General features: G+C 38.9%; 36 protein-coding genes (1 of these 36 running past the window's edge). 22 read left to right on the top strand and 14 right to left on the bottom strand.

The window, feature by feature from the left end; all coding sequences use genetic code 11:
• Window positions 1–90: 90 nt before the first annotated feature.
• The 3 genes from IE080_RS04070 to IE080_RS04060 form a co-directional block, all read right to left on the bottom strand.
• Window positions 91–951 carry a hypothetical protein gene (locus tag IE080_RS04070; RefSeq protein ID WP_189579159.1) on the bottom strand — a complete coding sequence of 287 codons (861 nt, stop codon included), beginning with the start codon at window positions 949–951 and terminating at the stop codon, window positions 91–93.
• Window positions 952–1,024: 73 nt separating this feature from the next.
• On the bottom strand, window positions 1,025–2,425 hold the full coding sequence (locus tag IE080_RS04065) for a TlpA family protein disulfide reductase (protein ID WP_189579158.1): 1,401 nt from the start codon (window positions 2,423–2,425) through the stop codon (window positions 1,025–1,027).
• A 41-nt stretch (window positions 2,426–2,466) separates the two neighbouring features.
• Complete coding sequence (locus IE080_RS04060) at window positions 2,467–4,500, bottom strand: BspA family leucine-rich repeat surface protein (protein WP_189579157.1); 2,034 nt, start codon at window positions 4,498–4,500, stop codon at window positions 2,467–2,469.
• Window positions 4,501–4,767: 267 nt separating this feature from the next.
• Between IE080_RS04060 and IE080_RS04055 the strand changes: the two genes are divergently transcribed.
• The 6 genes from IE080_RS04055 to IE080_RS04030 all read left to right on the top strand — a co-directional run bounded on the left by IE080_RS04055 (window position 4,768) and on the right by IE080_RS04030 (window position 12,590).
• A complete protein-coding gene (locus IE080_RS04055) occupies window positions 4,768–5,352 on the top strand; it encodes an outer membrane beta-barrel protein (protein WP_189579156.1) in 585 nt (194 codons plus the stop codon).
• A 1-nt stretch (window position 5,353) separates the two neighbouring features.
• Window positions 5,354–6,322 (top strand): hypothetical protein, encoded by a 969-nt coding sequence (locus IE080_RS04050; RefSeq protein WP_189579155.1) that lies wholly within the window; start codon window positions 5,354–5,356, stop codon window positions 6,320–6,322.
• Between the two features lie 7 nt (window positions 6,323–6,329).
• The gene (locus tag IE080_RS04045) at window positions 6,330–7,715 is read left to right on the top strand and encodes a hypothetical protein (RefSeq protein WP_189579154.1); all 1,386 of its coding nucleotides are present in this window, start codon (window positions 6,330–6,332) and stop codon (window positions 7,713–7,715) included.
• Window positions 7,712–8,467 carry a hypothetical protein gene (locus IE080_RS04040; RefSeq protein WP_189579153.1) on the top strand — a complete coding sequence of 252 codons (756 nt, stop codon included), beginning with the start codon at window positions 7,712–7,714 and terminating at the stop codon, window positions 8,465–8,467. The genes IE080_RS04045 and IE080_RS04040 overlap by 4 nt, the downstream gene beginning before the upstream one ends.
• A gap of 88 nt (window positions 8,468–8,555) precedes the next feature.
• On the top strand, window positions 8,556–11,330 hold the full coding sequence (locus IE080_RS04035; RefSeq protein WP_189579152.1) for a tetratricopeptide repeat protein: 2,775 nt from the start codon (window positions 8,556–8,558) through the stop codon (window positions 11,328–11,330).
• A gap of 570 nt (window positions 11,331–11,900) precedes the next feature.
• Complete coding sequence (locus IE080_RS04030; protein WP_189579151.1) at window positions 11,901–12,590, top strand: TrmH family RNA methyltransferase; 690 nt, start codon at window positions 11,901–11,903, stop codon at window positions 12,588–12,590.
• A gap of 21 nt (window positions 12,591–12,611) precedes the next feature.
• Here IE080_RS04030 and IE080_RS04025 read toward each other — a convergent pair whose 3' ends face one another.
• The 4 genes from IE080_RS04025 to IE080_RS04010 form a co-directional block, all read right to left on the bottom strand.
• Window positions 12,612–12,824 (bottom strand): DUF3820 family protein, encoded by a 213-nt coding sequence (locus IE080_RS04025; RefSeq protein ID WP_189579178.1) that lies wholly within the window; start codon window positions 12,822–12,824, stop codon window positions 12,612–12,614.
• A gap of 1 nt (window position 12,825) precedes the next feature.
• Window positions 12,826–14,535 carry a gamma-glutamyltransferase gene (gene ggt, locus IE080_RS04020; protein WP_189579150.1) on the bottom strand — a complete coding sequence of 570 codons (1,710 nt, stop codon included), beginning with the start codon at window positions 14,533–14,535 and terminating at the stop codon, window positions 12,826–12,828.
• 2 nt (window positions 14,536–14,537) lie between these two features.
• Entirely contained in the window at window positions 14,538–16,895 is a 2,358-nt protein-coding gene (locus IE080_RS04015) for a S9 family peptidase (RefSeq protein WP_189579149.1), read from the bottom strand.
• Between the two features lie 83 nt (window positions 16,896–16,978).
• A complete protein-coding gene (locus IE080_RS04010; RefSeq protein ID WP_189579148.1) occupies window positions 16,979–17,314 on the bottom strand; it encodes an Hpt domain-containing protein in 336 nt (111 codons plus the stop codon).
• A gap of 91 nt (window positions 17,315–17,405) precedes the next feature.
• Here IE080_RS04010 and IE080_RS04005 point away from each other — a divergent pair, with 91 nt between their 5' ends.
• The 4 genes from IE080_RS04005 to IE080_RS03990 all read left to right on the top strand — a co-directional run bounded on the left by IE080_RS04005 (window position 17,406) and on the right by IE080_RS03990 (window position 20,307).
• Window positions 17,406–17,975 carry a rhomboid family intramembrane serine protease gene (locus IE080_RS04005; RefSeq protein ID WP_189579147.1) on the top strand — a complete coding sequence of 190 codons (570 nt, stop codon included), beginning with the start codon at window positions 17,406–17,408 and terminating at the stop codon, window positions 17,973–17,975.
• Window positions 17,976–18,293: 318 nt separating this feature from the next.
• Window positions 18,294–18,773 carry a DUF2452 domain-containing protein gene (locus IE080_RS04000; RefSeq protein ID WP_229800488.1) on the top strand — a complete coding sequence of 160 codons (480 nt, stop codon included), beginning with the start codon at window positions 18,294–18,296 and terminating at the stop codon, window positions 18,771–18,773.
• Between the two features lie 5 nt (window positions 18,774–18,778).
• A complete protein-coding gene (locus tag IE080_RS03995) occupies window positions 18,779–19,429 on the top strand; it encodes a DUF7255 family protein (protein WP_189579146.1) in 651 nt (216 codons plus the stop codon).
• Between the two features lie 71 nt (window positions 19,430–19,500).
• Window positions 19,501–20,307, top strand: coding sequence for a M48 family metallopeptidase (locus IE080_RS03990; protein ID WP_189579145.1), 807 nt, complete (start codon window positions 19,501–19,503; stop codon window positions 20,305–20,307).
• Between the two features lie 68 nt (window positions 20,308–20,375).
• On the opposite strand, the gene IE080_RS03985 is transcribed toward IE080_RS03990, so the two are convergent.
• Complete coding sequence (locus IE080_RS03985; protein WP_189579176.1) at window positions 20,376–21,809, bottom strand: SLC13 family permease; 1,434 nt, start codon at window positions 21,807–21,809, stop codon at window positions 20,376–20,378.
• Window positions 21,810–22,215: 406 nt separating this feature from the next.
• A complete protein-coding gene (locus IE080_RS03980) occupies window positions 22,216–22,755 on the bottom strand; it encodes a hypothetical protein (RefSeq protein ID WP_229800487.1) in 540 nt (179 codons plus the stop codon).
• Window positions 22,756–22,790: 35 nt separating this feature from the next.
• On the opposite strand from IE080_RS03980, the gene IE080_RS03975 reads away from it, so the two are divergent.
• The 6 genes from IE080_RS03975 (at window position 22,791) to IE080_RS03950 (ending at window position 28,331) form a co-directional block, all read left to right on the top strand.
• Complete coding sequence (locus IE080_RS03975) at window positions 22,791–23,912, top strand: XdhC family protein (protein ID WP_189579144.1); 1,122 nt, start codon at window positions 22,791–22,793, stop codon at window positions 23,910–23,912.
• Window positions 23,905–24,498 carry a nucleotidyltransferase family protein gene (locus IE080_RS03970; protein ID WP_189579143.1) on the top strand — a complete coding sequence of 198 codons (594 nt, stop codon included), beginning with the start codon at window positions 23,905–23,907 and terminating at the stop codon, window positions 24,496–24,498. Before IE080_RS03975 ends, IE080_RS03970 begins: the two co-directional genes overlap by 8 nt.
• Window positions 24,499–24,616: 118 nt before the next feature.
• Window positions 24,617–25,909, top strand: a complete 1,293-nt coding sequence (gene tyrS, locus IE080_RS03965; RefSeq protein ID WP_189579142.1) for a tyrosine--tRNA ligase — start codon at window positions 24,617–24,619, stop codon at window positions 25,907–25,909.
• 67 nt (window positions 25,910–25,976) lie between these two features.
• Window positions 25,977–26,606: a hypothetical protein gene (locus IE080_RS03960; protein ID WP_189579141.1), complete on the top strand. Its 630-nt coding sequence runs from the start codon at window positions 25,977–25,979 to the stop codon at window positions 26,604–26,606.
• Between the two features lie 97 nt (window positions 26,607–26,703).
• Entirely contained in the window at window positions 26,704–27,405 is a 702-nt protein-coding gene (locus IE080_RS03955; RefSeq protein WP_189579140.1) for a TetR/AcrR family transcriptional regulator, read from the top strand.
• 95 nt (window positions 27,406–27,500) lie between these two features.
• Window positions 27,501–28,331, top strand: a complete 831-nt coding sequence (locus tag IE080_RS03950; RefSeq protein WP_189579139.1) for an SDR family oxidoreductase — start codon at window positions 27,501–27,503, stop codon at window positions 28,329–28,331.
• Between the two features lie 82 nt (window positions 28,332–28,413).
• Here IE080_RS03950 and IE080_RS03945 read toward each other — a convergent pair whose 3' ends face one another.
• The 3 genes from IE080_RS03945 to IE080_RS03935 are packed head-to-tail and all read right to left on the bottom strand — an operon-like array spanning window position 28,414 to window position 33,520.
• Window positions 28,414–31,062: a DNA gyrase/topoisomerase IV subunit A gene (locus IE080_RS03945; RefSeq protein WP_189579138.1), complete on the bottom strand. Its 2,649-nt coding sequence runs from the start codon at window positions 31,060–31,062 to the stop codon at window positions 28,414–28,416.
• A gap of 43 nt (window positions 31,063–31,105) precedes the next feature.
• Window positions 31,106–33,004 (bottom strand): DNA topoisomerase IV subunit B, encoded by a 1,899-nt coding sequence (locus tag IE080_RS03940; protein ID WP_189579137.1) that lies wholly within the window; start codon window positions 33,002–33,004, stop codon window positions 31,106–31,108.
• 15 nt (window positions 33,005–33,019) lie between these two features.
• The gene (locus IE080_RS03935) at window positions 33,020–33,520 is read right to left on the bottom strand and encodes a DNA topoisomerase IV (RefSeq protein WP_189579136.1); all 501 of its coding nucleotides are present in this window, start codon (window positions 33,518–33,520) and stop codon (window positions 33,020–33,022) included.
• A 299-nt stretch (window positions 33,521–33,819) separates the two neighbouring features.
• Here IE080_RS03935 and IE080_RS03930 point away from each other — a divergent pair, with 299 nt between their 5' ends.
• A complete protein-coding gene (locus IE080_RS03930) occupies window positions 33,820–34,227 on the top strand; it encodes a hypothetical protein (protein WP_229800486.1) in 408 nt (135 codons plus the stop codon).
• Window positions 34,228–34,233: 6 nt separating this feature from the next.
• Here the strand turns inward: IE080_RS03930 and IE080_RS03925 are convergent, their stop codons facing one another.
• The gene (locus IE080_RS03925) at window positions 34,234–35,634 is read right to left on the bottom strand and encodes a DEAD/DEAH box helicase (protein WP_189579135.1); all 1,401 of its coding nucleotides are present in this window, start codon (window positions 35,632–35,634) and stop codon (window positions 34,234–34,236) included.
• A 118-nt stretch (window positions 35,635–35,752) separates the two neighbouring features.
• Here IE080_RS03925 and IE080_RS03920 point away from each other — a divergent pair, with 118 nt between their 5' ends.
• Together IE080_RS03920 and IE080_RS03915 are read left to right on the top strand one after the other, a co-directional pair.
• On the top strand, window positions 35,753–36,817 hold the full coding sequence (locus tag IE080_RS03920; protein ID WP_189579134.1) for a carboxypeptidase-like regulatory domain-containing protein: 1,065 nt from the start codon (window positions 35,753–35,755) through the stop codon (window positions 36,815–36,817).
• Window positions 36,818–36,880: 63 nt separating this feature from the next.
• Window positions 36,881–38,734 carry a gamma-glutamyltransferase family protein gene (locus tag IE080_RS03915; protein ID WP_189579133.1) on the top strand — a complete coding sequence of 618 codons (1,854 nt, stop codon included), beginning with the start codon at window positions 36,881–36,883 and terminating at the stop codon, window positions 38,732–38,734.
• A gap of 1,147 nt (window positions 38,735–39,881) precedes the next feature.
• Here the strand turns inward: IE080_RS03915 and IE080_RS03910 are convergent.
• Window positions 39,882–40,850 (bottom strand): zinc-dependent alcohol dehydrogenase family protein, encoded by a 969-nt coding sequence (locus tag IE080_RS03910; protein WP_189579132.1) that lies wholly within the window; start codon window positions 40,848–40,850, stop codon window positions 39,882–39,884.
• Window positions 40,851–41,052: 202 nt separating this feature from the next.
• Between IE080_RS03910 and IE080_RS03905 the strand changes: the two genes are divergently transcribed.
• The 3 genes in view from IE080_RS03905 to IE080_RS03895 are tightly spaced (each overlapping or abutting the next) and all read left to right on the top strand, a layout consistent with a single transcriptional unit that may run on beyond the window.
• Window positions 41,053–41,820: a glucose 1-dehydrogenase gene (locus IE080_RS03905; RefSeq protein WP_189579131.1), complete on the top strand. Its 768-nt coding sequence runs from the start codon at window positions 41,053–41,055 to the stop codon at window positions 41,818–41,820.
• Complete coding sequence (locus IE080_RS03900) at window positions 41,801–43,036, top strand: acyl-CoA dehydrogenase family protein (protein WP_373295118.1); 1,236 nt, start codon at window positions 41,801–41,803, stop codon at window positions 43,034–43,036. Before IE080_RS03905 ends, IE080_RS03900 begins: the two co-directional genes overlap by 20 nt.
• Window positions 43,029–43,137, top strand: partial view of a phosphotransferase family protein gene (locus IE080_RS03895; RefSeq protein WP_189579130.1) — the 5' end (the start) only. The gene runs 923 nt beyond the window's last position; the window shows 109 of its 1,032 coding nt (coding positions 1–109); it begins with the start codon at window positions 43,029–43,031; its stop codon lies off the right edge, out of view. Before IE080_RS03900 ends, IE080_RS03895 begins: the two co-directional genes overlap by 8 nt.

Here is a 43,137-nt window from a genome sequence, read left to right as displayed (position 1 = left end):
TAATTTATGTTGTCGTAAACACAAAGTACACAAAATAGGGTAGGTTTAAGCAATTGAATCTACCCTTATTTTAAAATCGTTTCTCGGACACTAGTGATTTTGAATATTACCTGTTATGGTAGTGAGGTCAGGCGGATAATAGGGTTTTATAAAGCCTAAGTAACTACCTGACAGTGGTAAAGCCACACCTTCTTTAGGATCAAAGCTTTCTATCCGTACGCCTACGACAGCGGCTGTAGTGTTAAAAAAATCCCTTCTAAAAGTGTAAGTATTTGAAGTTTCATTAACAATATCAGACCATTTATCGGGTGGTAAGTTATTTACTCTGTAAAAGCCACCCCCTGCCGCATAGGTAGGATTCCATGTAGCTCGGTTGGTAAAAGGTTCCATTGTAGCTGAAATAAAATCAAATTCATCAATCACTCTATCAATTGCTAAACCTATAAAAGGGCCAATAAGGTCATAATTCAAATACCCATTGATTCGGATACTATTTTCTATTGCTAGTTTAAGATCTTTTACCTCTTGAAATGTGTAAATTGCCTCCTTTATACTATTGATGACTGTTCTGTAGTATGGTCTTCTGATATGAGGGAATGCTAATAATGAAAAGTACAGCGCTGTTTCTTTTGAATTCAATACAAAGTTGGGATCATTAATTTGTGGAATACCAAAATATATAGGTTGATTATTACTATTATTTTCTGCAAATACCACTGAATGACCGGCCAAAGCAAATGAATTTGTTAAGTCAATGGGCGACATATCTAATTCAGAATAAACCAAAATATCCGTGTGATTTAAGTTATTAGGTAATTCAATTTTTCCTTTCAAATCTTTTGGAAATTGATTGGAAGACTCAGAAGCATTTTCTAATTCTATCTCCTTTATACATCCTGTCAAAAAAACTAAGCCTGCCAATAGGCTAAATAACGTGTACAATGATCTCATAACAATTTCATTAAAAGTGTAATTCTATTAGTCTTTACTATTCTACAGCATTAGCTGCTTAGTTGAATTACATTTATTCTTCTACCTTGTTTCCTTGTACCAGAAACCAATCCACCCAGGCATCCATCTGAGCGACGGAATTGGGGCGTAGGATAATCGTTTGTTCACTATCCAGCAAGAATAGGGTAGGGGTAGCGAAGACATAGTAGTCTTCCACCACTGGTCCGTCCCATTTTTGAAAATCACAATAGGTGATAAATGGATACTCCTTACTGATTCTTTCCACTGTGCTAGGGTCTGTTTCCAGGGAGACATAGAGTACTTCCAAACCTTGAGAGCGCCACTTTTCATACTGCTGTGCGATTTTGGGAATCTCTTCGTTGCATTTGGGACACCAACTAGCGCCAAAAACCACCAAGGTATAAGGTGTCTCAAAACCTGATAGTTTATTCACCCGATTTTGTGCCTTACCTTGATAATAGCTTAGACCTGTTAGGGAAATATCTTTTGCTTGGTTGCCGAGCTTCATGGCCCGATAGGTTTCCAGCTGCCTGGCCAAGTCAGTATTTACTGTACAGGCAGTTTCATTGAGGACACTAATGGCTAAATGTTCCGAGGCTTTAAATAAACTGTGTCGCTCCAATAAGTCAAAGAGGTAATTTGTAGCCTCATTGAAGATTTTTTCATCTTGTATCAAGGAAGCCAAGAGAGCATCAATCGAGAGACTCATTTCTTCAAAAACCCCTTCTATATCTTTGCCACTGTTTTCCAAGAGCCAAAACTGACTTTCCAATACATCCCTAAATAGCCCACTTTTATACAAGCGTGGATCGGCATAATTGATCCTTCTAAACGCCTGAATGACGGAGGGGATTTCCTCTGTCCGCTGCTGTGCCACGATGGGTACTGAACTCACCAACTTTCGCATAGGCAGGTACCATCGAACGTAGCTTTCCTCAGGCAAGGCATTGATAAAGGCTTCATCCTCTTTTTTGATCCGCTGCATTTCTGCTACGATATGGGCTTGAGGAGTACTCTGGTTTTGAAAGACAGGGTCGGTGGCATATAGATTCTGCAAATAGGACCATGCGCTTAGTGCCTGTTCCCTTTTGGGTTGAGCTGTTGCATAAGCTACAAAAGCTTTGTTTTCTTCACCCTTGGATACTGTCAATGTTTCTTTTTGCCCGAGACTTTCTCCATGCAGTTCAATATCTTCTCCTGTTAACAATACAAATAAGGGTTGATTATCGGTTGACATGAGAAAGCCAACACCATAATCGTTCCTTGCATACGAAAGAGTAAAATTGCCTTGCTGATCAATTGTGGTCTGAGATACCATATATGTTTTCAGCCCATCAAAACTTTCTAATCTGATTTCCTGATTAGCCAACTGCACTAAAGAGCCGCTGATGCTTTGTCCCAAAAGAGGGGATGAAAATGTTATATAAACTAATAGCCAACTATATTGATTCATAAATTTTAATATTACACCTTACTTTGATTTTTTTAGGAAAATTAATTTTTTATGCAGCGCACTGAAAAAGCATTATTTCGATCGGCTGTAAGTCCGCCAGCACCAGCAGGACTTATGTTCATAAATGACATTCCTTTTGCTTTGGATCCGTTAAATGAACTACCCCAATAATCCCCTCTCGTACCTAATCCAGAAAACACAAGGGTTCCAGTAATGATTACACGCGAACCAGCCATAGGTAACTTTAAGTTTGATTCAAATGCACCTTGAGAGTTATCGATTGTCCAGCTTCGATACTCAGCTTCTAACTCTTGAGATGTAGGTAAACGGTAGCCATTTGGACACGGGTTGTTTATTCCATTGACACCTTGCCATAATTCATCATTTTGTGGACTGCGCCAATCCCAAGGGCTAGTAGTTTTTAAGATAAAATCCCCATGCCCGGGCTGGTCTGTACTACTCAAAACTGTAGTCGTTCCTGAATTGCGGCACTGATGTCCATCAGCACCCCGTCCCCATTGATAGAGGTCGCCAAAAGCTAATTGATCTGTGCTACTGGTAGCCACTCTGCTGGCGCCAAGGTTTCTATCCATCCAAGTTCTCCCTGTCACAGGGTTGGTGACTTCTACCACTTCTGTAGGCACACCATTGCAATGCACATATCCCACAGGCCATAAATCACCTGTTTGCGAATCGCTTGGACAAGTTCCCCACCTTGGTTTATTTGCGGAGGTAAGCGGTGAATCTGTGGAAAATGCTTGAGGTTCTGAAGGAATATTGATGACACACCAATTGGAAATATTTTGATTGAAGCTTGATTTGTTAAACATCCCAAACATTTCAATTACATTACTTACATCCCAATTGCCAATTGGTTGATTAAATTGAGAATTCCAAAACATTCCGGTCATATCCTTCACCTTACTTACATTCCAATCACCAATGGCTTGATTGAATTCAGAATGAACAAACATCCCACTCATATTCAGGACATTGCTAACATCCCAATCTTTTATAATTTGATTAAATTTATTTAAATTTTGTTCATCACCTCCAAACATTGACCTCATATTTGAAACCTTATTGACATTCCAATTTCCTATGAATTGATTAAATGAAGAACGGTAAAACATAAATTCCATGTTCTCTACCTTAGAAACATCCCAATCTTCAATAGCTTGATTGAACTCTGAAACTGAAAATAGACTTACCATGTTGATTACTTTACTTACATTCCAGTTCCCAAGAGGTTGATTAAATCTAGAAAACAGAAACATGTTTCTCATGTCAGTTACATTACTCACATCCCAATTCCCAATTGGTTGATTGAAAGGATTCAATTGGGATAAAGTACCTGCAAATAATTCTGACATATCTGTCACCAAAGTAGTACAAAGCTTGGTCATATCTACACCTTGGTCCCTTCTTTGACGGATTAATTGATTATCTACAGACTCGTATAAAACGCCATTGATAAAACCTTTGTCCCCAGGTTTGGTCTCAGGACAAAGGCAGGTGATACCATTTTCATGAAGGAAAAACTTCTTGTTTTCCACAAATTTTGCCAGTACACTTGTGGGCTGATCAATCGTTAGTGTTTGGGGAACAGTATTTCCACTCAAATCACCCCCCCAGCCATCAAACTCCCAACCTTCTTCAGGTTTAGGAGTAAGTTCGATTACAGTCCCATGAGGGAGATCTCTCCCGTTAGGCATACTCACTATTTTTTCTTCTACCGTTCCTCCACCTTCTATGCTTATGGTAAGTGGATAGTTTCTCCGCACAAAGACTGCTGTGATCGATTTATTGGTATCCATAGTGATCTGAAGGGGAGTGGCACTACCGCTTTCATCTCCATCCCACTGTTGAAATACCCAATGCTCATTTGCCTCAGGTGTTAGGGTAACTGTTGTGTTTTGATTGTATTGATCCGCCTGTGGCGAAATGGATACCTTTCCAGCTTCTGTTGGCGTTACATTGACTGTTAACGTAAACGTAGGTGCTGTTGGGTCTTCATTTTCGCAAGCGGTAAAAATAGCAAGAGCAAGAAGTGGGATAAGTAGAAAATTTCTCATATATAATTTAGTTTGAAAACCTTTTTTATTTGTTTAAAAAGGTGTCTAAAAATAATTTTTTTGCTGGGTAATATTTCGTTGACCTTGTAGAAAGGTTGAAAAAGTTTGTAGAAAGTTAGATTTGTCAAATCCTTAAAAATGTCTCTATTTTTTTTGCTAAAAATCTTTTTTACAATTTTTAATTTTACATAATTGCAATATTCTTTAACAAATGGTAGACACTGCAAAACTACTTTTTTTGCAATGCTACGCCTAAAAATGTGAACGATGAAATTTAATTTGATTTTCGGTTGTGTGTTTTTTCTGTTCCTTTTTGAAGTAAAAGCACAATTAAATTTTGGACCAAAAGTAGGTATCAACACAGGTATTGAAAGCTATGAGCAACTAACAGAATTTAAAGATTTTTCCTGGTCTGGATCCCATGTTGGTGTTTTTGGAAGGGTAGACTTTTTATTTCTCTATGTACAGCCAGAGCTTTTATATTCAATGAATCAATTCCAAAGCTCCTTGATCAATGATGATGGAACTACTTCCTTTATCGATTACAAAACCAATCGAGTGGATTTTCCTATTATGGCAGGTTTTAGATTTTTCAAATTTCTTCGGGTTGGGGCAGGCCCGATATTCAGCGTGGTAACCTCAGATAGTTCAACAGGTATGACCAATAATTCCATTGGATTCAGTAATGCCACCGCAGGATTTCAAGTCAATGGGGGTTTTGATATTTGGAAATTAATTATTGATTTGAAGTATGAGTCTGGGGCAGGTGAATTGGCTGATAAGATTTTGGGTGTAGAAAGTGACTTTAGACCTAATCAGTTTATTGTAAGCATTGGTATAAAACTATTTTAATATGAAAAGAATTTTATTTTTACCTGTGTTCTTCTTGTCTCTTTGTCTTTTTGGTCAGTCAGCATATGACGAAGTTTACCTAGTGGATAAAACCAAAAAAATTGGCATTGTCAAAAGTATAGATGAATTTCAAATTATTTTTCAGGAAAAAGACAATCAGGAGAAAACCACTATTCGTCTTTCAATCATTTGGAAAATACTCTATTCTAATGGATATGAGGAAGTTTTTAACAATCCATTGCCTGAAGATTTGATACCCTCTGAAAATGGAAGTAAAGAAAAATCAAAAGGTGTTTCTAAACAGGTAGATTCTAGCGTCAAGTCAAAATCCACTGGCTCAAAAACTACTTTCGCTGATTCAGGCTTACTTGAAAGATTAGCAGACAATCAAGATTGGAGGTCCTTGGTTGGTGTTGATTTTGGTGGATTTTTTCCGATTATTTTTGGACCTAGTTCTTGGATTAGTGCAAAAGATGGATTGGCACTTTATTATGGTTTTGGAGCAGAAGTTGCTCTATCAATTGATCCTATAAAATATTTAGGTATTTCTATTTCTCAAGGTTACATGAGTCATCAGTCCTATCTTCCGGCATCCGAAGAATCCTCCTCAAGAGAAAGAATAAGCCTAATTAATAGTCCCACTACTATCAAATTAAATCTTTATCCTAAAAAAGATATCATTTTGACAGGAGGTTTTCAATTTTCAACTATAAGCATTTCACAATCTAATCCTGAAATAACAGGCCAATCAATGTCGGGTTATACGTTTGGATTGGGGAAATTAATACCTGTGGGAGCTAATAAGAATTATCTATCGTTAACTGCCAATTTTAACAGTTTAAACACTGACAGTTTTCTATTTAAATTAGATAGAGATAAATTCCCTGATTTAGACCCCCTTGAGTTAGAGTTCAATTCTTTACAGACGGTAGACATCAAACTTAAATTTCATTTTGGAATCATTAAATAACTGAAATATGAAAATTTTACAAGCTGTATTTACATGTTTGCTACAAATGCTTGTGGTAGTCAATGTATTTTCCCAAGAAACAATTTACACTACAGATGGGGCTATCATTGAGGCTGAGATTAGCGCAATTGATGGGAAATCAGTTTCATTTAAGCCAATTAAAAAAAATGCGAAAGCCACTGTTTTAAAACCAGAGCAGATTTCAATTATCGTATTTGAAAATGGGCATTACCTGACTTTTCCAAATCCAAAAATGTCAATGGAAAGTATTAAGGAAAAGAAAACCTTACCCAATGATGTGATTTTAACCAAATACGTTGACGTATTAGAGGGTACAATTACCAATACAACATCTGAAAAAATTGACTTTTATAACATAAAATCCAATATGCAAACCTCGATTAAATTGGATGAAGTACTGATGGTCATCAATAAAAATGGAGATCATACACTGTATAGAAAAGCGCCAGAAATCAGGGTTTTTTTAGAGCATATGCAACCTGAAGTAATTGCATTGATAGAAACAGCTCCAAGTAGTATTTCAGCTGCCTCTTCATCACCTGGACGACCAGCCCATTTATCAGGCAATCCACAGACCAGTGCAGCTAGTGTTTCCACTCAATCATATGCAAGCGAAAGTAGAGGCAATAATCTTGCACAATCAGAAGAGCGATATAGTCCTCCGGCTGCACAACAATCAGCTACCGTCATGGTTCAATCAACTGGAGCGGCATCTGCTACTGTTGATAATGTAAGTCAAAGCGGACAAAATTCAGGTGTTCAGGTTACGCAGCCTATGCAAAGCCCACAACAAGTACAAAGTGGAAATATAAATGGTACAACCGCTAATTCTAATTTCAATCGAAATGCCTCAACTAATCGACCAAGCGAATTAACTGATATAGATTTCGATGAATTCAGTGATAAGGCACTTCAAAAGATTGAAGATTTCACAGGTTATCTAGGTATCATCGCAAGTAAGGAAACGTACCCTGAGTCTGCTAATCAGGCAATCGAATTAGCGATAGAGCTGTTTGTAAGTGAGGACGTACAGGTAGAGGTTTCTACAGCCGGATTTTCATCAAGTATGAAAAGAAAGATTAGAGACTACTTAAATAGATTGAAGTTATTAAAATATGATAGGGTTGATATTCAATGGGCGAATATAAACTATGTTTCCAATTTTAGAAAAGCTCCTGATGGAAATTATTATGGTACCGTATCGGTTCAACAAACTTTTAGAGGTTATAAAGACAACCAAGTCGTTTATTCTGATGTAACAACTAAGGATGTGGAGGTTGTTATTAAAGGGATGGAAAAATCAGTTCAGGGGCAAATTGAAATGGTTTGGGATGTATTATTATCGGATATTGGTGTAGTAGATACAAAATGAAACGTCTCTTACTGATACTAGTTATTTGTGTTGCTCAAACCTACCAATCTTTTGGTCAGGGGTTGAGCAATACCTTTTATGATGAGGTTTGGTCTGTAAAAGTCAAGCAAATTGATGACTTTGTCGATAGATTCAATAACGAGATTAACTTTTTAAAAAATGGCAGCTTGGTAAAAAATAAGTTTTCTCCAGAAACTCGGCCTAAGCTTCTGTCAAGCCTTGTCAATTATGATAAGGTAAAAGATCAGTTACTAGTGGAGGATTTTATACAATGGATTTATAAAGAAGAGTTTTTTTTACAACTAGGTAAAGACAATATTCAGTGCGAATTGAATGTGGATGCTTTCTATAAACAGAAAAAATTCAATCTAGATCTCATTCTAAAGATAGAAGTTTTAGAAAATGGAGCAATGAAATGGGTAATTTCTGATGCTAAGTCAACATCTTTTCCATGGAAGACCATCGAACAAAACCCTAGTAAATTTATCAATCCAAGTAATCACAATTTGCGGTTTTCCAACCTTTTTAAATTAATCAATGAAGGAAATGATATTCAAGGGATGTTTGCAAATGACTTTGAACTAAATAACTTTAGCATTATCGTGCATGAAATTATTGAAGGGAATCTTGAAATTAAGGAAATAAAAAAGATTGACTACAGAATCTCCATAGATGAAAAGTTTAAGTTTTTAGTTTCTTATTTCGATGTTCCAAGTACTCCATCAGGTTGGTTAATCTCAGAAATTTATTAAGAATAAAGAGTTTATGAAGAAGTTTTATTTGTTAGGTTGTTTATTTCTTACTTTTCACTTTGCATCAATAGATTCCATAGCGCAAACCATGGAAGAAAGGGATGTTAAAGAAATAAGGAGCAAGGCTCGTTTGATTGTAAAAGAGTATGAGGGCTTGCTAAATTTAATTTCCAACAATCAAATGTATGATACCGAAATAGAGGAAATCATCAAAAACTCTCTTGATCCCAACAATGGAAATAAAATTTTTAAAAATGAAAAAGTCATTATTGAGGACGACCTTAATCCTGATTTAATTGCAAGAAGAAGAAATACTGAAATAGGAAGCTATTTGTCAAATTTCAACCTGCAATATGTAAAAACAAGTGATTTTTCAGTGAGTTTTGATAATATTGAATTGTCAGATGTATATTTTAAAGATCATTATTTTTTAATAGCAACGGTGGATAGAATTTTTAAAAGCACATATGGAAAAGAGGGGAAAACCTATGAGCCTCTAAAAAGAGCCATTGAAATGGAAGTTTTTAGGGCTTCTAATGGTAAATGGGCTGCAACAATTACTAGCATCATTGCTGTACAGCCAAATCTATTTACACAATTAGCTTCATCCAAGGTTGAGATTCTACCCTCTTATAACCCCATCTTAAGTTTGTCAAATGATTTGGAGTCAACAGGTTCGGATTCGGGAATGCCATTGGTAGCAGTAGGGTACGACGAAGAATATTATTCGATTTTAAGGAATGCAGAAAAGGCATTTAATGAAGAGCGTTATGATGATGCTATTCAGCTTTTTGAACAAGCGCGAGCCATCAAAAGCTATGACTCTTATAATACCTTAATGCTTGGACGCTCAAAACGATTATTTGATGTTCAAAACCTGAATACGAAAAGTGATTTAATGAATCTTTATTTTCGTCAAGCAATGGCAGCAAATGCTAAAGGTGAAATCGAAATAGCTATAGGAAGAAATAAAAAGATTTTAATGCTAGAAGATAATAAGGCTGCTCAAAAGAGTTTAGACTTTCTTGAAGCAAGACTACGTGCCAAAGAAGATGTAGATTTTTTATTGACTCTGCCAGCAGATAAAAAACTCGTAAAAGAGATTTCAAAGAAAACTAGGGGTAAAAATAAAAATATAGAATATGAACTTGGAGTAGCTTTGGTCATGCGAAAAATGTATGAACAGTCAAGAAATTCTAAGGAATTAAAGCCTATTTTAGAGCCACTTGATATTTTGTTGAAAAAAGAACCAGAATTTGTAAGAGCTAGAGTTCAGCGAGCAGAAATTTTTACCTTGTTAAGTGATTACAAAAATGCTATTAAAGACTTCAACTATTTAATTGATAAAAATAATAATGAATATTTATTTTATGTAGAAAGAGGTAGAAGACACCTTTTGAATGGAAATGTTCAAGCTGCAATTACGGATTTTGGACAGGCCAATACTATTAATTCAAATGCTCCTGATGGACACTTCGAGCTAGGGAAGATTTATCTTGAGACAGCAGTTAACTTTGAAGAGGCGGAATTCCACTTCCGTCAGTGTATCAAAGCACAGTACGCAAATCCAATATATCATTATTATTATGCGCTGGCTGTAAAAAATACGGATGCTCTAAGAGGGCTTGAGCATTTAAAAATAGCTAGGGAATTAGATAATGAATCTGCATTGGAAAAACAGATCGAAAGAGAAATTTCGTTTGCAATGCAAATAGCCGAGACTTTTATGTATAGGGATAGTTTAGATTTTGCTACGGAAATTGTTGAAAAAGCGTTAGAAGTAAATAATAATTCTATTTCTGCATTACTTCAGAAGTCGATCATGCTAAAAAATGATGGAAATTTCCAAGAAGCGATACCGATTTTAGAAAGATTATTGGCAACTAACCCCAACAATTCTAAAATTCAATATGAACTTGCCCAAAATTACTCCCTAAATGGAAAGTTTGAGCAATCGTTTCAATTATTTTCTAAGTTAATCAAATCATTAGAGGATTCCAAAAAGCGATATATGAATAGTGCAAATTGGACCTCGACGGTATCTAATGCATATGATTTAGAGTTGGAAAAAAGCTATAGAGGCCTAGCAGATCTTTTTTTTAAATATAATCAATTTAATGAAGCTATAGATTATTACATGAAGTCAAAAAATATTGCGAGGCGAGACGAATATCCGGTTCTGATGATTGCTAAATCTTACCTAGCTTTGGGCCAACAAAAGGAAGCAGCTAATTATGTAGCGGAGGGTTTACGGATTAATCCAATTAATACTGAATTGTTTTATATAAGGGGCTTGATAAATTATTCTCAAGAATATTTTTCTAATTCCATTAGTAGTTTCACTCAGGCACTTACAAATGAAAAACTTAAAGATAATTGCAATTACTATTTAGGAATGGCTTATTATAGAGATGGTAATTTCTCTGAAGCTTTAAAACATTTACGTCAAGTAAGATTGAATTCTGAGTTTTCAGAAAATAGTTTAGAATATGGCTTTTTAGCATCTTTAAGTGTGAATAGCCCAGAAGATATTCGATATTTTTTGACATCCTTAGAAAGAATTGATTTGGGTAGAGGACAAAAAAATAAATTTGAATCGCTCTCAATAACAAAGAAATTGTTTGAAAATAGCCTGGACGAAAGTGAAGCAATATTGTTTTTAAGAAATGAGCCAAATAATGCCCGAGTGCTGTATGCTTTAGCCGTTTTAAACTTTAAGAAAAACTCAAAAGATAATGCATATAATTATCTTGAAAGAGCTTTAAGAACTAAGCAATTGTATAAAGCCGATCTATATCTCTTTCCTCAATTTGAAAATTTTGAAGATAGAAGAGTGAATAAAATTATTAAAGATTATTTGTAGAAAATATTGTGACACTAAAAAGTATTTTCTCTCGCAGAAAGCGCTGAATGCGCGGAAAAAACAGAAAATCACCTCTGGATTGATCTATCGCATGTAGAACCCTAACTCCGTCAGGAGTTAACTACCGAAGGTTATTAGCCCCGAGTGCCAACTCGGGGTCTGGAATGGATTGTATTTTGGAAAAATCTCAACTCCGGTAGGAGTTGAATTCTTAGAGCTGGATAATGTTTTTAACACAGATTTTAAATCGATTTTCACAGATCAACACAGATGGATGGCTGACGCCAATTGGGGCTCGCAGAAAGCGCTGAAGTCGCAGAAGTCGCAGAAAGGAAATAGAAAACATTTTTTATTTTGCTCCATTGTTCCGAGATCTTAACTCCGACAGGAGTTAACTACCGAAGGTTATTAGCCCCGAGTGCCAACTCGGGGTCAAGGATGGATTAGATTTTGGTGAAATCTCAACTCCGGTAGGAGTTGAATAGATTCGTGCTCGTTGATGATATTTCTGGGATTTTTTCTTTTTTGCAATCTTTTTGTAAACTGCACAGGTTTTATAATTCAACGAACATGACCAATCCCCAAACATTTTTCGAATACCTCACCCAATATGTGACGCCACATAAACGCCAACTGATTGAACAGGTGCTTGCGCAGCGAACCCGATACTTTACGGTGGTATTGGAGGATATCTACAAACCCCATAATGCTTCGGCCGTATTGCGAACAGCAGACTGTTTTGGGATTCAGGATATCCATATCATAGAAAAAGAAAATTCATACGAGGTCAATCCCTATGTGGTGAGGGGAGCAGCGCAATGGGTGGATATCCATAAGTATTCAAACGAAGCAGGAATGGGTGTAAGCAATTGTTTTGAACAACTGCGTTCAGAAGGTTATCAAATCATCGCTACAAGCCCTGATTCGGGTAGTATTTCCATTCATGAATTAAATGTGTCTCAAAAAATAGCCTTGGTCTTTGGGAATGAACATGCAGGAGTATCCGACGAAGTAAAAGCTATGGCAGATAAATTGGTGCATATTCCCATGATGGGTTTTACCGAGAGCTTCAATATATCCGTAGCAGTCTCCATTTTTCTGTTTGATCTGATTAGAAAAGTGCAAAGCCAATCAACTATTCAAAATTTCCACCTCAATGAAGATGAAAAACAGCTACTAAAAGAAAAATGGTACAGAGATATTGTTAAAAACTCCGAGATTCATGAAAAGGTGTTTTTTAGTTCATTAAATTCAAAATAGGATTATAGATCAATACTATCATTATCGTTTCCTTAGTTCTGTTAAAATATCTTCTAAACCGTTGAGTCGAATTTCATATAACGTATGTAAATACATTCCTAATTTTCCAGGAGGAAATCCTTGTCTATGAAACCATACCAAATAATACTCTGGAATATCAGCTAATATTTTGCCTTTGTACTTTCCAAATGGCATACGCTCTTTTACTAAGTCTTTTAAAATCTGTGGGTCCATATCAATAGCCTTCCGCCGTGTCATCACCTCTTTTATCTGCGCCCCCTTCCAGGCGTCCATTTTTCAAAACTAAAATCGCATCAACCTTTCCTATAATTGGAGTGTAGCCTTCATTGATTTTATAGCCTTTAGCTTTTAAAATTTCCATATCACTGGAGGAAAATCCTTCCGGTTCAAAATTAATATGATCAGGAAGCCACTGATGATGAAAACGGGGAGCATCTACAGCTTCCTGCATATTCATACCAAATTCTACTACATTCAAAATAGTTTGTAAAACCGATGTGATGATAGTGGAACCGCCAGGAGTACCTACAACCATCAACAGTTTTCCATCTTTCTCTACAATGGTGGGAGTCATGGAACTCAACATACGTTTGCCCGGCGCAATAGCATTGGCTTCAGCTCCTATTAAGCCAAACATATTGGGAACACCTGTTTTGGAACTGAAATCATCCATCTCATTATTGAGAAAGAATCCCAACTCATCTACATACAATTTGGATCCATAAGCACCATTGAGGGTAGTGGTGATGGATAACCCATTACCAAACTGATCCACAATGGAATAATGGGTAGTCTCATCACTTTCAATTATCGAAAGTTCACCATGGCCTACATCTGATGATAAAGTTGCTTTATCAGGATCGAAAGAAGCCATGCGACTTTTGAGGTAGCTTTTATCTATAAGTTGATTAATAGGGACCTCCACAAAATCAGGATCTCCTAAATAATAATTTCGATCTGCATAAGCCCGTCTTTCTGCTTCCGTCAACACCTGAATATAATTCGGCGAATTATGGCGCATAGCCGCCAAGTTAAAAGGTTCCAACATGCCCATAATTTGAGCTAACGTCACCCCACCTGAACTCGGTGGAGCCATGGAGATGATGGAATGTCCGCGGTAATCGAATCGAATTGGTTCTCTCCATTGAGCCTGATAGGAAGCCAAATCCTCAAGAGTGATGATACCACCCTTGGCCTGAAGGAAAGCAACCAATCGCTGTGCGGTTTCTCCTTTATAAAATTCATCCGCTCCATTTGCAGCAATTCTACGCAAGGTTTCAGCTAAGGCAGGATACTTGATTGTATCTCCTGCTTGAAATTCTCTTGCAAACAAGGTCTGTTCTCCACTGACCTCAATAATATCTTTTCGGTTGTTAGCTAATCGTTGCGCCTGTTTTTCAGTTACTACTACTCCATTTTCTGCGAGATGAATTACAGGTTGAATAATTTCTGACCATGGAAGCGTTCCAAATTTTTGATGTACTTCATAGATCCCGGCTATAGTTCCCGGCACACCCACTGCTAGAGCTCCTTTGGTGCTCAAACCTGGAATAACATTTCCATCTTCATCCAGATACATGTCGCGATGAGCAGCGAGGGGTGCTTTTTCCCGATAATCGATGGAACCAACTTGTCCATCTGCCAAGCGATAAACCATAAAACCACCTCCTCCCAAGTTTCCTGCAAATGGGAATGCAACAGCCAATGCCAGTTCTGTTGCAGCCATGGCATCAAAGGCATTACCTCCTTGTTTTAAAATTTGTAAGCCAATCGCAGATGCTTCTACACGAGCAGAAACTACCATGGCCTTATCTGCAATCAAGCCTCTCGTGCTTGAATCATTACTCTCCTTCGATTGACAAGAGAAGAAGAGAAATGTTAAACCAAATACAAAAGAAAGGGAGGTGCTGGATGAGTTAAACATGTTTAGTCTATTAAGGTGTCATTGAATAGTTTTAAAATCCGCTTGTACTCATCCGTCCAACTGCTTGGCTCGATAAAACCGTGGTCCTCCACGGGATATACTGCAAATTCCCAATTATCTTTTCCCAATTCAATCAATCGCTGTGCAAGTCTGACCACATCTTGAAAATGAACATTTACATCTAGCATACCATGTGCAATTAATAAATGCCCTTTCAATCCTTCAGCAAAATAAATAGGAGAGGATCTTCGGTAAGCGATTGGATCATTGAATGGTTCATTCAGAATGTTGCTGGTATATCCATGATTATAATGTGCCCAATCTGTTACCGAACGTAATGCTGCGCCGGAGGTAAACACATCAGAAGCATTAAATAAGGCCATTAAGGTAATGAAACCTCCATAGCTTCCTCCATAAATTCCGATTTTTCCAGGTTGTACACCATGTTCTTCTATCAAGTATTTTGCACCATCGACCTGATCGGATAAATCTTTTCCTCCCATATGTCGGTAGATACCTGTCCTCCAATCTCTACCATAGCCCGCAGAAGCCCGGTAATCAATATCCAATACTGTATAACCCAAATCCGTTAATAAATTGTGGAACATATATTCACGGAAATAAGTCGACCACCATTTGTGTACATTTTGTAAGTAGCCTGCTCCGTGCACAAAAATGACTGCAGCACCATTACTTTTTTCCGGATCGGGTTTATAAAGTCGGGCAGGTACTCTTGCGCCATCTTCAGCTTTAAAACGGACAATTTCAGGATCCCTCCATGCATACGCTTTAAATTCCTCACTTTGACCGAAAGTTAACTGCTTAGGTTCTGCACCGACTTCATTGGCTTGTAGGAAAATTTCCCATGGTTTGTTTGAATAGGAATAAAGAATAGCGAAATTCTTCTCATCAGGAGAAATAGCTACATCATTATTACCCGTCATGCTGGTTAATTGCTCCATTTTACCGCCCATCAGTGGCATCATGTACAAATGACGCTCACCTGGGTCCACGGCTGACGTAGTCAAAAACCAATATTTTCCATTATTCGAAATTTTTGGGTCAAAAACTTCAAAGGTTCCAGAAGTCAATTGCTTTTTGGAGCCTTTGGTAACATCTAGTACATACAGATGAGAATATCCACTTTCTTCTGATTGGAAGTAAATATGTTTATTGTCAGGCAACCATCCCATGGTACCCCCGCTGAAACTCCAACCAATCCCTGGACCGGCTATCCATGCTTCATCCCGTTGACGGTCTAAACTTTTGATGGTACCATTGTCGAGATTCAAAAGTGCGATCCAACGATCCTTGTTATCAAATGAGCGAACATTGATTACTGCATGCTTACCATCTGTAGAAAAATAAGGTCCTGACAGTAGCAAATCCCGTTCTTTGGCCTCCCATTTTTTGTTAGGATAATCTTTTACATAATCTGGCAAATCCTTTAAACCAGGAAGATTGGAGGTATTTACCATATATACAGTATCCTTGAGCAGATTATATATGCCCATTTCCACTCTTGTTGGCTGATCTCCAACTTTACTTCGTGTATTAAGATTCGTAGTGTAGCCGCTTAGATGGGTGTAATCAGGTACGATGGTATTCTTATTTTCTGCTCTAGTGATTAGAGAAAAAGTCACGTAAGATCCATCAGGGCAGATTTGTAGATTCGAAAGTTGTTTGCTTCCTGTGTAAAAGGTATAAGGTTCAGGTTTTGCGAATGATTCGCTATATGCTTGTCTTTTTTCACGGGCTTCTTCTCTTTCACGCACCACTTGCAGTAACTGCAAATTATCTTCTTTTAACCACTCATCCCGTTCATTAAGTTTAGTAGGACGGTTTTCTGACTTACTACCACTTTGAATATTGGTAACTTTTCGTGCTTTTCCCGACTCTATATCATAGATGTAAATATTTGACTTGGATTCAAAAGCAATTTTTTTATCCCCATAAAGAAAGGTTGGGTTACTGAGACGCTCAGGCCATTCGAGAATGGATTTTTTATCCTTGGTCTGAATGGTGTAGAGCATCAATTCATTCCCCTCTGCATAAACTTTCTGAGTTTTGGCTCCATTACTCCTTGCATTGGCAGGAGCGAAGCTTTGACGTTCTGCCCTTGAAACTTTCAGATAACGCTGCGGGTCAGAAAGCTCTATCTTGTAAAGCGAATCTCCCGGATGGTTTTCAGGGTTATAATTAAAATAAATGGTCTGCGAATCATCTGACCACCGTAAATTGGAAGGAAAATGTCCCATCCAAGAAGGATCTCTCATAATGTATTCCACAGATAACTGTTGCGAAAAAAGGAATTGGCTTCCTGTCAACAGGAAAAACAGGATGAATAATCTTTGTTTCATAACTACCGTTTATTTGGGTAGCTAAAGATCGGAAAAAAAATGAAAGGCAATAAAAAAACTAAACCAGCGGTAAGAAAATAGTGTTACTGAAGAGTAGATTCATAATGCTTTAGTTCTTGAATAATTGATGAGATTTCAACTTTTAAAAGTTCATAAATCTCATAAGTTGATGAAGGATCTTGTTCAATTTGTTCTACTAACCCTCTTGAACTTATTGCACCAATATAACTCAAGGATGGCTTTGACTTATGACATACTCTTTTAATATGCATGTAATCTTCTTTACTAAAAGCATCATCTAATAGTGATAACTCAGTTAAATTAGTGTCCCTAATCATCCTAATCATTTCTGCAATTAGGGATTCATCTTCGTCACCAAAGTATTGGACAATTATCTGTGGGTTAATGAAATGATACATTCAGAATTCCTCTTTTAACCAATTAATAGTAAATATAAAAATTTCAAGTTTTAATCTTGAGTTAAACCAAAAAAAATGTTATTAAAATTTAATGAAGCAGTTGCATTCTTTGATCAAATCAAGTATTGAGGTTCCATTAAAACTTGCATTTTTAATGCTTGTAATCACATTGATACAATATTCTTTTGTGATTGATTTAGGTTTTTTGGGAATAAAACCATTAAGTATAAAAAATCTGATCGGTATTATTTTTGCGCCTTTGATTCACGGCTCTATGGGGCATTTTATGTCAAATGCTGTACCTTTTATAGTATTAAGTTCTTTTTTGTATCTTTTTTATAGAAAAGATGCTGATCGAATTTTAGTTTTTGCCTACTTTATACCTTCGATAATTGTTTGGTTTTCTGGCAGGCCATATTTTCATATTGGATCTTCTGGAATCGTTTACACATTGGTTTTTTTTATCATCACAGCTGGAATATTGAAATTCCGTTTAAAATATTTCTTGATTTCATTGATAACTCTTTTCTTTTATGGTAGTCTAATTTATGGAGTAATACCAACTGAAAGAAAGATATCTTGGGAATTTCATTTGTCAGGTGCTATTGTAGGAATAGTCACAGCTTTTTCAGTAGAATTAAAAAATAAATCCAAAGTTTAAATTTATAGAGTTTCTTAACCAAATTATTATACAAATGCCATTATAGTCAATAGGGGGTTGGTTAAAATTTAAAGATTAACGCCTTAATTATTTTGATTTTCATAGTAATTTTGAATTGCTTTAAACTGTACCCATAAATTTATTGTTAAGGAGGTATGAATAGAAATAAATTGATTTTCCTTATTCTAGCTATAGTTTTCATGTTGATAATTTTAGGAGTAAGTTATGATATTTCTACACGTACTACATTTCCTGGCTCTAAAGGTAATTTAAAAGAGCGTATTGCACCCTCAGAAACAACCGAAAGTAATTCATCAAGTGAAAAACAATAAGATTGATATTGATAGGATTGATTTAGAAAAAATGAAGGAAAAAACCACGGATCAACCGGGGTTACTTCCTTATGCACATCAATCCGGAAGTGCCATAATCAAGCCCGAAGATAAAGGAAAGATCACTGGTCGTGCTGTTGCAGCTATGCATTCCCAAACAGATATGCAGATGTCACAAATCTATCAGCAAATGTCTTTACTAGCAGAACAGGCTAAATTAATACAAAAAAGAATAGAGGTTTCTGAGAGAATCTATCAATCTTCCATGTCCTTTGAGCCCTTGATAAATCATGTTTATTTTTTATATGAAAAAGCTGATGGAACAGATTTTTTAAGTATGGTCGCTCCAGAGGAGTGGGGTAGATCCAAGAAATTCATTTTTGTAGCCGAAATCAAATTATTGGCAGATCATACCTGGGAAATACTTCGGGAAGGTGACAGCAGTCTGGAAGTTCAACAGGATTAATTTTTATGTCCAAACATCAATTAAAAATCACCAATTTGCTCAGCATTTTGCAGGAATCCGATTTGGATTTGGAACCGTCTTTTTCCTTAGAGGTCAACCCTGCATATATTAAAGGTAAAGGAGAAGAATTGCTGAAAGGTATTTTTGATTCTCTAGAAGGAAAAGGAAATATACCCATTTTGGAAAAGCTTAGGTTTGATTTCAAAATACAGCGCTACGTATTTATTTACGATGATGAGGTGCATTTCAATAGGTATCGCTTGCATACACTGAAAACTGATTTGTACGACACCTTTTCTTTCGATTGGGTTGAAAGTTACAAGCGCCTATGTAGAACTTATGAGAAAGATTGTTTAAAAGCAGGCATCCAAGAGCGAATCTGGAATGGTCCTCCTATTGCACAAAAGGTCTTTGGTCCTTCTCAGGATACAGGAGACCTTATCGGGACAGGTGCTTCTGGATGGAAATTGACAGCTTATAATGATGCACAATACGACCTAATTAGTCGCTTACACGGATTCAAATTAGTCCGTCTCCCGCAATACGAAAACCTCATGTTGGGAGGAAGTTTGAAAAAGGTAGACGATTTGCTTCTGCAACCAAAGGATGCGTATAAGCAAGCATTGATTAATTGGATTACAAGAAAGGTAAGTTAATATAAGTTATAATTGAAAGTGATTTTGAACTGGCATGTTTTTTGGCCAGTTTTGTAAAAAAATTAAACCCTATGTTGAAAAAAATTATCTTTTTGTTGGCAGCTGGCTTAATAGCCTACGGTTGTGCCAAAGTTCCTATGTCTAACCGTAATCAGTTAGCTTTAGTAAGTAATGCTGAATTACTTCCTATGTCATTTGAGCAGTACAGTCAAGTTTTGAGGGAAGGTAGACTGGTTACGAATACTCCTGAGGGCCAAATGGTCGTCCGTGTTGGTAAAAAAATTGCAGAGGCTGTTGAGTTTTACATGAAAGAAAATGGCATGGAAAGACAGCTACAAGGTTTCGAATGGGAGTTTAATTTGATCCAGGAAGACATTGTTAATGCTTGGTGTATGCCAGGAGGAAAAGTTGCTTTTTACACTGGTATTATGCCTGTTTGCCAAGATGAAGCTGGTGTGGCAGTAGTGATGGGACATGAAGTTGCACATGCTATTGCCAATCATGGTAGAGAGCGAATGTCAAATGGCTTGTTATTGAATGGCTTGATTGGTGGCGCCCAAGTCGCTATGGGCCAAAACCCAACCTTGACCCAGCAAATATTTCTACAATCTTTTGGGGTAGGAGGTCAATTAAAAATGTTATCATTTAGTAGGAAACATGAATTGGAAGCAGACCAATTGGGACTTAATTTTATGGCAATGGCAGGCTATGACCCAAGAGTTGCTCCAGATTTCTGGGAAAGAATGGCCAATCTTGGAGGGGGAGGAGCACCGCCTGAATTTCTTTCTACACACCCAGGACCAAATAGGCGAAAAGATGAATTAAATAAGCAAATGCCGATTGCTTTGGAATATTTTAACAAATATCATCAAAAATAAATGTAAAGATTTGTGCATAAAAAAGGCTAAACAGATAAAAGGTTTGGCCTTTTTTTATACTATTTCCTTTAAAAAGGATATTCAAACAAATCCAATCCCCAAATCAAGGGAAGTATATACCTTGTAATCAAAGTGATAACCAACACCGAAAAGACGTTTAACCAAAAACCGGCACGCATCATATCCTTGATTTCAAGGTAGCCGGAACCAAAGACCACGGCATTGGGTGGGGTGGCTACGGGAAGCATAAAAGCACAACTGGCTGCCATCGTAGCCCCAAACATTAATGCAAAGGGATGCACTCCCATAGATAAGGAGACAGCAGCCAAAATGGGTAACAACATGGAGGCAGTAGCGACATTGGAGGTTATCTCGGTTAAGAAATTGACTGCCAAAACAATGATCAACAAAAACAAACCAAATGCCATAACGTCCAAGAACACAAACTGACTTCCAGTCCATTCAGCAAGTCCGGTTACTTTAAAACCTTCTGCTAGGGATAAACCTCCGCCAAATAAAATCAAGATTCCCCATGGAATTTTCTCTGCTGTTTTCCAGTCCAATAGTTTTTCTGATGATTTGGAACTTGGTAGGACAAACAAAACTAATACCCCAACCAATGCGATCACTGTATCATCTAACCCAGGCAGTAATTCATTTACTTTTTCGAAACTGCGGGAGATCCAGGCTAAACTCACCAATAAGAATACTAAACCTACCCGTTTTTCTTCATAGGATAGGGGCCCTAGATCCTGTAATTGCTTGGAAATCTCCGATTTTCCAGCACTTAAATCTGACAAGCCTGCGGTAGAAGGAAATGCAATGTTGGTCAAATACCACCAACAGATGACCAATAAAAATAAGGCTACCGGAAATCCATAACTCATCCATTGTCCAAAACTAATCTCAAATCCATATAATTCTTTGATAACACTGGCTAAAATAATGTTGGTAGGGGTTCCTATAAGGGTTGCAATACCACCAATAGACGCCGCATAAGCGATTCCCAACATCAGAGATTTACCCAAACTGCTTCCTTTTCTGAATTTCCCCTCATTTCCATCCAATTGGATGATAACTGCGATTCCAATAGGCAACATCATCAAGGAGGTCGCTGTATTAGATATCCACATGGATAAAAATGCAGTAGCAACCATAAAACCTAAAACTATCTTTTTAGAATCCGTACCAATCCAATGAATGATTGTCAGCGCTATGCGTTTGTGCAAATTCCATTTTTCTATGGTTACAGCTATCATAAATCCGCCCATATAGAGCAAAACCATCTTATTGGAATAAGCTTTGGCAACCTCAGCAATTGGCATAGTGTCCAAAAGTGGTAATAGTATCAAGGGTAATAAAGAGGTTGCAGGAATAGGTATTGCTTCAGTTATCCACCAAGTTGCAATCCATGCTGTCACTGCAAGCATTACCTGAGCTTCAGGAGTCATGCCAAATAAATCCGGCCATAACAAAAGGACCAGAAAGAATAGCGGACCCATCAATAGGCCGATAGAAAAGGGAGGAAGCTTCAAATTTTTCAAGGTGCTGTAGATAGGCTAAAGGGCTATGATTGTTCTATGTTAGGGACTCTTGCGTAATTCTATTTAACATAATGTAAATTATATAACAATTATAGGTAGTACAAAGAACCATGTACCAAGTACCAAGGATTTAGATAAAAGACTTATGGCTTCAACTCCGCTCAGCCACCGGTACGCTAACTGCTCTCTCACTTCTTATTTTTGTCTCATCCTAAAATTACTTGACAATTTTTTTAAGAATAATTCTTTTACCAACACGCCGCAATTATATCGCCGAAAGCAAATTTCAATTTATTTCGCGCTAGCATATTTCATTTTCAACCTTCATCCTTTTGCAATTTCACTACTCACTGTTCACTGATCACTATTCACTTTCCACCGCCAACTCTTCCAACTGCATCTGGTAATCGTACTGCAAATCCTCGTGTAGCTTGCTGATTAGATTTTCTGCCTTGCGAAGCTGTGTATGATACAAGTTGTGGATGACCGGATGTCTATAATCTAGATAGCCGTATTCTTTGGTTTGCTCACAGAAAAATAAAATCAACTCAAGTTGAAATTCTTTCCGTTTGGTAAACTTCAACATTTTATTCAAGGTGCTACGAAGCTTCTGTAGAGATTTCTTACTTGACCAAAAATTTGCCATAGATGCCTTACCAAATTCTTCTCCCAAGAATTCCTTACTTTCTACCAAAAAGAAATGCTCATCTTGCTGTTCATGCAACTTAAAATATGCATAACGTTTATTATCCGTCGTAAACCCGATAATATCCAGCAGTAAACTCCGTAATTCCTTTTCGTCTAAATAATTTAACGATTTCTTTATTTCTGCAATTTTTGGATTGATCATGTGATGAATCTTGGATTGTTGGCTTAAATCTACTGTAAAAAATGAATTTAACATTGAACTAAGTTTTAAATAGCGCTATTTTTGAAACAATGAAAGAGTTTAAAGAAATCATCCGTCAGTATCACCTGTATGAATCAAGAAATGAATCCTGTGCACTTGCAACCGTCGTAAAAGTCGAAGGTTCAGCTTACCGAAGACCTGGTGCACGCATGTTGGTGTCTGAAAACGGTCAACTTACGGGTGCTATTTCTGGTGGTTGCCTGGAAGGTGATGCGCTAAGGAAAGCTCAAGCAGTCATTTTCAAACAGCGCGCTAGCATTGTGATGTATGATACCACCGATGAAGATGATCAAAAATTTGGTGTTGGATTGGGGTGCAATGGTATTATTCATGTACTGATCGAATCGGTTGATTTTAAGGATGCAAGCAATCCCGTAAAACTCCTCGAAAAAGCTATCTCCAATAGGGAAACTGCTACACTATTAACGCTTTTTGACCTGGATCCTACCGCTCAAAATCAAGTTGGAACTGTTGCCTGTTTAACTCAAACAGAAACATTCTTTCGATCTACACCTAATACTTTAGATTTAATCAATCAATTATTAGATGAGTACAGTCAATATGTTGATATACAAAATACTATAGTAAAAAAAATAGCTGAAAATGAAGCGCATTTCTGTTTAATTGAACCCATCTACCCTCCTGTTCATATCCTCTTATTTGGAGCCGGCAATGATACGATTGCTGTGACGCAACTTGCTGCTATTTTAGGTTGGGAAGTGACCGTAACGGATGGACGAAAAACCCATGCAACCGCTGAGCGATTTCCCTTAGCGAAAGAAGTTCGTGTTCGTTCTGCCTCTGAGGCCTTGATCGGAATTGAAGTGGATAAATACACTGTGGCACTTCTCATGACCCACAATTTCGAATACGAGGCTACCCTTCTCGAAAGTCTACTTCCCCTACCCTTACCTTACATTGGAATCCTTGGTCCCAAAAAGAAATCATTGAAGCTTTTTGAGCGCTTGGAAAAACAAGGACTAAGTATCCCACAAGACAGGATTTATGGGCCCATGGGATTGCATATTGGTGCAGAGGGTTCGGAAGCGATAGCACTATCCGCACTGAGTGAAATAATGGCTGTGCTGCAAAGGAAGCCAGCAGGATTTTTGAGAGCATTGGAGGGACCAATTCATGCGAGCCATGAATGATTTTGCTGCCATCATTCTAGCCGCCGGAGCATCTACGCGTCTGGGGCAACCCAAGCAATTGTTGGAATACCAAGGAAAAATGTTGCTTCAGCATGCAATAGAAGTTGTCAGCCCAGTGGTAGGTCAGCGGTTATTGGTAGTACTAGGTGCTCATGCAGCCAAGATTCTTGATGTATTTCAAAACTACCCCTTTCCTTACGTGATCAATGAGACTTGGTCAGATGGCATGTCAACTTCCTTACGATTGGGCTTATCCGCCCTATTGAAAGAGGATGCAATCGATGGGATTTTTTTATTGGTTTCAGATCAACCTTTTGTTGATACAGATGTAATTACTCAATTAAAAAACAAACATTTATCAACTAATAAAAAGTTGATTGCTTCTGCTTATTCCGATACCTTAGGAGTTCCAGCTTTTATCCATCGGGATTATTTTGAAGAATTACTTTCCCAACAAAAGGATATGGGTGCCAAGAAACTTTTTTTCAAGTATCCTGAGGATGTAGATACGATCTCCTTTCCAAAAGGTGCATTTGATGTGGACACAGCTGAGGATGTTTTTAGACTAAAGAATGTAGATTCCTAGCTTCTATTTTAAACTTCGGAAGCATAGATTCATTTTAGTTGCCCAATTTTCAAAGCAGAGAAAAGTTTGTTTGGTTAACATAGTCTATATTTGCGCATTCAAAAATTTAGTAGTCAACATGAACAATTTTATAGAAGAATTACGCTGGAGAGGAATGCTTCAGGATATGACACCTGAGATTGAGGAACATTTAGCCAAAGGCATGGCCTCTGCCTATCTTGGCTTTGATCCTACAGCAGATTCTTTACATATTGGGCATTTGGTTGGTGTGATGACGCTTTTGCATTTTCAACGTGCCGGACATAAGCCTTTTGCCTTGGTAGGTGGAGCGACAGGAATGATTGGGGATCCAAGTTTCAAATCTGCTGAAAGAAATTTGTTAGATAAAGCAACACTTGACCATAACGTAGCCTGCTTGCAACAGCAATTGGGTAAATTTTTAAATTTCTCCGAAGGAGCCTCTAATAAAGCCGAACTAGTAAATAACTACGATTGGATGTCCCAATTTAGCTTTTTGGAATTTATCCGGGATGTAGGCAAATACATTACGGTCAATTACATGATGGCTAAGGACTCAGTCAAGAGAAGATTGGAAGATGGTAATGGCCTATCCTTTACTGAATTTTCCTACCAACTGATTCAGGGGTATGACTTCTATCATTTGTGGAAAAATTCCAATGTTAGCATCCAACTAGGTGGCTCCGATCAATGGGGGAATATCGTAACAGGAACAGAATTGATTAGAAAAATGGAAGGTGGTTCCGCCTACGCATTGACTGTTCCATTGATTACCAAAGCTGATGGTACCAAATTCGGAAAAACCGAATCAGGCTCTGTTTGGTTAGATCCTGAAAAGACTTCACCTTATAAATTTTATCAGTTTTGGCTGAATGTATCCGATGAAGATGCTGCAAAGTATATCCGAATTTTTACTGTGTTGGATCAAGCTACCATTGAAAAGTTGGAGGAAGAACATCAAGCGGCCCCCCACCTACGGGCATTGCAGCGTGAAATAGCCAAACAGGTGACAATCATGGTGCATGGGGAAGCGGAATATGAAATGGCTTTGAAAGCATCCGAGATTTTATTTGGAAAATCATCTACAGAAGATTTAGCAATCTTAGATGAACGTACTTTCTTACAGGTGTTTGAAGGTGTTCCTCAAGCTGAAATTTCCAAAGAATCCTATGAGGCATGTGCTTCACTAGTGGATTTGCTGTCTGAGCAAACAAACTTTATTATCTTCCCTTCCAAAGGTGAGGCAAGAAAAATGATTCAAGGAGGTGGTGTTGCGATCAATAAGGAAAAAGTTTCTGACCCACAGGCTAAACCATCCTTCAGCTTGCTTCAGAATAAGTATTTGTTGGTTCAAAAAGGGAAAAAGAACTATTACATCGTGCAAATTAAGTAAAATATATCTACTTTAATATGAGAATTTTTTTCTAAATTATTGACTTTACATAATAAAGTAAGTGTTCATGAAAAGATTATTGGCCCAATTATTCGTTGCTTTTATTCTGACAGGGATATTAAATTCCTGTCGATTAGAAGATGATTCTATTGGCCCAAATGAACGACGCGAAATATTAATCGAATCGTTGCATAACACTTTCTTTCAATTTAATTTACTCGGTGGTACTGAAAGTGAAGATTTCAGTGTAGAAAATGATGGAATGCATGGTATTTATGGACTTTCAAGATCAGATTCAGATATTTTAGAAGGAAATGATCTCATTTTGTTTTCCTGCATTCGAAGTATTAATCTTTCTTTATCACAATTAGTTAGAGTTAGAACTGCAACAAATAATTTTAGTGAATGTAGAAATGCTAATAGCCAGAATTATAGAATAGCAATTAGAACAATTATCAATAACTTATCTGATGAAAGACGGTCTGTTTTGGATTTATACTTAAATGGAAAGATTGATCTTGAAGAGTTAGAAAATCGCTTAGTTAAACTCCATGAAATTGGCAAATCTCAAATCATAGATGAAAAACTAAAAAATTCTATAAACTTAAGAGAATGCCTGAGTACATACATTGAAAATATAGAAAGGATTATGAATCAAAGTCAATGGTTATCATTTGAATTATGTATATTGAGTTAAATTTTCTAGACTTATAATGAATGAGTTATCATAGGCTGTTTATACAGCCTATTTTTTTTGAATGAAGTTTAATACTTTTGAATATAATTCATAAAATATGGCAACAAAAGATCGTGAAAAAAAGGAAAAACAAATCTTAGATGGTGCAATCAAACTTTTTAGCACCAAAGGATACACAGCAACTAAGATGGAAGATGTGGCCAAGCATGCTAAAATCAGTAAAGGATTGACTTATTTTTATTTCAAAAACAAAGAAGATTTATATATGGCAGTCACGAAAAAGGCTTTTGATGAGCTTCGTGCTGTTTTTAGAGAAGTTTTCAAGTTCAAGGGACGTACTGGCATGGAAATGGTTACCGACCTGACGAACAGATATCTTGAATTCGTCTTAGAAAATAGGATGCTTAATGAAGCGATCCTGAATTTTATGAATTTGGTACAGTTATATAATAACGAAGAAAGCAGAAATTCTATCCATCCCCTAATTTTGGAAAGTGAGCATTTTAAAAAACTGTTGGAAATCCATCATGATTGTGGTAAGCTAGGTGTTCAAATGGTTTCACTAGGAATAAAAGATGGAAGTATTCGCCCTGAATTACAGGCAGAAATTACCTTTTATACAATTTGGAGCATGTTGATTGGTTTTGAAAGACTTTCAGGTCCTGTTGGATTTGAAGGCAAAGAGTTAAAATTGCATCTAGAAAACTGGAAACCAGGCTTCATTAAATTAATGCAAGAAATGTTGCGAGGTACTATTCAAGCTTCAAAACCTAAAGCCATCCAAGCGTCATTGTTTTGATTTTTTTGCAAGTATTTCAACACTTATATGAAATATATTTTTCTAAACCATTAAATCAAACTTGATGTTATTTCTCAAACATATGTGATTGAACTATGATACTTGCAATAACTGGCCCAACATCGGGTATTGGGGAAGAAACCTTGAAAGCATTGGTTAAAAAATTTGATAAAATTTTTATTTTAGCTAGAAACGATAACAAAGCAAGGCAACTAATACAGACATTTAGCCCCAACACACAAGAAAAAATCCAATTTATTCAACTTGATCTATCTGATTTAAAATCTGTTGAAAAAGCTGCTGAAAATATACTTGCGAATACTAAAGTTATTGATGTTTTGATTAATAATGCAGGAGGAATTTTCCAGAAGAAAGAATTAACTGTTGATGGTTTGGAGCTCTCATTTGCTACAAACCATTTGGGGCACTTTTTACTTACAAAAAAATTAATCCCTGTTTTACTTAAATCAAAACATCCTAGGGTAATTAATGTAAGCTCTGAAGCGCACAGAGCAGCAAAAATTGATTTTAATAACTTAGCCAAATGTCAAAACGGATTCAATTCATTCACCGCTTATGCGAATGCAAAATTGTGTAATATCCTTTTCAGCAAATCTTTGGTTGATCATTATGGAGATCAGGGACTATCATCTTATGCCTTACATCCAGGTGTGGTTAAAACAAGATTCGGAAATGAGGCAGGTGGAATATTTAAAGTAATGTGGAAATTAGCTGAGCCTTTTATGTTAACGCCTGCCAAAGGGGCAAGCACATCCATATATCTTGCAACTCAGGAAATTTCCTCAAAGTTGAATGGTTACTACTTCAAAAGCTCTAAACCAAACACACCATCATCCACTGCTAGATCTAAGGAAATGCGAGAAAAATTGTGGAGTTTGAGTGAGGAATTAGTAACAAATAAGTAAACCATTGATTCTCTATATCTAATGGTTTACTTACTATGCACCTAAATGACTGAATTACTTCTCGCTTTTCGACAATAATTTACTAAAACAGCCCCAGCTGTTCCTCGTCGTCTTTTTTGACTTTGAACTCGACGGTGGAACCTACATCGAAGCCTTCGGTGGTGGTGTTTTCTTCGGAGGAGGATGCTGAATCTTCAGTTTCGGAGGATGCTGTTTCTTCTTCTTCCTCGCTTTCAGCAACTGAACTGATCAGTTGGATGTCTAGGATCGGATGGGAAGATAATTTGTTACCGATAGCTTTCCAGCCTTTGACATCAATCAACATGTCCAAATCGTATTCAACCTCCTCTCGTTCCTTGCCTTTTTGCAGCTGAACTTTCACCTGTGGTTGTTTGGCGGTGGAGACTACTTTTAAGTAAGATTGCCTATGGTCGGAAACTACCGAGAATTTCTTGTTGATGGTTGTCGTCTCGATCAAGAAGCGTTTCACAAAATAGGTTTTGCTAGCTCCGTCGTAGTAGATGCAGGAAATGACACCTTCAGGATTAAATTTTTCGATCAACAAGACATCTGCGGACTCATAGCGATTGGTCAATTCAAAGGTGGTCAACTCGTATTCTCCGGATTTGTAAAAGACCAAAATACGGTCGTCTCCAAGGAAATTACCAATTTTCTTACCCCGCTGATCGGTGTTCAATCGACCTACGGAACTATCGTAATAAATATCCAAACCTCCGAGGGTAGAAACACCCTGCATCTTCAATTGAATCTTACGAACAGGGTATTTTGTCAATATATTTCCACCTGCTGCACGTCCTTTGATTTCTATTGAACTAAAGTCAAAATCAAATACCTTGATTTTTGCTTTGGCTCCCTGAGTTAAGTAAACAGTTACAATCTCCGCTTCTCCGTTAGCATTGGCGGTCATATACAGCACTTTGGAGCCTTTACCGCCTTTGGTCAGGTCATACTCTCGATCTCTTGTGACAGCTAAAACTTGGAATCGCTTGACCATAGCCCTGCCACTGCCTCCATCGAGGTAAATCAAATTATACACCATGCGCTCATCTCCTTTTCGGAAGACTGCCACATGGATAATGTCTTTTCCTACAAATCCCTTTTCCTGGATTTTGGTCACTACACAGACCCCGTCTCTTCTGAAGACAATGATATCATCCAAGTCAGAACAATCGCAGACGAATTCATCCTTCTTCAATCCAAAACCTACAAAACCATCTGCACGATTGACATACAATTTCGCATTATTGGCAGCCACGACAGTAGCTTCAATCTGATCGAATGTGCGGATTTCAGTTTTTCGCTCCCTACCCTTACCATATTTGGTCAGGAGATTTTCGTAGTACTTGATCGCATAAGCTGTCAAATGCTTCAAGTTGTAATTCACCTCCTTCAACTCCTCCTGCAACTTGCGCATCAGCTCATCTGCCTTGAAGGCATCAAACTTGGAGATTCGCTTGATCTTAATTTCGGTTAAGCGGATAATGTCCTCTGTGGTGATTTCCCGATAAAAATCTGGTTTAAATGGGTCTAATCCCCGGTCGATGGTTTCAATTACTGCATCCCAAGTTTCACATTCCTCTATATCCCGATAGATTCTGTTTTCAATAAAGATCTTTTCTAAGGAGGAAAACAACAATTTCTCCATCAACTCCGCCTTACGGATTTCCAACTCCCGCTTAAGTAATTGCTTGGTTTGGTTGGTATTGTAGGCTAGAATATCGTTAACAGATAGGAATACAGGTCTGTCTTCGATAATGACACAGGCATTTGGAGAAATGCTGACCTCACAGTCTGTAAACGCATACAAGGCGTCTATGGTCATATCGGGAGACTGACCCGGCGCCAATTGGACCTGAATCTCTACATCTTTGGCAGTATTATCGACCACTTTCTTGATCTTGATTTTCCCTTTATCATTGGCTTTGATAATGGAATCAATCAAAGAATTGGTAGTCGTTCCAAACGGTATATCTTTGATTAAAAGGGTTTTATTATCCTCCTCCTCTATTCTTGCTCGAACTTTTACTTTTCCTCCTCTGAGTCCTTCATTGTATTCTGAAAAGTCCGCCAGACCTCCCGTTGGAAAATCAGGGAGTATGTTGGTTCGCTCCCCATTTAGGATCGCAATAGAACCTTGGATCAACTCAACAAAGTTGTGTGGGAGAATCTTGGTGGACAAACCCACGGCAATACCTTCCACCCCCTGAGCCAATAGCAGAGGAAATTTCACAGGCAAAGTAATCGGTTCCCGCTTTCTTCCATCGTAGGATAATTGCCATTCGGTGGTTTGTGGGTTGAATACAACCTCAAGTGCAAACTTGGAAAGGCGTGCCTCGATGTATCGGGAAGCAGCAGCACCATCACCAGTACGGATATCCCCCCAGTTCCCTTGAGTTTCGATCAACAAATCCTTTTGACCCAAGTTGACGATGGCATCTCCAATGGAAGCATCTCCATGTGGGTGGTATTGCATGGATTGACCGATGATGTTGGCCACTTTGTTGAAGCGTCCATCATCCATTTCCTTCATAGCATGGAGAATCCTGCGCTGGACAGGCTTCAGACCATCTTCAATGGCCGGAACTGCCCGCTCCAGGATCACATAGGAGGCATAGTCCAAAAACCAGTCTTTATACATCCCTGTAACAGGAACGGAATCATGTAAGCGTGCGTCTTCTTCGTTTGGGTTGGGTGTATTGGTATCGCTCATGCTTGTGTACTAAGTTGAAATTGGTTTGGGTAGTCCCTAGAAATTAGGCAGCTTCGGATTCTTCATCTGCCTCCTTTTTCGAAGGATCATCAAAAACCAAGTCTTTTTCGATTTTCAAATTATCAATGATGAAATTCTGTCGGTCAGGCGTATTTTTTCCCATGTAGAAACTCAACAGATCCGCAATTTTGGTCTCCTTATTCAAGATAATAGGGTCCAAACGGATATCCTCGCCGATAAATTTTCCAAATTCCTCCGGGGAAATCTCTCCTAAGCCCTTGAATCGGGTGATTTCAGCTGTTTTTCCTAGTTTATGAATGGCGCGTTGACGCTCCTCATCGGTATAACAGTAGATGGTTTCCTTTTTATTACGGACACGGAATAAAGGTGTATCCAAAATGAAAAGATGCCCATTTCTTACCAAATCCGGAAAGAATTGAAGGAAATAGGTCATAATCAACAAACGAATGTGCATACCATCTACATCCGCATCCGTGGCAATGACTATTTTTCTGAATCGTAAGCCATCAATGCCATCTTCAATGTTCAGGGCGTGCTGTAAAAGGTTAAACTCCTCATTTTCATACACCACCTTTTTGGTCATGCCATAGCAGTTCAAAGGCTTCCCTCTCAAGGAGAATACTGCCTGTGTTTGCACATTTCTGGATTTGGTAATTGAGCCGGAAGCTGAGTCACCTTCTGTGATAAACAACATGGTATTGTTTTTCAACTCCTCATCCCCTTTTGCATCATCGTAATGCAAACGGCAATCTCTCAGCTTCTTGTTATGCAAATTGGCTTTTTTAGCCCGCTCATTGGCTAATTTCTTGATGCCGGATATTTCCTTGCGCTCCCGCTCGGATTGCAAAATCCTTTTCAAAATGGCATCTGCCACCGCCGGATTTTTATGCAGGTAATTATCTAGCTCTGTTTTAACAAAGTCATTGACAAAAGTTCGCAACGTAGGTCCATCAGGGCCAACAGACTGTGAACCCAATTTTGTTTTGGTCTGGGATTCAAAAACCGGTTCCTGCACCCGAACAGCAATCGCTGCCACGATGGACTGACGGATATCGGAGGCATCAAAGTCTTTTTTGTAAAACTCCCGCAAGGTTTTCACCACCGCTTCACGAAATGCTGCTAAGTGTGTACCTCCTTGGGTCGTGTACTGTCCATTCACAAAGGAATAATATTCTTCTCCATACTGATTGGCATGGGTCATGGCAAATTCAATGTCATTTCCTTTTAAATGGAGAATGGGGTAACGAATGGAATCCTCATCTACTTTTCTTGTCAAAAGGTCATGCAAGCCCTTTTCAGAAAAATATTTTTTCCCGTTATAATTGATAGTTAACCCGGCATTCAAAAATGCATAATTCCAAATCTGATTTTCAAGATATTCGGGAATGAAATGGTAATTTTTGAAAATACTGGCATCAGGGGTAAATACCACCTTCGTTCCATTACGGTCCGAAGTCTTTTCTATCAATTCCTCATGCTTCAAAATTCCTTTTTCGAATTCGGCCACTTTGGACTGACCATCTCGGTAGGATTGCACTTTGAAATAATCGGAAAGAGCGTTTACAGCTTTGGTACCTACTCCATTCAAGCCCACAGATTTTTGAAAAGCACCCGAGTCGTATTTACCACCGGTATTGATTTTTGACACGCAATCAATCACTTTTCCCAAAGGAATACCACGGCCATAATCCCTTACTTCCACTCTATGCTCCGATATCTTGATGTCAATCGTACGTCCATGTCCCATCATGTGTTCATCGATGGAGTTATCTACCACCTCTTTTACAAGGACATAAATCCCATCATCTTGGGCACTACCATCTCCTAACTTTCCGATGTACATCCCTGGGCGCAAGCGGATGTGTTCCCGCCAGTCAAGGGATCGAATACTATCTTCGGTATATTGTACGTTTTCCGCCATGGGTTATTTGAATGTTTATGAGGGTGAATTTTCTTTGATATCCTGAAATTTTTTGAATAAAATCCAGAAGAGCGCCAAAATCCAGGTCAGGAAAAAGATTGGCACTAGGTAAAAGAAGAAGCTAAAGCTATCCGCTGAAATTTCGTTTTGATTATTGATGCTATGAACAAATAGCGTCAAAATGGAAAGCGAAACATTGATGATTCCAATGAAGCTGTAAATCCATAACAAGATATATTCACGGAAAATATCCCCAACGGGAAACAGACGTTTCAAGCTAGCAATACTTCCATTTTCAATCATTTTTCCTGGCACGGCCAAGATTACATTTAAGAGGCCAAAGATGATCAACCCTGTGTAAAAGAAGGTTCCTTTGGTGATGGTTTTCAACCAACCTCCGTCCTCATCCACTGCATAAGCAATTCTATCTGAGAGCGCTGCATAGAAATACAGGAATACAAAGAGAAATAGGAGAATGGTTAGACCATGAAATACTTTTCCAAATCGAATATACATACCACACAATTTTAGCCTGCTAATATAGCTATTTAAAGGAAAATGGAACGCTGTAAATGATCGCCTCTAACAAATTGCGGCACTTATTGTCTCACAAGCTGCTGGAATTTAATATCCTAGCGCTTCAATGAATTTTAAGAAAGTCTGGAATTTTCGTACCAGCGCATATTTCTGCCTGCTGATCATGCAAATTTAAACGAATCCCTCAGGTAAGTTAGAAACAAAGCTGCATCCATCTAGTTTCTTTGATTGTGGTTAATTATAGATATTCCTTTACTTTTGCATTCAAATATACACCCATGAAAAATCGTTTCTTTTCCTTCAGTTTACTAGTGGCTTTGGCAGTTATGCTAGGCTTTACCACTGCCTGCTCATCCAAATTGGAAATGGAGGGTGTGGATTTTGAGGCTTGGAAAAATGACCGGGGAGGATGCAAAGGTGACCGTTTGGCTTCTGTGGAAACGTTTCGTCCCTTAAAGGATGAATTATTGGGCAAAGACAATCAGGCTTTGATGAAGACCTTTGGAAGACCTGACCAAGTGGAACTGGCAGATCGCTCCCAATCCTTTTTTATTTACTTTGCTGAACCGGGGCCGGAGTGTAATCAATTTGTGAAAAAAGACGAAGAGCCATTAAAAATCATCCTGCGACTCAATGCATTAAACAGGGTCAGTGAGGTAACAATTACCCGCACCAACCCTTGGTAAGCTGGACTAATCGATATTTTTTCGCTGCCTAAACTTGGACGGCTTCGATTGAAATTCGGAGGAACCAGTTGTAGCTTGTTCATTTTGCCTTGGAGTAGCAGGCTTGTTTACTGGTGATACTCTCGGTTTTCTGGCAAGAGAAACATCTCTACTTCCTTCTGATTGTGGTTTCGTGTGTTCTCCTCGTTCTCCTTTGGGACGATTTTTTTTCTTTTTAAATGGTTTTTTCCCTGATTTTTTCTGAGAGGAACCACTATTTGAACGCTGTTTAAGCACAGGTCCCGCTTCAAATCCCTCTGGAAGTGGACACTTTTCAATCTCCATTCCAATCAATTGTTCGATCCTGAAATACTTGTAGGCATCTTTGTCAGAAACAAAGGTAATGGCCTCCCCTTTAGAATCCGCCCGGGCTGTTCTACCCACTCTGTGTACATAGTCTTCCGGGTCATTTGGCGTATCAAAATTGACTACCAATTCAATCCCCACCACATCGATTCCCCTAGAAATAATATCCGTTCCAATAAGAATTTTCAGCTGTCTATTCTTAAAGCGGGACATAATCTGTTCCCGTTCAACTTGTTCTAAATCAGAGTGAAAGGCTTCTACTTCAAAGTCTTTTCTTAGGAGTTTGTGTAAGCTCTTGACCTTGTCCTTGGTGGATGCGAAAATGATCACTGCTTCATAATCCTTGCTGGTTAAAATAAAGCGGATAAGCGCTTCTTTTTGTCCATCATAGACCGCATATACTTTTTGGGTGACACCTGCAGCAGTTTTCCCCAAAGCCAAACTTATCTCTTCCGGACTGTTCAGAATCTGCTTGGAAAAGGAGCGGATTTTTGGAGGCATAGTAGCCGAGAACAGGATGGTTTGACGCTCCTTGGGGAGGTAATTGATGATGGTCAGGATATCATCCGAAAATCCCATATCCATCATGCGATCCGCCTCATCCAATATCAAATGCTCTAATGAACTGAGGTCAATTTTCTTTCCCTGTAATAGGGCAATTAAACGTCCGGGCGTGGCTACGATGATTTCGGCTCCCATTTCCATGGCTTTTTTCTGCTGTTCCCAAGCAATCCCATCTCCACCACCATAAATCGGAATGGAGCTGATACCTGCGAAATAGGCAAAACCTTGGATCTGTTGATCAATTTGTATGGCCAATTCTCTGGTTGGAGCGAGGACGAGGGTATTTAAGGAGCTTTTTCCCGATTTGACGATTTTGTCAATAACGGGAAGAATAAATGCAGCTGTTTTACCCGTGCCTGTCTGTGCGCATGCGATTAAGTCTTTTCCTGCTTGAATTACTGGAACGGCTGCTTCTTGTATAGGTGTTGGCTTGTCGAAGCCCATGGCATCCAGCCCATCTTGGAGGCTGCTGTCAAAATTAAACTGTTGAAATCCCAATTTTTGAAAGATTTTGCAAATCAATACTTATATTACTGATAAAATTACACTCGAACTGAATTAAACCAAAACAATTGTTGATATTTTGATTTCACTAAATAAAACTACCAATTTGCCGATGAATACTCTAATACGACTACAAGGTACGCTATTTTTTGCCTTCTGCCTGCTTTTCACTCCGATTTTATCTCATGCTCAGACATTTCAGATCAGTGGAACTGTCAAACATGGGATTACGGAGGAAGCAATTAGCAATGCCACTATAACCATTCGAGAAACAGCTTTTTATGCTGTCAGCAATCAAACTGGAAAGTTTGAAATCTCCAATATATATGAAGGAAGGTTTATGGTACAGATACTCATCCCGGGTTTTGAACCCTACCAAAATCAGATCAATGTCAAAAACAACCTGAATTTGGGAACCATTCTTTTGTATCCTTTGGGGATGGAAGAAAAAACAGGGGATGTTTTACAAAAAACTATCCGAGCTACCAATGTAGCCCAATTGTTTACCTCCCGCCCCAATCTGGTGGGTGGCAATGCGGTTTTCGGGATTCCACCGGAGCCGAAGCAATTGATTGGAGACTACTATTTAGATGGGAACTGGAATAAGGCTTCTATCCTACTCTATAAGAATTCAGAAGTTATGGAAGGCTATTTGGTCCGCTATCAGATCAATTCCAATACTTTTGAAATAAGAGCAGAGGGTTCGGATGAGGTCAGCGCCATTCCTGGATTGCGCATACAAAATGTCGTTTGGGTGGATAAGGATTTCAATATTCCCCGATTTTTTGTGAATGGTATGGATTTTAAAGATGAAGGTTCTCCGATTTCCGGATTCTTTGAGGTATTGGTGGATGGACAAAAGCCTTTGTTGCGTAGAACCGTTGCCACCATCCGTGCTTCCAATTATAACGAAGCTTTGATGGTTGGTGAAAAAGATGATAAAATCGTGAAGCGGAATCAGTATTATTATGCTGTTGGGAAAGATATCTTTATGGTACCCAAAAAGAAAAATCAGTTCCTGGAAATCTTTGGAGATAAAGCAACGATGATTTCCACCTTTGTTTCTGATAATAAACTGAGATACAATGACCCCTCATCATGGTATAGTATTTTCACCTATTACAACAGTCAGTTTGAAGGTTTCCAACCCATCAGTAACCAATTGATGGACAATTAAAATTCGGACTCGGAATGTTTTAAAAGTCTCCCAAGTATTCATCTAAAGAATAATTACATAGCTATGTTCAAGCAATTCCGCCTATTCATCCTCGCCTTTGTCTTGCTAGGCAACCACAGCATATTTGCTCAAACAACCCAAAAGCCTCCCCTACACGGAAAAGAGTGGATGGCTATCACCGGAAAGCCTCTAGGGGCCACAGCTGGCTCCATGATTTTCCAGCAGGGAGGAAATGCTGTAGATGCTGCCTGTGGCATGCTGGCAGCAGTAGCCACTATGTGGGATGTACTGAGTTGGGGTGGTGAAACCCAAGCCCTTATTTACCATCCCGAACTCAAAAAAGTTATTGCTATCAACGCCATGGGTGTAACTCCAACTGGGGCGACCATAGAATTTTACAAATCTCAAGGCATGGATTACCCACCTGCTTTTGGTCCCTTGGCTGCTACTACGCCAGGAACACCCGGTGGTTTGATGACCATGCTGGCAGAATATGGAACCATGAGTTTGGAACAAGTGCTCAAGCCAGCCATGCAATTGGCCAAAGGCTATCCAATCGAAGCCCAAACAGCCAATTCCATCGAGAGCAATAAAGCAAGAATCAAAGAATGGCCCTATTCCCGAAAGGTATTTTTACCTCATTTGGGAGAAGAGCGAGAAGCCCCACATGCAGGGGAAATTTTTGTTCAGGAAGATTTATACCAGACTTTGGGAAAACTGGTAGAAGCCGAACGCACTGCTCTAGCCAATGGGAAAAACCGAAAAGAAGCGATTTATGCAGCCTATGAGCGATTCTACAGCGGGGATATAGCGGAGGAAATCGTCCGCTCTACCCGTGAGCAAGGTGGATTGTTCACCATGGAAGATCTAGCTATGTGGAAAGTGAAGATTGAAGAGCCGCTTTCGGTGAATTACAAGGGAATAGACGTGTATAAGCTGCAAGAGTGGACCCAAGGTCCTGCGCTCCTTCAGTCATTGAACATTTTGGAGAATTTTGATCTAAAATCCATGGGTTACAATTCCGCTAATTACATCAATACGGTGTACCAAGCGATGTCCTTGGCTTTTGCTGACCGGGACTTTTACTATGGAGACCCTGATTTTGAGCCAAAAAGCCCGATGAGAGGTTTATTGTCCAAGGAATATGCAAAAGAGCGTGCGAAATTGATTCAAGAAAAAAATGACCCTACTATAGGTCCAGGTGATCCTTATCCTTTTCAGGGCGGCAAAAATCCCTTCCTGGATTTACTAGAAAAACGAACGGAAGCCTTGGCTTATCATACGCCGGAGCAACCAATTTCTGGTCCTGAGGATCCATTTCTATTGGAGTTCCAATCCGGTACCACCTCTATTCAGGCAGCTGATGCGGAAGGCTGGGTGGTTTCCATTACGCCTTCGGGGGGTTGGGTTCCTGCGGTGATTGCAGGAAATACAGGGGTTGGCTTGAGTCAGCGCATGCAGTCTTGGGTTTTGGATGAGCGCATGAATCCATACAATTTGCTTGAACCGGGCAAGCGTCCACGGGTAACGCTCACTCCTTCCATGGCATTGAAAGATGGGAAGCCTTATTTATCCTTTGCTGTTCAGGGAGGCGATACCCAAGATCAGGATTTGCTGCAACTATTTTTAAATATTGTTGAATTTGGAATGACCGTGCAAGAAGCTTCCGAAGCAGCCAATATTCACAGTTACCAAATGCAGTCTTCCTTCGGTGCCCATGAAATTAAACCCGGTTCAATTACCCTCAACAATGCTATTCCCTCTTGGATTCGTAACGATCTACGCAAGCGAGGCTACAAGATGGACTTCCAAGAACGTACCTCCGGGCCATTGAATGCCATTTGGTTTGACTGGAAACACGGTACCCTTTGGGGAGGCTCAAGTAATCATGGTGAGGATTATGGGATAGCGTGGTAGGTGGGGGTGAGCAGTTAGCAGTTAGCAGTGAACAGTTAGCAGTGAACAGTTGGGGTGGAATGTGGAATTAGGAATGAAGAATTAGGAATGAGGGGATTCTAGAGACCTACGAGGAAAGTTAGCAGTGAAGAGTGAACAGTGGGAAGTCTGTCTCCGGTGGCTGAGCGGAGTCGAAGCCAGCGGTAAGAAAAGTGAACAGTGAGCAGTGAACAGTTGGGGTGGAATGTGGAATTTGAAATGAGGAATTGTGAATGAAAGAAAAGATTAAAGGAGAAAGGGAAAAGGTTGGATTACTCTAGATTGGCGGGGGTGGTTGGAGTTGTTAAGTGTTAACATGTGGTTTTGGGGTGTTGTCTTGGGCACAATGGAATTTTTGACTTTATGGAAAACGCAAAGGGCGCTACGATGAAGCGCAAGGGGCCAAAAGTTTAGACACTATCCTTGCAACTCGCGAAATATAATCGGGTGCTGACTTTTATAGCTTGGAACGAAGATTAAAATCAATTGTATCAACTTGATTTTCAGACTATTCAAATTAGTATTCAAGAAGAGACCTGGCAGGTTTTGAAAACCTGCCAGGTCTAAACCTGCTTACAATCAGCTGTTTATATTGAATTTTTACTGCATTACTTGTTCATTGCTAACCACCAATGCCGCGGCTTAAAAGCCACGGCTATTGATAGCGTCTTTTCTTTGGAAATCATGATAAATTTTAGCTCAAAATCTCAATTATTTTAGTGGGTTAAAACCCACTTCTCAGGATGTGTGATAGGTATTCGGTTCTAGTACTCCTAATCCACATCATAACATTTAACAATAAACACCTGAAACCATTCCCGAAGGTCCACAAGATCATCGAACCATTCTTCATTGCTAATTCATCATTGCTAATTCCCAACTGTTCACTTTCCCTACAAATGCCGGGGCTTAAAAGCCACGGCTATTGATGCAGCTATTCCTCAGAAGTTAATCAAAATGATCGTTATAAAACCTCATCCCGTTAATGGGTTAAAACCCATAGCTGAAATGTCTTCCGTCTCTAAGAAACTTTGGTTTTAAACTTTCTTCATTCCCCGATTATCGTGGCAGGCTTTGGCTCTTGTTTCTTATCTCTCGCTTCTCGTCTCTCGCTTCTCGCTTCTCACTGTTAACTTGCCAAAATGATTTTCCCATTTCTTCCTCCTGTTTCATAGGCTTGGATGGCTTCTGCAAATTGCTCCAAAGGATAAACCGCATCTACATCTACTTTCATTTGTTGGGAAAGTAGCATACCGAAAACCGTTTTAAAGGCAGTGTTTCGCTCCTCATTGCTGAGGCTTTCCATCCAAGTAGTCAACCAAAAGCCCTCAACTTTTAGATCTTTGAAAATCAACAAACCAGAGTTTAATGGAATATTTTCTAAGCTCAACAAGCCAAAAACCATCATCCGTCCGCCTGCTTTCAAGCTTGCCAAAGCACGGGCACCAAGCGTTCCTCCTACGGCATCGAATACCACAGATACACCACCATCGGTTTTTTCCATGATCACTTTTTGAAGCTTTTCCTTTTCTGTATTAACTACTAAATTCGCTCCCAAACCTTCCAATAAGGCCTTTTGTTCATCCCTTCTAACCGTGCAAGCTACTTTAATTCCTTTTTTCGTAGCCAATTGAATTACCAACTTTCCAAAGGCAGATGCTCCAGCTGTCACCAATAACCACTCCCCTGCCTTCAATCCCGATTTTTCTATCATACCATAAGCAGTCAATGGGTTGACGAATGCCTGACAGGCAACTTCATCCGAAATACCAGCAGGCGTAGGAATGACCATTACGGCAGGTACACAAACATATTCTTTCCAAGTACCAATAGCCGTGAAAATCACTCGTGTTCCTACAGGAATCTTATTTTCAGCATCGGCAGTTTCCACTACACCCGCTGCTTCAAAACCAGCAGAACTCGGTAGCCTTGGTGTTATACCATACATACCGCGGATAAACATGATGTCCGATGGGTTGATATTACGGGCGGTTACTCGAATACGCACTTCATGAGGCTTAGGAGTTGGCATTTCTGCTTCTTCCATTTTCAATACGTCTAGGGGCATGCCCGTTTCATTAAATACTACTTGTTTCATTTCTTACTAGCTTTTTATTGTACTTGGCTTGTGGGTGTGCTACCTGAACATGCCAACACGATTGTTTGAGTTTAAAGGTTAATTTCTGAATCTTGAAGTTATAAAAAATACTCGGTATGCAGAATATTTTTGAGAGAAGGTTTACAAAAAAGCTAGTTTTTCTTATCTTAGGGCATACATTTACATATAAACCCAAGTAGAAATGGATCTATCCTCCCTTTTTTCACTAGCAGATAAAGTTGCGTTGATTACCGGTGCCAGTAAGGGCATTGGCTTTGCTATTGCGGAAGCATTTGCAGCCGCAGGCGCCAAAGTAGTCATCTCTAGCAGAAAGCAAGAATCCTTAGATGAAATGACCGCACTCCTCAAAAACAAAGGCTATGAAGCCACCGGCATTGCCTGTAATGTGGGCAAAATGGAGGAGTTGGAAAATTTGGTACAAAAAACTGTGGAAGCCTATGGACAGATAGATGTTTTGGTCAATAACGCTGCATCCAATCCAGTTTTCGGGCCTGTACATGAGACATCCTTGGATGCTTTTGATAAAATCATGGATGTCAATGTCAAGGCACCTTTTCATTTGATGAATCTTTGTTTCCCTTATCTCAGACAATCATCTCACCCATCGGTCATCAATATTAGTTCTGTGGGGGGTATTTCTCCTGAAACTGGTTTAGGTATCTATTCTGTCAGTAAAGCAGCCTTGATTTCTCTTTCCAAGGTCTATGCAAAAGAATGGGGAGTTGCCAATATTCGTGTAAACACCATTTGTCCGGGGTTGATACAGACAAAGTTCTCAGAAGCTTTGTGGAGCAATGATAAAATCATGTCCCACATGATGAAAGCCCTCCCAATCAAACGTGTAGGAACCAGCGAAGAAATTGCAGCCATGAGTTTATTTTTAGCTTCCCCTGCGGCTGCGTATTCTACAGGAGGCGTATTCACAGCTGATGGAGGATTTACGATTTAAGGATATGGATTTACGCTATCTAAGTAACTCAACACGTGTGCATGAGTTGGTTCCTGCTTACCAAAGCTTTGTGCAGGAACATCTATATCCCCTAGAACAAGAGGCTGTATATGGCTCTTTCAAAGCAACGCTTCCCAAGCTCCATGCGCTTCGTGGATTGGCAAAAGAAAAAGGCCTCTTTGCTCCCCATCTTTCCGAAAAAGAAGGTGGTTTGGGATTGTCTTTAGTAGAGTTTGCCTTTGTATCAGAGGTCTTGGGAATGTCTCCATTGGGACATTTTGTATTCAATTGCCAAGCACCGGATATTGGAAACATGGAACTGATGCATCAGTTTGCCTCTAAGGAATTGAAAGAAACCTACCTTAAGCCCTTACAGGAAGGAAATATCCGAAGTTGCTTCGCAATGACGGAACCTCAGAACCCTGGTAGCAATCCTGTCCACCTGTCCACGACGGCTGTTAGGGATGGAGAGGAATACGTGATCAATGGTCATAAATGGTTTACTACTGCTGCAGATGGGGCCAATTTTACCATCGTGATGGCCTTGACTGACCCTGAAAATCCCAATCCCTACCTTCGGGCAAGTATGATTTTGGTTCCATTGGATAACCCAGGCTATCAATTGCTACGAAACATTCCTATCATGGGCGATGTAGGGGAAGATTACATGTCTCATGGAGAGGTGAAATTTACAGATTGTAGAGTTCCAATAAGTAATCTAATTGGCAAAGAAGGTGCTGGATTTGCTTTGGCACAAGAGCGCTTAGGACCAGGGAGAATCCATCATTGCATGCGCTGGATTGGCATTTGTGAGCGGGCAATTGATCTGATGTGTAAACGCGCTTTGGCCAGAAATCTGGACCCAGGAAGAAATCTGGCTTCGCAACAGACCATCCAAAACTGGATTGCTGAAGCTGTCGCCTCAGTGAAAGCAGCTAGGCTTATGGTTTTGCAAACTGCTGAAAAAATCGAACAGGAAGGTGCCAAAGCTGCCAAAATCGACATTTCAACCATCAAATTTTATGTATCGGATATCTTGATGAAAACCCTTGACCGGGCAATTCAAGTTCATGGAGCTTTGGGAGTAACAGATGACACGATTCTCTCCTTCTGGTACAGGCATGAGCGAGGTGCACGGATTTATGATGGTCCGGATGAGGTCCACAAATCTGTTTTGGCCCGACAAATTCTAAAAAAATATACAAGCCATGAATAAGCTGCCTGTTGGAGTGGAAGGGATAGAAAACTACCTAAAGGAGAAATTTGACATCGATCCTGCTGACTTAACTATTACGCAATTCAAAGGAGGATATTCAA

Origin of the sequence: Mongoliitalea lutea, from assembly GCF_014652135.1 — a bacterium.
In the GTDB taxonomy this organism is placed as follows: Bacteria; Bacteroidota; Bacteroidia; order Cytophagales; family Cyclobacteriaceae; genus Mongoliitalea; species Mongoliitalea lutea.
Note: the sequence above shows the minus strand (reverse complement) of the source record. Positions and strands in the feature narration are given on the sequence as shown.

Coding starts and splice junctions, on each gene's coding strand:
- IE080_RS04070 (WP_189579159.1), bottom strand. CDS start 951: ATGAGATCATTGTACACGTTATTTAGCCTATTGGCAGGCTTAGTTTTT.
- IE080_RS04065 (WP_189579158.1), bottom strand. CDS start 2,425: ATGAATCAATATAGTTGGCTATTAGTTTATATAACATTTTCATCCCCT.
- IE080_RS04060 (WP_189579157.1), bottom strand. CDS start 4,500: ATGAGAAATTTTCTACTTATCCCACTTCTTGCTCTTGCTATTTTTACC.
- IE080_RS04055 (WP_189579156.1), top strand. CDS start 4,768: ATGAAATTTAATTTGATTTTCGGTTGTGTGTTTTTTCTGTTCCTTTTT.
- IE080_RS04050 (WP_189579155.1), top strand. CDS start 5,354: ATGAAAAGAATTTTATTTTTACCTGTGTTCTTCTTGTCTCTTTGTCTT.
- IE080_RS04045 (WP_189579154.1), top strand. CDS start 6,330: ATGAAAATTTTACAAGCTGTATTTACATGTTTGCTACAAATGCTTGTG.
- IE080_RS04040 (WP_189579153.1), top strand. CDS start 7,712: ATGAAACGTCTCTTACTGATACTAGTTATTTGTGTTGCTCAAACCTAC.
- IE080_RS04035 (WP_189579152.1), top strand. CDS start 8,556: ATGGAAGAAAGGGATGTTAAAGAAATAAGGAGCAAGGCTCGTTTGATT.
- IE080_RS04030 (WP_189579151.1), top strand. CDS start 11,901: ATGACCAATCCCCAAACATTTTTCGAATACCTCACCCAATATGTGACG.
- IE080_RS04025 (WP_189579178.1), bottom strand. CDS start 12,824: ATGGACCCACAGATTTTAAAAGACTTAGTAAAAGAGCGTATGCCATTT.
- ggt (WP_189579150.1), bottom strand. CDS start 14,535: ATGTTTAACTCATCCAGCACCTCCCTTTCTTTTGTATTTGGTTTAACA.
- IE080_RS04015 (WP_189579149.1), bottom strand. CDS start 16,895: ATGAAACAAAGATTATTCATCCTGTTTTTCCTGTTGACAGGAAGCCAA.
- IE080_RS04010 (WP_189579148.1), bottom strand. CDS start 17,314: ATGTATCATTTCATTAACCCACAGATAATTGTCCAATACTTTGGTGAC.
- IE080_RS04005 (WP_189579147.1), top strand. CDS start 17,406: ATGAAGCAGTTGCATTCTTTGATCAAATCAAGTATTGAGGTTCCATTA.
- IE080_RS03995 (WP_189579146.1), top strand. CDS start 18,779: ATGTCCAAACATCAATTAAAAATCACCAATTTGCTCAGCATTTTGCAG.
- IE080_RS03990 (WP_189579145.1), top strand. CDS start 19,501: ATGTTGAAAAAAATTATCTTTTTGTTGGCAGCTGGCTTAATAGCCTAC.
- IE080_RS03985 (WP_189579176.1), bottom strand. CDS start 21,809: ATGGGTCCGCTATTCTTTCTGGTCCTTTTGTTATGGCCGGATTTATTT.
- IE080_RS03980 (WP_229800487.1), bottom strand. CDS start 22,755: ATGTTAAATTCATTTTTTACAGTAGATTTAAGCCAACAATCCAAGATT.
- IE080_RS03975 (WP_189579144.1), top strand. CDS start 22,791: ATGAAAGAGTTTAAAGAAATCATCCGTCAGTATCACCTGTATGAATCA.
- IE080_RS03970 (WP_189579143.1), top strand. CDS start 23,905: ATGAATGATTTTGCTGCCATCATTCTAGCCGCCGGAGCATCTACGCGT.
- tyrS (WP_189579142.1), top strand. CDS start 24,617: ATGAACAATTTTATAGAAGAATTACGCTGGAGAGGAATGCTTCAGGAT.
- IE080_RS03960 (WP_189579141.1), top strand. CDS start 25,977: ATGAAAAGATTATTGGCCCAATTATTCGTTGCTTTTATTCTGACAGGG.
- IE080_RS03955 (WP_189579140.1), top strand. CDS start 26,704: ATGGCAACAAAAGATCGTGAAAAAAAGGAAAAACAAATCTTAGATGGT.
- IE080_RS03950 (WP_189579139.1), top strand. CDS start 27,501: ATGATACTTGCAATAACTGGCCCAACATCGGGTATTGGGGAAGAAACC.
- IE080_RS03945 (WP_189579138.1), bottom strand. CDS start 31,062: ATGAGCGATACCAATACACCCAACCCAAACGAAGAAGACGCACGCTTA.
- IE080_RS03940 (WP_189579137.1), bottom strand. CDS start 33,004: ATGGCGGAAAACGTACAATATACCGAAGATAGTATTCGATCCCTTGAC.
- IE080_RS03935 (WP_189579136.1), bottom strand. CDS start 33,520: ATGTATATTCGATTTGGAAAAGTATTTCATGGTCTAACCATTCTCCTA.
- IE080_RS03930 (WP_229800486.1), top strand. CDS start 33,820: ATGAAAAATCGTTTCTTTTCCTTCAGTTTACTAGTGGCTTTGGCAGTT.
- IE080_RS03920 (WP_189579134.1), top strand. CDS start 35,753: ATGAATACTCTAATACGACTACAAGGTACGCTATTTTTTGCCTTCTGC.
- IE080_RS03915 (WP_189579133.1), top strand. CDS start 36,881: ATGTTCAAGCAATTCCGCCTATTCATCCTCGCCTTTGTCTTGCTAGGC.
- IE080_RS03910 (WP_189579132.1), bottom strand. CDS start 40,850: ATGAAACAAGTAGTATTTAATGAAACGGGCATGCCCCTAGACGTATTG.
- IE080_RS03905 (WP_189579131.1), top strand. CDS start 41,053: ATGGATCTATCCTCCCTTTTTTCACTAGCAGATAAAGTTGCGTTGATT.
- IE080_RS03900 (WP_373295118.1), top strand. CDS start 41,801: ATGGAGGATTTACGATTTAAGGATATGGATTTACGCTATCTAAGTAAC.